The 51,592-nt window shown below is 61.5% G+C and carries 43 protein-coding genes and 2 tRNA genes; 15 read left to right on the forward strand and 30 right to left on the reverse strand.

The annotated features are described in order from the left end of the window. Nucleotides 1-65: 65 nt before the first annotated feature. The 10 genes from JMA46_RS11375 to JMA46_RS11420 all read right to left on the reverse strand — a co-directional run bounded on the left by JMA46_RS11375 (nt 66) and on the right by JMA46_RS11420 (nt 9,780). Entirely contained in the window at nt 66-1,178 is a 1,113-nt protein-coding gene (locus tag JMA46_RS11375; RefSeq protein WP_207345453.1) for a branched-chain amino acid aminotransferase, read from the reverse strand. A 143-nt stretch (nt 1,179-1,321) separates the two neighbouring features. Then, nucleotides 1,322-2,377 carry a 3-isopropylmalate dehydrogenase gene (locus JMA46_RS11380; protein ID WP_207345488.1) on the reverse strand — a complete coding sequence of 352 codons (1,056 nt, stop codon included), beginning with the start codon at nt 2,375-2,377 and terminating at the stop codon, nt 1,322-1,324. Between the two features lie 71 nt (nt 2,378-2,448). Further along, nucleotides 2,449-3,813: a deoxyribodipyrimidine photo-lyase gene (locus tag JMA46_RS11385; RefSeq protein ID WP_207345454.1), complete on the reverse strand. Its 1,365-nt coding sequence runs from the start codon at nt 3,811-3,813 to the stop codon at nt 2,449-2,451. A gap of 62 nt (nt 3,814-3,875) precedes the next feature. After that, nucleotides 3,876-4,730, reverse strand: coding sequence for a prenyltransferase (locus JMA46_RS11390; protein ID WP_207345455.1), 855 nt, complete (start codon nt 4,728-4,730; stop codon nt 3,876-3,878). Further along, a complete protein-coding gene (locus JMA46_RS11395; RefSeq protein WP_207345456.1) occupies nt 4,727-5,047 on the reverse strand; it encodes a lycopene cyclase domain-containing protein in 321 nt (106 codons plus the stop codon). The genes JMA46_RS11390 and JMA46_RS11395 overlap by 4 nt, the downstream gene beginning before the upstream one ends. Further along, nucleotides 5,044-5,391, reverse strand: a complete 348-nt coding sequence (locus JMA46_RS11400; protein WP_207345457.1) for a lycopene cyclase domain-containing protein — start codon at nt 5,389-5,391, stop codon at nt 5,044-5,046. The genes JMA46_RS11395 and JMA46_RS11400 overlap by 4 nt, the downstream gene beginning before the upstream one ends. Continuing rightward, nucleotides 5,388-7,073, reverse strand: coding sequence for a phytoene desaturase family protein (crtI, locus tag JMA46_RS11405; protein ID WP_207345489.1), 1,686 nt, complete (start codon nt 7,071-7,073; stop codon nt 5,388-5,390). The genes JMA46_RS11400 and crtI overlap by 4 nt, the downstream gene beginning before the upstream one ends. 50 nt (nt 7,074-7,123) lie before the next feature. After that, nucleotides 7,124-8,104 carry a phytoene/squalene synthase family protein gene (locus JMA46_RS11410; protein ID WP_348770132.1) on the reverse strand — a complete coding sequence of 327 codons (981 nt, stop codon included), beginning with the start codon at nt 8,102-8,104 and terminating at the stop codon, nt 7,124-7,126. Nucleotides 8,105-8,106: 2 nt separating this feature from the next. Beyond that, nucleotides 8,107-9,243, reverse strand: a complete 1,137-nt coding sequence (locus JMA46_RS11415; protein ID WP_207345458.1) for a polyprenyl synthetase family protein — start codon at nt 9,241-9,243, stop codon at nt 8,107-8,109. Between the two features lie 6 nt (nt 9,244-9,249). Beyond that, nucleotides 9,250-9,780, reverse strand: a complete 531-nt coding sequence (locus JMA46_RS11420) for a MarR family transcriptional regulator (RefSeq protein WP_207345459.1) — start codon at nt 9,778-9,780, stop codon at nt 9,250-9,252. A gap of 67 nt (nt 9,781-9,847) precedes the next feature. Here JMA46_RS11420 and JMA46_RS11425 point away from each other — a divergent pair, with 67 nt between their 5' ends. From JMA46_RS11425 to JMA46_RS11435, 3 genes are all read left to right on the forward strand, one after another. After that, entirely contained in the window at nt 9,848-11,329 is a 1,482-nt protein-coding gene (locus JMA46_RS11425; RefSeq protein WP_207345460.1) for an SDR family oxidoreductase, read from the forward strand. A gap of 105 nt (nt 11,330-11,434) precedes the next feature. Next, the gene (locus JMA46_RS11430; RefSeq protein ID WP_207345491.1) at nt 11,435-12,667 is read left to right on the forward strand and encodes a sensor histidine kinase; all 1,233 of its coding nucleotides are present in this window, start codon (nt 11,435-11,437) and stop codon (nt 12,665-12,667) included. 4 nt (nt 12,668-12,671) lie between these two features. Continuing rightward, a complete protein-coding gene (locus tag JMA46_RS11435) occupies nt 12,672-13,379 on the forward strand; it encodes a response regulator transcription factor (RefSeq protein WP_207345461.1) in 708 nt (235 codons plus the stop codon). Between the two features lie 280 nt (nt 13,380-13,659). On the opposite strand, the gene JMA46_RS11440 is transcribed toward JMA46_RS11435, so the two are convergent. After that, entirely contained in the window at nt 13,660-14,226 is a 567-nt protein-coding gene (locus tag JMA46_RS11440; protein WP_207345462.1) for a GNAT family N-acetyltransferase, read from the reverse strand. Nucleotides 14,227-14,352: 126 nt separating this feature from the next. Here JMA46_RS11440 and JMA46_RS11445 point away from each other — a divergent pair, with 126 nt between their 5' ends. Continuing rightward, a complete protein-coding gene (locus JMA46_RS11445; protein WP_207345463.1) occupies nt 14,353-15,105 on the forward strand; it encodes an ABC transporter ATP-binding protein in 753 nt (250 codons plus the stop codon). 3 nt (nt 15,106-15,108) lie between these two features. Next, a complete protein-coding gene (locus JMA46_RS11450) occupies nt 15,109-17,592 on the forward strand; it encodes an FtsX family ABC transporter permease (RefSeq protein WP_207345464.1) in 2,484 nt (827 codons plus the stop codon). 1 nt (nt 17,593) lies between these two features. Here the strand turns inward: JMA46_RS11450 and JMA46_RS11455 are convergent, their stop codons facing one another. From JMA46_RS11455 to JMA46_RS11465, 3 genes are all read right to left on the reverse strand, one after another. Further along, entirely contained in the window at nt 17,594-17,950 is a 357-nt protein-coding gene (locus JMA46_RS11455; protein ID WP_207345465.1) for a hypothetical protein, read from the reverse strand. A gap of 127 nt (nt 17,951-18,077) precedes the next feature. Beyond that, a complete protein-coding gene (locus JMA46_RS11460; protein ID WP_207345466.1) occupies nt 18,078-18,710 on the reverse strand; it encodes a dihydrofolate reductase family protein in 633 nt (210 codons plus the stop codon). Nucleotides 18,711-18,841: 131 nt separating this feature from the next. Next, nucleotides 18,842-19,540 carry an AraC family transcriptional regulator gene (locus JMA46_RS11465; RefSeq protein ID WP_207345467.1) on the reverse strand — a complete coding sequence of 233 codons (699 nt, stop codon included), beginning with the start codon at nt 19,538-19,540 and terminating at the stop codon, nt 18,842-18,844. Between the two features lie 36 nt (nt 19,541-19,576). Between JMA46_RS11465 and JMA46_RS11470 the strand changes: the two genes are divergently transcribed. Then, nucleotides 19,577-20,125, forward strand: coding sequence for a TIGR03086 family metal-binding protein (locus tag JMA46_RS11470; RefSeq protein WP_207345468.1), 549 nt, complete (start codon nt 19,577-19,579; stop codon nt 20,123-20,125). Between the two features lie 30 nt (nt 20,126-20,155). Then, on the forward strand, nt 20,156-20,602 hold the full coding sequence (locus JMA46_RS11475; RefSeq protein ID WP_207345469.1) for a DUF6157 family protein: 447 nt from the start codon (nt 20,156-20,158) through the stop codon (nt 20,600-20,602). Between the two features lie 77 nt (nt 20,603-20,679). On the opposite strand, the gene metG is transcribed toward JMA46_RS11475, so the two are convergent. The 10 genes from metG to JMA46_RS11525 form a co-directional block, all read right to left on the reverse strand. After that, nucleotides 20,680-22,254, reverse strand: a complete 1,575-nt coding sequence (gene metG / locus JMA46_RS11480) for a methionine--tRNA ligase (protein ID WP_207345470.1) — start codon at nt 22,252-22,254, stop codon at nt 20,680-20,682. 9 nt (nt 22,255-22,263) lie between these two features. Next, nucleotides 22,264-22,620 (reverse strand): VOC family protein, encoded by a 357-nt coding sequence (locus tag JMA46_RS11485; RefSeq protein WP_207345471.1) that lies wholly within the window; start codon nt 22,618-22,620, stop codon nt 22,264-22,266. Between the two features lie 540 nt (nt 22,621-23,160). Further along, nucleotides 23,161-24,756 carry a phosphoglycerate dehydrogenase gene (gene serA, locus JMA46_RS11490; RefSeq protein WP_348770134.1) on the reverse strand — a complete coding sequence of 532 codons (1,596 nt, stop codon included), beginning with the start codon at nt 24,754-24,756 and terminating at the stop codon, nt 23,161-23,163. Nucleotides 24,757-25,039: 283 nt separating this feature from the next. Then, complete coding sequence (locus JMA46_RS11495) at nt 25,040-25,789, reverse strand: copper homeostasis protein CutC (RefSeq protein WP_207345473.1); 750 nt, start codon at nt 25,787-25,789, stop codon at nt 25,040-25,042. A 2-nt stretch (nt 25,790-25,791) separates the two neighbouring features. Further along, nucleotides 25,792-27,150, reverse strand: coding sequence for an alpha-L-fucosidase (locus JMA46_RS11500; protein ID WP_207345474.1), 1,359 nt, complete (start codon nt 27,148-27,150; stop codon nt 25,792-25,794). Nucleotides 27,151-27,153: 3 nt separating this feature from the next. Then, the gene (locus JMA46_RS11505; protein WP_348770135.1) at nt 27,154-28,746 is read right to left on the reverse strand and encodes a M81 family metallopeptidase; all 1,593 of its coding nucleotides are present in this window, start codon (nt 28,744-28,746) and stop codon (nt 27,154-27,156) included. Next, a complete protein-coding gene (locus JMA46_RS11510) occupies nt 28,740-29,696 on the reverse strand; it encodes an ROK family protein (RefSeq protein WP_207345475.1) in 957 nt (318 codons plus the stop codon). Before JMA46_RS11510 ends, JMA46_RS11505 begins: the two co-directional genes overlap by 7 nt. A gap of 13 nt (nt 29,697-29,709) precedes the next feature. Then, nucleotides 29,710-30,543 (reverse strand): carbohydrate ABC transporter permease, encoded by an 834-nt coding sequence (locus tag JMA46_RS11515; RefSeq protein WP_247647252.1) that lies wholly within the window; start codon nt 30,541-30,543, stop codon nt 29,710-29,712. A gap of 85 nt (nt 30,544-30,628) precedes the next feature. Then, nucleotides 30,629-31,540: a sugar ABC transporter permease gene (locus tag JMA46_RS11520; RefSeq protein ID WP_207345477.1), complete on the reverse strand. Its 912-nt coding sequence runs from the start codon at nt 31,538-31,540 to the stop codon at nt 30,629-30,631. 22 nt (nt 31,541-31,562) lie between these two features. Then, the gene (locus JMA46_RS11525) at nt 31,563-32,819 is read right to left on the reverse strand and encodes an extracellular solute-binding protein (RefSeq protein WP_247647253.1); all 1,257 of its coding nucleotides are present in this window, start codon (nt 32,817-32,819) and stop codon (nt 31,563-31,565) included. 354 nt (nt 32,820-33,173) lie between these two features. Between JMA46_RS11525 and JMA46_RS11530 the strand changes: the two genes are divergently transcribed. Further along, nucleotides 33,174-34,343, forward strand: a complete 1,170-nt coding sequence (locus JMA46_RS11530) for an ROK family transcriptional regulator (RefSeq protein ID WP_207345478.1) — start codon at nt 33,174-33,176, stop codon at nt 34,341-34,343. Nucleotides 34,344-34,450: 107 nt separating this feature from the next. Here JMA46_RS11530 and ilvC read toward each other — a convergent pair whose 3' ends face one another. From ilvC to ilvD, 4 genes are all read right to left on the reverse strand, one after another. Beyond that, the gene (gene ilvC, locus JMA46_RS11535; protein WP_207345479.1) at nt 34,451-35,476 is read right to left on the reverse strand and encodes a ketol-acid reductoisomerase; all 1,026 of its coding nucleotides are present in this window, start codon (nt 35,474-35,476) and stop codon (nt 34,451-34,453) included. Nucleotides 35,477-35,557: 81 nt separating this feature from the next. After that, complete coding sequence (gene ilvN, locus JMA46_RS11540) at nt 35,558-36,070, reverse strand: acetolactate synthase small subunit (protein ID WP_207345480.1); 513 nt, start codon at nt 36,068-36,070, stop codon at nt 35,558-35,560. Between the two features lie 3 nt (nt 36,071-36,073). Further along, nucleotides 36,074-37,963 (reverse strand): acetolactate synthase large subunit, encoded by a 1,890-nt coding sequence (locus JMA46_RS11545; RefSeq protein WP_207345481.1) that lies wholly within the window; start codon nt 37,961-37,963, stop codon nt 36,074-36,076. 400 nt (nt 37,964-38,363) lie between these two features. Next, on the reverse strand, nt 38,364-40,112 hold the full coding sequence (ilvD, locus tag JMA46_RS11550; RefSeq protein WP_207345482.1) for a dihydroxy-acid dehydratase: 1,749 nt from the start codon (nt 40,110-40,112) through the stop codon (nt 38,364-38,366). Nucleotides 40,113-40,363: 251 nt separating this feature from the next. Between ilvD and JMA46_RS11555 the strand changes: the two genes are divergently transcribed. Further along, nucleotides 40,364-40,436 (forward strand) — tRNA-Lys (locus tag JMA46_RS11555). Nucleotides 40,437-40,558: 122 nt separating this feature from the next. Continuing rightward, the gene (gene bcp / locus JMA46_RS11560) at nt 40,559-41,035 is read left to right on the forward strand and encodes a thioredoxin-dependent thiol peroxidase (protein ID WP_207345483.1); all 477 of its coding nucleotides are present in this window, start codon (nt 40,559-40,561) and stop codon (nt 41,033-41,035) included. Nucleotides 41,036-41,136: 101 nt separating this feature from the next. Here the strand turns inward: bcp and JMA46_RS11565 are convergent. After that, nucleotides 41,137-41,221: transfer RNA gene (locus JMA46_RS11565), tRNA-Leu, on the reverse strand. Between the two features lie 143 nt (nt 41,222-41,364). Between JMA46_RS11565 and JMA46_RS11570 the strand changes: the two genes are divergently transcribed. The 3 genes from JMA46_RS11570 (at nt 41,365) to JMA46_RS11580 (ending at nt 48,063) form a co-directional block, all read left to right on the forward strand. After that, nucleotides 41,365-43,050 (forward strand): ABC transporter substrate-binding protein, encoded by a 1,686-nt coding sequence (locus JMA46_RS11570; RefSeq protein WP_348770136.1) that lies wholly within the window; start codon nt 41,365-41,367, stop codon nt 43,048-43,050. Nucleotides 43,051-43,151: 101 nt separating this feature from the next. Beyond that, nucleotides 43,152-44,639 carry a malate:quinone oxidoreductase gene (locus tag JMA46_RS11575; protein WP_207345484.1) on the forward strand — a complete coding sequence of 496 codons (1,488 nt, stop codon included), beginning with the start codon at nt 43,152-43,154 and terminating at the stop codon, nt 44,637-44,639. Nucleotides 44,640-44,751: 112 nt separating this feature from the next. After that, a complete protein-coding gene (locus JMA46_RS11580; protein WP_207345485.1) occupies nt 44,752-48,063 on the forward strand; it encodes an efflux RND transporter permease subunit in 3,312 nt (1,103 codons plus the stop codon). A 117-nt stretch (nt 48,064-48,180) separates the two neighbouring features. Here JMA46_RS11580 and JMA46_RS11585 read toward each other — a convergent pair whose 3' ends face one another. Further along, nucleotides 48,181-49,653 (reverse strand): MFS transporter, encoded by a 1,473-nt coding sequence (locus JMA46_RS11585; protein ID WP_348770137.1) that lies wholly within the window; start codon nt 49,651-49,653, stop codon nt 48,181-48,183. A 179-nt stretch (nt 49,654-49,832) separates the two neighbouring features. Here JMA46_RS11585 and JMA46_RS11590 point away from each other — a divergent pair, with 179 nt between their 5' ends. Together JMA46_RS11590 and JMA46_RS11595 are read left to right on the forward strand one after the other, a co-directional pair. Further along, entirely contained in the window at nt 49,833-50,954 is a 1,122-nt protein-coding gene (locus tag JMA46_RS11590) for an LLM class flavin-dependent oxidoreductase (protein ID WP_207345486.1), read from the forward strand. Nucleotide 50,955: 1 nt separating this feature from the next. Further along, the gene (locus JMA46_RS11595; RefSeq protein ID WP_207345487.1) at nt 50,956-51,408 is read left to right on the forward strand and encodes a MarR family transcriptional regulator; all 453 of its coding nucleotides are present in this window, start codon (nt 50,956-50,958) and stop codon (nt 51,406-51,408) included. Nucleotides 51,409-51,592: the final 184 nt, after the last annotated feature.

The raw sequence follows: 51,592 nt of genomic DNA on the forward strand, positions 1-51,592 counted from the left end.
TTTGGCCCGCGCGGGGCCGCCCCCGCGGGCGGCGCCCAGGCTCGATCACCGTGCGGCCAGTCGATTTATGCCAGGCGGGTCAGCCACCCGTGCAGGTCCTCGACCGTGCCGGTCTGGATGCCCAGCAACTGCTCGCGAATGGCGGCAGTGACCGGCCCGATCCCGTGGGCCGGTGAGGCGATGACGCCGTCGGCCGTCTTCAGCTCGCCAATGGGTGTAATCACGGCAGCGGTGCCGCAGGCGAAGACCTCGGTGATGTCCCCGGCTGCCACGCCGTCACGCCATTCATCGATGGTGATCTTGCGTTCTTCAACCTTCAGGCCACGGTCGGCGGCTAACTGCATGACCGAGGAGCGCGTGATGCCGTGCAAAATGTGGCCGTTGAGCTCTGGAGTGACCAGAGTGCCGTCCTTGAACACGAAGAAGATGTTCATGCCCCCGAGTTCTTCGACGGCGTTGTCGTTGAACGGGTCAAGGAACAAGACCTGCTTGCAACCCTGGGCTTCGGCTTCCATCTGTGCAGCCAGCGAGGCAGCGTAGTTGCCGCCGCATTTGGCCTCGCCCGTTCCGCCTGCGCCCGCACGGGCATACGTGGTGGTGAGCCAGATGGAGACGGGCTTCAGCTCGCCGCCAAAGTAGTTCCCGGCCGGAGAGGCAATGACGCGGTAGGACACTTCGCGCGCCGGGCGCACACCGAGGAACGCTTCGGTGGCGATCATGAACGGACGCAGGTACAGTGCTTCGCCGTCCTGTGAGGGAACCCAACTCTTGTCGAGGGTCACCAGCTGGCGCAGCGATTCGAGGAACGTCGACTCCGGCAGCTCGGGCAGTGCCAGGCGGCGGGCCGACGCGTTCAGGCGGGCAGCATTGGCCTCGGCACGGAACGTCCAGATCGAGCCGTCGGCGTGGCGGTACGCCTTCATTCCCTCGAAGATCTCCTGGCCGTAGTGCAGCACGGCGGCCGCCGGGTCCATGGCAATGGGTCCGTACGGCTCAATGCGCGCGTTGGACCATCCACCGTTGCCATCGGCGTCAACCTTGAAATCCACTACGGCCGTGTGGTCGGTGAAGTAGTCGCCAAAGCCGGGGTTGGCCAAAATGGCGTCACGCTCGGCGACGCTCTTGGGATTCTCGTTGGGCTGCAGCGAAAAGCTCAGCTCGTTGGCGATCTGGGTCATGCTTCCTCCACATGGTTGGGCCCGCATGAGTGGGCGTTTTCGCGCCTTGGGCCGATCCCGTCATCCACTCACTTTTCAATACTGCCAAGCCTACTCCCACAGCTGCCTTCCCAGCAGCAGCCGCACAGCCACGGACGACGGCGTTACAGCCCTGCTGCTATGGCGTCGCCGACGGCGCTGGTTGTCCTGGGGGACGCGGAGTCGCGGGTGGCGACGTCGGCAGCCACGGCAGCCTGCACCTTGGCAGCAGCTTCCGGGTAGCCCACATGGTCCAGCAGCAGCGCCGCGGACAGGATGGCCGCCGTCGGATCTGCTTTTTGCTGGCCAGCGATGTCCGGAGCCGAGCCGTGAACCGGCTCAAACATGGAAGGTGCTCTGCGGTCCATGTTGATGTTTCCGGATGCTGCCAGGCCGATGCCGCCGGTGACGGCTGCAGCGAGGTCCGTGATGATGTCGCCAAAGAGGTTGTCGGTGACGATGACGTCGAAGCGCGCCGGGTCGGTGACGAGGAAGATCATGGCCGCGTCGACGTGCAGGTAGTCCACGGAGACGTCGGGGAATTCGGCTGCCACGGCCTCAACCGTGCGCTTCCACAGGTGGCCTGCGTACACCAGCACATTGTGTTTGTGAACGTAGGTGAGCTTTTTGCGCGGGCGTTCGTTGGCGCGGCGGAAACCGTCGCGCACCAGGCGCTCAACGCCAAAGGCAGTGTTGACAGAGACTTCGGTGGCCACCTCGTGCACGGTCCCCTTGCGCAGCACGCCGCCGTTGCCCACATAGGGGCCCTCGGTGCCTTCGCGGACCACCACGAAGTCGATGGTGCCGGGGTTTGCCAGCGGTGAGGCCACGCCGTCGTACAGGAAGGAGGGGCGCAGGTTGACGTAATGGTCGAGGGCGAAGCGCAGCTTGAGCAGCATTTCTCGTTCGATCAAACCGGAGGGGATGCGGGTGTCTCCGGGTGCGGCGCCGACGGCACCGAACAGGATGGCGTCGTGGCTGCGCAGCGCCTCGATGGTGGAGTCCGGCAGCGTCTCGCCGGTGGTGAGCCAGTGTTCGGCGCCCAGGGCGTAGTCCGTCAGCTTCAACTCGACGCCCTCCGATGCCGTCACTTTCCGCAGGACCTTCACGGCCTCTGCGGTGACTTCGGGGCCAATGCCGTCGCCGGCGATTACTGCAATGTCGATTACTGCACTGTCCATGGATGCGCTCATGGCTTCAGCTTAACGAAACCATCCACATGATGGTCAAACGATCTCACAGTATGAGACTTTTATTTGATGGATGCATAGGCTTCAAGTGCTGCGCGGCGGGTCTTCTGCAGGTCCACAATGGGTTCAGGATACCCAGGTTCCAGGACCTCCGGTACCCACCGCACCACGTAGCCGGCTGCCGGATCGAACTTTTTGGCCTGGGTGACGGGGTTGAAAATGCGGAAGAACGGTGACGCGTCGGCGCCTGATCCGGCCACCCACTGCCAGTTGGCGGGATTGGACGCGGCATCGGCATCCACCAGGGTGTCCCAGAACCACTGTTCCCCTGCCCGCCAGTCAATACCCAGGTTCTTGATCAGGAAACTGGCCGCAACCATCCTGACCCGGTTGTGCATGAATCCGGTGTGCCAGAGTTCCCGCTGGCCGGCGTCCACCAGCGGAATGCCGGTGGTGCCAGTGCACCACGCACGCCAATGCGGGCTACCGCCGCGCCGCGCCTCGGTCCCGAGCCAGGGGAAGTCGTCAAATTTTCGGCGCAAGTTGACGGTTGCCAAATCCGGGTGGTGGTAGAGCTGGTGCCAGCAAAACTCACGCCAGCCCAGTTCGGAGGCAAAGATGCCCGCGCCAGGCCCGGCATCGCCGCGGCGTTCCGCGAGCGCATTCCACACTTGGAAGGGGCTGAGCTGGCCCCAGCGCAGATAGGGTGAAATGCGGCTGGTCCCGGCCTGGTCCGGACGGTCCCGCGCTTCTGAATAGTTGCCAACATTGCTGTCCAAGAACAGTTCCAGAGCCTCCCACCCGGCGACCGCCGTAGGCTGCCAGCTTTCGCGCAGTCCGCCGGCCCAGTCGGGCTTCTCGGGCAACAGCTCCCATGCTTCGAGCCTGTCGCTGTCAGGCAGGTCACCGGCGTGGCCGCGTCCGACGTCGGGCGTGCCCAGAGGTGCCCTGAAGTCGCGCTCCGAAAGCGCCCGCCAAAACGGGGTGAACACCTGGTACGGGTTGCCGGCTCCTGTTCGCAGCGTCCAAGGTTCATGCAGAAGGGAGGCCTGGAAGCTCTCCGCATGGATTCCGTGCGTTCCGGCCCATTCCTTCAAGTCCGCGTCAACGCTCCGCTCGTGGCCGCCATAGCGCCGGTTCCAATACAGCGACCCAGCACCCAGCTCGACGCCGACTGCCGGAACAACTTCCGCTGCACTCCCCCGGCGCAGCAGCAGCGGGATGCCCAGCTTCCCCAGTTCCGCATGCAGATCGACCAGCGCGTGGTGCAGCCACCACTTGGCAGCACCACCCAGGGGACGAATCCCTGCCGACTCTTCGTCCAAAACGTAGAGGGCAACGGCTGACCCCTCGGCTGCCGCGGCCAGCAGTGCCGGGTTGTCAGCAACGCGAAGGTCGTCGCGGAACCAGACTATGGATGCCTGCATGTGCGGGGCCTTTCAATGGTGGGGGAAACTCTTAGTGAGTAGGGTCAGCTTCCGTGGCCGTGTCAGCTGCCGTGGCCGGTGGCCAGCCAGATCAGGGCCATCGTGGCTAGGAAGCCGCTGAGGTAGTTCAGCCACAAGAAGCGCTTCCACGCGACATTGGCCTGTTCGGAAGTCTCGTCGCTGACGCGCAGGTACGGGGCGGTGTTGATCAGGTACGGAACGGCCAGCACCGCTGCCAGCGGGACTGCCGTAAAGAGCATGAGGACCCCGGCCCCGACATAGCTGAGAACTGAGAAGGCAACGGTGGCGCGCGCACCCAGCACGGTACCGATGGAGGCAAGCCCGCCCTCACGGTCAGGCACAATGTCCTGAACTGCGCCGAAGGCATGGCTGCCCATGCCCCACAGGAAGAATGCCCCCAGGAACGCCCATATCCCGGGGGTGAACGGCGCGTTCACCAAGACCAGGGCGTAAACGGCCGGGGACACAAAGTGGGTGCTGGAGGTGATGGAATCCAGAAAGGGGCGTTCCTTGAACCGCAGCCCGGGGGCGCTGTAGGCGACAACGGCAAAAAGGGATATCAGCAGCACCACCTTCGCCAGCGCTCCGCCCTGACTGAGCAGCACAGCCGCAAAAGGGATCACGGCTACCGCCGCTGAGACGAGGATGAGGCGATGGTGGGTACGTTCCAGCACGGCACCCTCGATGCCGCCCTTGCGGGCATTGAGGAGATCGGATTCGTAGTCGAAGACGTCGTTGATCCCGTACATCGCCAGGTTGTAGGGGATCAGGAAGAACACGGTCCCGACCACGAATATCCAGTCGATTCGCCCGGTGGCCAGGAAATAGGCGGCAGCGAACGGATACGCGGTGTTGACCCAAGAGACGGGTCGGGAGGAGACGAACAGTATCTTCATGCCTTCCGTCCCCGGGTAAACAACAGCCACAGCCCGGGCAGCAGGAGTGCCGCAGCGATGGGATAGGCAAAGTCCTCAATGGGCGCCAGCCCCACGTGCGTGCCGTTGAGGGTGTCCCCGGCATAGTCGAAAAGCCCCGAGGCAATCATGACGTTGTCAAAGACGGCGGTCAGGGCAACCAGCACCACCAGCGAAGCAGCCACGCAGATCAACACTTTGCGTGTATCCCCGCTCCGCGGCCGAGCCAGCAGCAGGGCAAGCAGCAGGACCGCCGCCGCAGCCGGGACAAAGATGAGATTGAGCTGAACAAAATTCATGTCCGTTCCCCCTGGGCAGTCTCGGCGCTCACCAGGCTCTTCCGGTGCAGAACCCTCTGGACTCCGGTGAAAAGGATCATGGTTTGATAGCAGAGGAAAAACAGGAAAAACACTTCTTCAAGTGGAAGCTGTTCTCCGACCATGATCCCGGTCATCAGTGGGGAATCTCTGTGCAGAAAGATTCCGGCCGCAATGGCGGCCACATCCCAGATCAGAAAGAACGCCGTTCCTACAACGAGCACAGCGAGGGCAGCCACGGGTCGGGCGAAAACAAACAGCTTCCAGCGCAAATCCACCAGGACCATGCAGCCGATCACGAGCAACAAAACAAGCAAATAGATCATTTACCCGCAGCCTCGCTTGCACCGGTGCCGGCGGGGCGTGCTATTTCCGCGGGCTGCGCCTCCGAGGCACTGGGTTCCACCACGTGTTCGGGCAGGAGTTCGGGCAGGGGCCCGGAAGAACGGTCCTCGCGCACGGATTTGAGCACAAGCTCGGCGCTGATCATGCACAGCGGCACACCGATCCCGGGGCGCACTGAACTGCCGGCGTAGTAGAGCCCGCTGACCTTGTGGTTCACATTGCCGGGGCGCAGGAAGGCGCTCTGGCGAAGTGTGTGTGCCAATCCCAGGGCACTGCCCTGCCAGGCGTTGACGTCGTCCTGAAAATCCGCCGGGCCGTAGCTGCGCCGCACCGTGATCCTCTCGGCAAGGTCCGGAGTGCCTGTCCATAGCGCTAGCTGGGCGATGGCCGCATCGGCGACCTTCTCCACTTGGGCCGACCCTCCGCCGTCGAACCCGCCCCTGCCCCACTGCGGAAGTGCAGGGGCGGGAATGAGCACGAACAGGTTCTCCGAGCCGGCCGGGGCAACCGAGGCATCGGTGGCACTGGGCTTGGACACATAGAGCGAGGTGGTTTCCGCAAGCGTTCGGCCTTGGATGATTCGGGCGAAATTGTCCTGCCAGTCCTCCGTGAAGAGGAGGTTGTGATGGGCAAGCTGGGGCAGTCCGCCGGTGACTCCCAGGCACAGCAGTACGGCACTGATGCCCGGATCGGCCTTCCGCCACTTCTTTTCGCCCATGGTGCGCTGTTCCGCCGGGAGTAGCTGCGTTTCAATGTGGTGCAGGTCCGCGGCCCCCACCACAAGCCGTGCCGGTGAGCGGTGCTCCAGCCCTCCGCTGTCACGCCATGCAACAGCCTCGCAACGGTTTTCGTCCCCTGCGGGACCGGTGACAATCTGCGTTGCCGTGGCTCCCGTAACGATGTGCACCCCTGCCTTGCGCACCACCCGCTCCATGGCATCGACGACGGCAATGAAGCCGCCTTGGGGATACAGCACACCGTCTTGCAGGTCCAGGTGGCTCATCAGGTGATAGATCGACGGCGCTTTGTCCGGGCTGGTGCCCAAAAAGACGGCCGGGTAGCCCAGGATCTTCTGTTGCAGCGCGTGGGAAAACCTGCGCGCTGCAAAACGGTCCAGGGATTGGGTGAGCAATTGCACCAGCTTGGGCGCGTGGCGCAGCACCGCTGGTTGAAGCAGCCCGCGCAGGGTGCCGAACGGGTCATAGAGAAAGTGCCGCTTGGCCAGGGTGTAGGCCAGTTCCGCGGAATCCAGGTACTTGGCCAGTTCGCGCCCTGATCCAGGCTGTTGAGATTCGAACAGCGCGATGGCCTCAGCCCGGCCCGTGCGCACGTCAACGGACTCCGCCGGAGGGTCGCTGAAAAGTCGGTAGGCCGGGTCGAGGCGGGTGAGTTCAAGTTCCGCGGCCGCGCTGGTGCCCATCATTTTGAACCAGTGGTCAATAACCTCCGGCATGAGGTACCAGCTGGGGCCGGTGTCAAAAGTGAAACCGTCGCGCTGCCAGCGACCGGCACGTCCGCCGAGCGTCTGCTGTTTCTCCAGCAGCGTCACCGGATGGCCGTCGCGGGCCAGGAGGCCGGCCGTGGCAAGTCCGGAAATACCTCCGCCGATCACCACGCCGGGTGCCGGCACCTTGGCTGGTTGCGTCCCCGCGGCGCTGAACATCGCGGTGAACGCGAATCCCCGTCGCAGGAAGGCCGGGGTCCGTTGGCCGCTCATGATGTACGTCCCTGGGTTGTGTTCTGTGCGGGTTCCAATGCCGGTTCCCGTGCGGGTTTCTGTACAGTTCCACGGCTCTCGGTGAGCCTTCCGCCGTCGTCCATGTTGGTCTTTGGGTACCGCGAGGCCATCACCTTGGCCGCAATGTAGACCTTTTGGTACGCGGGCACCCGTACTCGTTGGTCTACCAAGTTCGCGGCGGGAATGTGTTCGATCCTTTCCACCAGGGCTAAAAACAGCTCATGGGCCAGGGACACTGCGCGCCTGGCTGCGGGGGCCAGGAACTGCATGCCGTCCTTGGCGGCCGCGAGGTCCGCTCGGATCTCTTCCAGCAGGGCGTGCTTGTGCGCTTCGGTCAGCGCCGCCGGGTCCACGCCCGGAAAGTAGTGCCGTCCCAGATCGGCACTGTCGTCGCCCAAATCCCGCAGGAAATTCACCTTTTGAAATGCTGCGCCCAGACTGCGTGCTGCCCGGGAGAGCACATCTTCGTCAGCGCAGGGGGCGTCGTCCATGGCCTGAAATACCTTCAGGCACATCAATCCCACTACTTCAGCGGATCCGTAAATGTACTCCGCAAGTGTGTCCGCGGAATGATCCGCTGTGGACACGTCGGTGCGCATGGAGGCAAAAAAGGGCCGGGTCAGGCTCGCATCAATACCGGTGCGCCGTGCTGATGCGGCGAAAGCGTGCACCACCATGTTCGTGCTGTAGCCCCCCAGCAGCGCTTGCTCGGTTTCCCGTTCCAGGCTGTCAAGTTGCAACCGCACCTGTTCTGGATTCAGCCCGGCGGCGGCCGCCGCCCCATCGACCACCTCGTCAGCTATCCGCACCAAGGCGTAGATGTTCTCGATGTCTTTGCGTTCCACGGAGCCAAGTAGCCGGCAGGCCAGGCCGAACGACGTCGAATAGCTGCGGATCACCACTGCTGCGCCCTGCGAAGCTGTCTGCGAATAATGCTGCAAAGGATCAATTCCCACGGCTAGTTCCTCCTGGCCAATACATAGTCACAGATTTGCGCAAGTTCCAGATACAGGAATTCAGGCACGTCAAGCTGCTGGGCCTTGCCCAAGGCATCACTGACCAGCGACTGTGCAAGGTTGAGAGCATATTCCTTTGCACCGAGCTCGTGGAGCACTGCGCGGACGTCGTCAACCTCTGCACGGCCGTCGCGGAACGCAGTCAACGCTTCGGCAAATTCACCCGATCCTTGGGCGAAGGTGGTGAGGATGGTGCGTTTGCCTTCCCGCAAATCCGATTCCACGGACTTCCCCGTCACCGATTCCTGGCCGAAGGTGCCCAAGACGTCATCCACCACTTGGTAGGCCACGCCGATGTCACGTCCCACGGCTGCGAGCGCATCGGCGCTCTCCTGCCCCACCCCTGCCAGCAGGGCTCCCGCACGCAACGGCATTTCAAAGGAGTAGACGGCCGTCTTCAGCCGCTCCATGTTCAACACGTCACCCAAGCCGGGTGAGACCCTGCCCAGGGAGAACAACAAATCATCAAGTTCCCCGGCAGCGGAGGCGAAGATTGCTTCGTGGACAGTGGCCAGGATCGCACTTGCCTGGGCGTGGCCGGCGGTGGCGGAGGTGGCAAGTCGCAAGGAGCCAGTCAGCAGCAGATCCCCGGCGATGATGGCCGCCGAGTAGCCGGCATGGTCAGCCGCTTCCCGGGCATGGCCCTGGGCCGTAGCGGCATCCCGATAGGTGGCACCCAGGGTCGCCGAGCCGCGGCGGACGAAGTCCCTGTCAATAACGTCGTCGTGGACCAGCAGGGCGGCGTGGAGCATTTCATAAGCTGCCGCGAGTTCACTGCACGCCCGCCAGTCCTGCCCGCCGAAGGCGTGGTAGGTCAGGTAGACGAGTTTGGGCCGCATCCATTTTCCACCACTTGTGCTGGCAGCGATGTGGTCCCAGAGTTCAACGAAGGCCGGAGAGTAGGCTTTGGCTGCGAATTTTTGGGCTGCGAAGTACTCGGCTAGGGAGGTTTTAACCTGTTCTTGAAAAACCGCCCAGTCCACTGGTGTGGCATGCGCCTGTTGTTCGAACGGCTTGTTGCCATCGTCAAGCAGGGGTTCTCTGCGGTGGGTACTTTGGCGATCATGGGCCAAGGACATGGTTTTCTACCCCTTTCGGTTCTGTTGCTTCGCCAGCGGGAGGTCTATCTTTTTGTCCTCCAGTGCCGCCGCCCGTTGATGCATTGAGCTTGCCACGCTGGCGAGGAAGTCCACTATTGCTTCTTGTCCACTGTCGTCGTAGCTGCGCACCTTGGCGTCCACCTCAAGGATCATGGGCATGAGCCGTGCCATGGTGTCCTTGACGGATTCAGCACTGGGGCTGATGAGCAGCCGCCGCCTGTCCGTTGGATGAGGCGTGCGCGTAATATGACCTCTTCTGACCAGGCGATCGATCACCGTCGTGGTGGCAGCCGCTGTTAGATGCAGGAATTGCGCCAACTCTCCCGGCGACATCGACCTGTGCTTGATGAGGTGCTGCATGGCCTGAAAATCCGTCTCATTCAGGGACATTTCACGCCTCATGGCAAACTCCATCACCTCATTGAGTTCCAATATTTGGCGAAGAAGAACCGACGCCGGGTGCATCCGGGGTCTTTCGTCACTCGGGCTGTCCTTCATAAAAAATACCTTATCCATTGATAATCAGAAAATCTAATTACATAATGGTGGAACGAACGCTTCTTGTCTACCGAAAGGTTCAACTATGAGCTCCATAGCAGTTGCCGGAGCCACCGGCTACATAGGCGGCAGGCTTGTCCCGCTGCTGCTCGCAGCCGGCCACAAGGTCACAGTACTCAGCCGCAACAGCGAAAAGCTCAGGGACGTCCCGTGGCGAAATGAAGTGGAGGTTCTCGAAGGGGACCTGACGGACCCGGATGCAGCCAAGGCGCTGTGTGAAAACTCGGAAATCATTTACTATCTGGTCCATTCCATGTCCTCGGACGGCAAGGCTTCAGAAGACTTCGGGCGGTTGGAGCGCCAGTGCGCGCGCAACCTCAGCCAAGCTTCCCGGGATGCCGGTGTCAAGCGGCTGATTTACCTCTCGGGGCTCCATCCGCAAGGCGAACTCAGCAGGCACTTGGCATCGCGCAAGGAGGTCGGGGAAATTCTCCTGTCCTCCGGAACCCCCACGGTCGTTTTGCAGGCCGGACTCGTGATCGGTTCCGGCTCGGCGAGTTTTGAAATGGTGCGCCATCTCACCGACGTGTTGCCGATGATGCCGGCACCCAAATGGGTCTTGAACAAAATCCAACCCATTGCTGTCAGGGATGCCCTCCACTACTTGGTGCAGGCCATGCATTTGCCGCCGGAGATCAACAGAACTTTTGACATTGGCGGGCCGGAAGTGTTGACCTACGCGCAAATGATGAAGGTGTATGCCTCCGCTGCGGGCTTCCGCCCACCTTTGGTACTGGCTCTTCCAGTGCTGACTCCGTGGCTAGCCGCCCAATGGGTGAATTTGGTGACACCGGTGCCGCGCAGTCTTGCCATTCCATTGGTGGAGTCATTGCAACACGACTGCTTTTCGCACGAGCACGACATCGACAAGTTCATTCCCGAACCGGAGGGTGGACTGACACCCTACCGGCGCGCGGTGGAGCTGGCACTGCACAAGATCGAGGTTGACATCGTGGAAACCACCTGGGCCACGGCCCACGCACTGAGCGCGCCGGCAGAACCGCTTCCCAGCGACCCCGAGTGGGCGGGGCTGACGGTCTTCACCGATGAACGCGTCAAGGAAACATCTGCCGAGGCCGGCGAAGTCTGGAAAGTCATCGAAGGCATCGGCGGGGAGAACGGCTACTATTCAATTCCCTTCGCGTGGAGGGTGCGTGGCTGGATGGACAAGGTCGCCGGAGGAGCGGGACTGACCAGAGGCAGGCGCAGCCCCACTCATCTTCAGCTCAATGACGCCGTGGACTGGTGGCGGGTGGAGACCCTCGAGCAAGGACGGCTGCTGCGACTGCGGGCGGAGATGCTGGTCCCGGGCCGGGCCTGGCTGGAATTTGAGGTGACTCCTTCAACCCACGAGGGCAACGAATCCGGAAGCACCTACCGCCAGCGTGCCATCTTCTTTCCCCGCGGGCTCTCCGGGCGGCTCTACTGGTTGGCGGTGCTGCCCTTCCACGGCATCATCTTCAAAAGCATGGCGAACCGCATCACGGACGCCGCCCAGAAGGGTTGAGGCTCCAGCAGGGTTGGGGCTCCAGCCCTGCTGAGGTTCACTCCCATCTCCACCCGGGCAGGACGCCGCACACCCATTTCGCTGGCTAAAGTTGACTGGGTGATCATGCCATCCATCTACGACTGGTTCACCCGTCACCGCTTTGCCGTGGACGTGGTCTTCATGGTGGTGTTGTGGCTGCTCCTACTGCCTTTGAGCATAGCCAGCGCGAGCAACACTCCGTTGGCTGGCAACAGTCAATGGGCGGCCTTGGCTGCCGGGACGGCCACCACAACCGCGCTGATCGTGCCCCTGGCATGGCGGCGAACGCGTACCGTCATGGCGGGCTCGATCATCGCGGCCGTGGCCATTGTGCAGTGGGCGCTGGCTGTTCCACCCATGCCCTCCAACCTGGCTGTCCCATTTATTGTTTATGCGCTGGCCGCGTTCGGCCCCCGCTGGGCCTCGCTCGGCGGGCTCGGCTTGGCCATGTTGGGCGCCATCATGTTGGTGACGCGCTTCTTCTACGACCTCACCGTAGTTTCCGTGGCGGATCTTCCCTACGGCTTGGTGCTGGTTCTCTCAGTCTGGGTGCTGGTCCTATTCAGCTGGACGGCCGGTGACCTCAACCGCACCAAGCGCCTGCGCGGGCAGGCACTCGAGGACCGTGCCCACCGTCTTGAAATCGAGGCCCAGCAGGAGCGCCAGCTGGCAGCCAGCGACGAACGCGCCCACATTGCCCGCGAAATGCACGACATCGTGGCCCATTCCCTCTCCATCATCATCACCCAGGCCGACGGCGCCCGCTACGCAGCTGCCGCCGACCCGGAGATAGCCCCCGAAACCCTTGCCACGATTGCCCAAACTGGGCGCTCCTCCCTGCAGGAAATGCGCCGACTTCTGGGCGTTCTGCGCGGAGGGCATGAGGCGTCCACCCGTCCTCTGCCGGGGTTGGATCAGCTCGACGAACTGCTGCTGGGCATCCGAGCCGCCGGGTTGCCGGTTACCTTTTCCGTCACCGGTGAGGGTCGGCGGGCGCTGCCAGCCGGCGCCGAACTCACGGCCTACCGCACCCTCCAAGAGGGCCTCACCAACGCCATGAAGCACGCCGGACCCAACGTCCAGGCAACAGTCAATCTCGTCTGGAACTCCCGCGGCTTGGAAGTGTCGGTGCGCGACGACGGCGGGGGCGCAACGGCGTCGTTCTCCGATGCCCTCCCCATCCTCCAGCACGGCGGCGGCAACGGCCTACGTGGCATGGCCGAACGAGTCCGCCTTTACGACGGCACACTTACGGCTGGCCCGCTGCCCGGCGGCGGTTTCGCCGTCACAGCCTTCATCCCCTACACGGAGAACTGATTTCATGACCCCCACCTCCCCCATCCGAGTGGCCCTTGTCGACGACCAGCAACTGGTCCGTTCGGGCTTTGGCATGCTCATCAATTCCCAGCCCGACCTCTCCGTGGTGTTGCAGGCTGGCAATGGCATTGAAGCGCTGCAGGGGCTTTCCGCGACGGCCGCCGACGTAGTGCTCATGGACGTACGCATGCCTGGCATGGACGGTTTGGAAACCACGCGCAGACTCATGGCACGCAGCAAGACGGCACCGGCCGGATCATGGCTGTCGGAGTTGCGGATCGTGGTACTGACAACCTTTGATTTGGACGAATATGCACTGGCCGCGATCCAGGCGGGCGCCAGCGGATTCCTGCTCAAGGATGCGCCTCCGGAGGAACTGCTGGGCGCGATTCGCACCGTTTACGCCGGGGATGCGGTGATCGCCCCCTCCACCACGCGGCGCCTCCTTGACCATGTGTCACAGATGCTGTCCGCACCGAGCCCCGCCAACGACGCCCACGCCGCTGCTGTGACCAGCCTGACCACGCGTGAACACGAGGTCTTCTTGCTCATCGCCAACGGCCTCTCCAACCCTGAGATTGCAAAGCAGCTGTTCGTTTCAGAGGCCACGGTCAAAACGCATGTGGGGCACATCCTGGCCAAGCTCAGCGCCCGCGACAGGGTGCAGCTGGTGGTCATTGCATACGAAACGGGTCTGGTCTCCCCCGGCTAATACCATCGCTCCTGCAGTTTCCGGGGTATCTCCCCGACCCTCCTGCACGTTCAGGGCCGCTGCTACCAACGCCCCTGCACGTTCGGGGGCAGACTTTCCGAACGCTCACGCACGACTCTGGTTGCCCTCCAGCATCCCTGCAAGTGCGTCAGGAAAGTACCTCCGAAAACCGCGGGAGGGTCGCTGGAAAAAGCCCTGAAAGTGCAGGAGCGTCGGTAGTGTGGGTGGTGGTCATTGCTTAGGAGTCGGGCCTGGTCTCCATTGGCGCTTGACCTGGTGGTCAAGCCTGCCGGTGCGCCTCCCACTGCTCCCGGGTGACGGCGTACTGCACGTCACCGTGCTCGTCTCCGTCGATTCGAATGGGCCAGTCGGCAACAAAATGCCGGACCAGTGACATTCCTGATTTCTCCATGACCCTGCGTGAGGCAGCATGCACGGCCATGGTTTCCGCCGTGACGCGGGCGGCAGGCGTGTGAAGGAAGGCGTGGTCGATCAGGGCCCGGCTTCCTTCTGTCGCAAGGCCAAGTCCCCAGCAGTCCCTGCGCAGCCGGTATCCCAATTCCGGTTCGGATTCGGGGCAGCCAGAGCCGCTCCGCAGGTGAAACCAGCCGAAGAATTCGTGGCTCACGGGGCTCTGCGCCACCCAAAAACCAAAGTGGGGCGACTTCCGGTGGTAGGCGAGGTAGGCGGGAATGTAGTCGTCGGCAATTTTCCGCAACGGCGTGGCAACCCCATTGGAGATGAAGCGCATCACGGCGGGGTCCGCATCAAGGGCCTCAAGCAGTCCGGCGTCCGCTTCGGTGAACTCGCGCAGTACCAGCCGAGCTGTTTGCAGCAGGATCTTCATGATCTATTATTGCCCACCCCGTCCAGCCGTGTCATCCCTGGGGAGGAGGCTCCGACGTCGTGCATCGCGACAATCTCCACCCGCGCTCCGATCCGCTGCCCACCGTTGCACAAATACGCTGGAAGCATGATCATCACTACAGAAAATTCGCAGCGCACACTGGCGGTTCAGGCCCGCGGGTTGCGCAAAACCTACGGCAGGGGCCAAACCGAGGTGACGGCCCTGAAGGACGTGGACCTGGATTTCCCGGCCAGCCAGTTCACCGCCATCATGGGCCCTTCGGGCTCGGGCAAGTCCACGCTCATGCACTGCTTGGCCGGACTTGATTCGGTGACCGCCGGCACCATCCACCTCGGCGAAACGGAACTGACCGCGCTCAACGACAAATCCCTGACTCGGCTGCGCAGGGACCGCATCGGCTTCGTATTCCAGGCGTTCAACCTGGTCCCCACCCTCACTGCCGAAGCCAACATCACCCTGCCGGTCGCCTTGGCCGGCGGCACCGTGGACAGCGACTGGTTCAACTCCATCACAAAAACCCTTGGCCTCGTGGGACGGCTGAAACACAGACCCCACGAGCTCTCGGGCGGCCAGCAGCAGCGCGTCGCCGTGGCCCGCGCACTGCTCACCCGCCCAGACGTCATTTTCGCCGACGAGCCCACCGGCAACCTCGACTCGCGCTCCGGCGCGGAAGTCCTAGGCATGCTGCGCCGCTCCAGCCGCGAAATGGGCCAGAGCATCATCATGGTCACGCACGACCCCGTGGCCGCATCCTACGCAGACCGCGTTGTCTTGATGAACGACGGCGAACTGGTGGGCCAGCTGGAGAACCCCACCGCCGATTCGGTGCTGGCTTCACTGGCATCCCTGGGGGCGTAGCCCATGTTGCAGGTAGCCCTCAGCCAGTTCAAAACCCACCCTCGTCGCTTTGTCGCCATCACACTTGCCGTGCTACTGGCCGTCGCGTTCCTTTCGGCCACCTTGATGGTCAACGCGTCCACCAAGGCATCGCTGAAAGCCAGCATTGGCCAGGCCTATGCTTCAGCTGATCTGGTTCTCTCCCCTGGCTCCCCGAACGAGCCACTGACCGCCACTGCGGCGACGAAGGTTACGGCAGCAGCCCCCGTGGAGGCGTCGTACGCGCTGCAGTCCCTGTACGTCCAGGCCGATGTGGGAGCCGCTTCGCTGCCGGGGTCTTTGCGCAACATGGCCACTTCCGCGGCGTTGGAACCATCGAAGTTGCTGTCCGGTACGTGGCCGGCCAACGATGGAGAAGTGGTGGTTGACTCCGTCACTGCGCGAAAGAATGCGCTCACAGCTGGCGACACCGTTACATTGGCGGGCCAGCTCGGCGGGTCCACAAAAGCGCAGAGTCTGACAGTCACAGTCTCCGGGACCATGACCGCCTCCGCTGATCCAATGTCTTACGGCTCGGCTCAATTTGTGGGCACCTCCGGCGCCGTCGGCAAACTCATTGCACTGGACACCGGCTACGGATATATCTCCGTAAAGCTGAAGCCCGGTACTTCCATCGCAGAGGCGAAGACGTCCCTGGCCGCGGCCGCGGACCAGTCGGTTGGCTCGATCCTCACAGCAGATGAAAAGACCACGCAGGACGTGGCTAATTTGACCGGCGGGCAGGATCAGTTGACCATCATCCTGCTGGCCTTTGCTGGTGTGGCGCTGCTCGTTTCGGCATTGGTTGTCTCCAACACGTTTTCGGTGCTGGTTGCCCAACGCACCCGCGAACTGGCGCTTCTGCGCTGCGTGGGTGCAAGCCGAGTACAGGTGCGCAACTCTGTCATGCTCGAAGCACTCGTGGTGGGATTCGTTGCATCGGTGCTCGGTGTTCTGGCAGCGACGGGGCTCATGGCCCTGCTCGTGAACCTGCGCAGCCACAATCCCGACTTTGCCTTCGCCACGTTGGCGGTACCGCCGTCGTCCATTGTTGCAGGCATGGTAGTAGGCACTTCGCTGACGGTCCTGGCTGCCCTGATACCTGCCCGTGCCGCAACGGCCGTTGCACCGTTGGCAGCGCTGCGCCCCGTGGACGACGCCTCAGTGCACAACGCCGGTGGACGCGTACGCCTGGGGGTGGGTGTGCTGCTGATTCTAGTTGGCGGCGCTGGGCTTGTGTATGGCGGATTGTCGGCCAATCTGCTGGTGGCGCTGCCAGCCGGTTCCACCTCGTTTATTGGCTTCCTCTTGGCAGCGACGCTATTTGTCCCCAAGTTGGTCTCCCTTGCCGGCTTGCTGGCAGCACCCGCTGGTGTCCCAGGCAAGATGGCAGCAGCCAATGCGGTGCGCAACCCGCGCAGAACCACCGCGACGGCGGCCGCCTTGCTCATCGGCGTCACGCTGGTGACCATGATGATGAGCGGCGCGGCAACGGCACGGCATGCCTTCGACACCGAGCTGGACGCGCACTACCCCGTGGACATCACCGCCCTGACCTACCCCGGGCAGCCTGCCATCACCGACGCGCGCATAGCTCAAGCGGCCGCACTGCCGGGGGTCACCCACATTGCCAAACTTGAATTGGTGGGCACGGTGGATTCAGACGGCCAAACACTGCCAGCCTTCGGCATTTCCGATACCGACGCCGCCGCGCTGCTGGCCAATCCTGCCAACCGGCCCACCCGGACGTCAGCAGTGTTGCCCAAGGGCCGCGCCGACACACAGGTGTCATTGCAGGCCGGCACGCAGACAACAAACCTGTCTGGCACCCCGGCAACATCCGACCGTTCCTATGCCCTTGTCTCACTGGATGGCTCTTTGCCGCTGGCAGTTGGCGACCCGCTACACACGGAAATCGTGGCACCGCTGTGGATAGGCGTGGACCAGTCGCTGAATGCCGACACGTTGATGCAGCTGCGTACTTCGCTGGCCACAACTCTTGGCATAAGCGAGTATTCGGTCTCTGGCGCCGTCCTGGAGAAGGTCATGTACAACCAGATCATCGACATGCTGCTGCTGGTTGTCACCGGATTGCTGGCCGTGGCCGTGTTCATCGCCCTGATTGGGGTGGCCAACACGTTGTCACTGTCCGTGCTGGAGCGGAGCCGGGAGAACTCGCTACTGCGGGCCCTGGGGCTGACACGGGGGCAGTTGCGCGGCATGCTCGCACTGGAAGCGGTGTTGATCGCTGGGGTCGCGGCCATGATCGGCTCGGTCTTGGGATGCGTGTACGGCTGGCTAGGGGTGAAGTCCGCGCTGGGTAGTTTTGCGTTGGTCACTGCGGTCATTCCGTGGGGTCAAATCATCGCCGTGGTGGTAGTGGTTGCTGCCGCCGGGCTGCTCGCTTCGGTGGTACCAGCCAACCGCGCTGCCAAGCTCTCCCCCGTAGAGGGGCTGGCGATGGACTGATTCAGCTCTTCCCCTCGGGTCCGCCACGGTGTCTGGCGACGCTGTTCGTGGCTGTGCCGTGGCGGGTCGTGCGGTGGGTCGCCGTGCGGTACCCCGACCAAAACGCAAGCACGAGCAGGCCGGTTGCCAACAGGGCCACACCCACTTTCGTCCCCACACCCAGGTACACCAGTCCCCCGCCGGTGAACGTCTCATTGGACAACGGCGCATAGGCAAACCAACCAAAATTAGTCTGCGATTGCGTCGAAATGGCTGTCACGATCCCGGCCGTCACGGCCAGCAAGGCCAGGACAGGTACGACGGCGGCCACCGCCTTGCGTCGTCGGCCTGCCTTGTTGAGTTCCCCCACTGTTTCCATGCGGGCCAGCCTAACAGCCGGTTTGCGCAGTTGCAGGAGCCCATGGCGGCACACCCGCGCCGACATGACGGCGCCCCGCTGGGAAACCGTGCTGGTCTCCTGACCGTGGTCAGGCAGGATCGCAGGCCTAGACCGTGTCCTTGCCGTCGCCTATGTGGACAACGCCGGACTGAAACTCTGTGGGGCGCAGGTTCAGGTACGTGACTCCAGCCGGGGTGGTGCGGGTTTGGGCCACTTCGAATCCAACTCCGGGTCCGTCGCCTTGGAACAGCCGTTTGCCGGCCCCGACGCACACCGGGAACACCAGCAGACGGTACTCATCCACGAGGCCGGCCTCATGGAGCGCCGCAGCCAGCTGGGCGCTGCCGTGGACTTGAAGTTCCCCCTCGCCCAATTCCTCTTTCAGCGCCCACACTTGTTCGACGGCGTCTCCGGAGACCACCGTCGTATTCGCCCACGCTGGTTCCGTCAGCGTGTTGGAGACGACATACTTGGCGCGGCCGTTCAGCGCTGCCGCCGTCGTATCCTCAGGATCAGTCATCAGCGGCCAGAACGCGCTCATCAGGTCATAGGTGGTCCTGCCGAGCAGTACGGCGTCACCGGCAGCAAACCACTGGTCCACGACTTCACCGAAACCTTCGTCGACGTAGGGAACCAGCCACCCGCCCCTGGTAAAACCACCTGTGGGGTCTTCTTCGGCTCCACCTGGACCCTGCATAACCCCGTCGAGAGTCATGAAGGTGTTGACGGTGAGTTTCATGGTTGATCCCCTTGTGCTGGTGGTCCTGACGTGTGCAGAGCGGCCGCAAGAACACAACGCCGCGACCGTTGCTCTACACTAGCCGCGGCGTGTCTTGGACGCGAGCAATGACGCAGATGTTCTGCAGGACCTCAGCCGCGGTTTTGCTCAGAGAACTGCCCCGGCGTCAGCGATACGACCTTCTTGAAGTCACGAATGAAGTGGGCTTGGTCAGCGTATCCAAGCAGGAAAGCCAATTCTGCCACCGTGGCTAAGGAATCGCGCAGGCGCTCAGCTGCCTCGTGTAGGCGGCGGCGTTGGACGAGCCGCCCCTCGTCGTCGATCGGCAGGAAACTGCAAAGGACATCTTCATAGGCTGCCATCACGGCTTTATGGGACTCCTTCGCCGCCGGACGCTCGTTCATCAGGGTTCGGATACGAGCCGTCAACTCCGTGCCAACGGTGCCGAGGACATCCGCCAGATCGACATGGCGGTCTGTGAACCCGTCCACTGGCAGGCCGGTTATCGCATGGCCCGCCGCCGGAATGAGCATCACCCCGGCAGCCCATCCCTCCCCGCTGAGCGTGGTTGCTGACACACCTGACACCACCCCATAGAAGCGGGAGTATGCCGTCGTGATGGCCAACAGGCACACAGGGTATTGCAGCACTCGTTGAACTTCTTCGGCTCCAGCCGGTACAGACCACACTGGAAACCAGTAGCGGCCAATCAACGGCAAAAGTTCCGCTCCCGGCGGGTATCTGTAGATGGTGTGCGAAACGTCCCGAGGATCCCGCAAATGTGCGCGCATGATCGGGTCACGGTGCTGGGAACCAGTGTCGGCTTTCATCAAGCGTCCATTTCGCAGAGCAGATACGCTACCCACATGAACTCAACGATAAGCGCCTTTGAAGCAGCAAACACCCCCTTGACGCAGCTCCTGGACACGGTGCGGACCGATCAATGGGACAGCCCCTCCCCCTGCGAAGGTTGGACGGTGCGTAATGTGGTGGGACACCTGATGGAAACGCAGCGAGAATTCCTTGGCCGCAACAACATCGACATCGGCAAAGTGGCGGACGCCGGCGGGGATCCCGCTTCCACCTGGCGATCACACAGCGCAGCGGTGCTGGACGCCGTCAGTACTGAAGCAGTAGCCAACAGGGAGTTCGACGGCGCATTCGGGCGCTCCACGATCGGCGAAACACTAGTGCAGTTCTACGTGTGGGATATGGTGGCTCATCGATGGGACATCGCTCGAAGCCTGGGACAGGACCCCTCGTTGACCGACACTGAACTGGACCGTCTTGAACGCGGCATCACCAGCTTCGGCGACGCTCTCTACATGGACGGAATCTGCAAGCCCGGAGTGAGGGCCCCTGCCGACGCCGACCGAGCCACCCTTGTCCTTGCCAGGCTCGGCCGCCACGTGTGAACCGACCCGGAACAACAGGAAAGCCACATCATGCACTCGACAAACTATGTGAACACGCTCATCGCAGTCGCCGACGACTGTCCGGTCCGGCACGGCATCACCCCGCCCGCAAAGCCCGGGAACCCGTCCATCGCCTCACGCACTTTTCAATTGATCGCGCATAACCCCTACCGGTTCACCTCGGACGACGTGATCTTCACCGTCTACGCGGATCGGGCAGGGCTGGCGGAGTCCGAACGCTCTTCTGCACGGGAGCACTACTTCAGCTCGGGCAGACCGTGCTTGAGGGCTTCCGACCTCGGCAAGAAATATGGCTGGGGCATTCATGCAAACGCCGACGGGCACATCGCCCTTTACGCTGTTGATTCCCCTGAATACGCAGAGCTCTCCACGGAGGTGCCTCCACAAGGCACAACTCACTTTCTCGCAGAGCGCCCCCTCACCGTCGTGAAGGCCATGCGATCAAGCCGGCGCTGACCCCGAGAGCCCAAGTTCGATGGCAGTGCCAAGAAGGGCCCCCGCAAGCGGGAACCCTTCAGCTGGTCAAGACGAAGTTACCCCTCGGCCGGTTCCTCGTACTTCGGGAAGATCGGGGTGGGGGCCGGCAACGCGGTCCCTGCCACCAGCGGTGTGCCGATGGCCGCAAACTGGCGGACGGCGTCGTCGGTGTTGCTGCCCTGACCCAAAACTGTCAACAGCTTCGCGGCAGCGTCGGGCATGACCGGCTGGACCAGGATGGAGACAATGCGCAGCACCTCGAGGGTCACGTACAGCACGGTTTCCATGCGCGGCACGTCCGTCTTGCGCAGCACCCAGGGGGCTTGATCCGCAAAGTAGGCGTTGGTGTCGCCCAGCACATGCCAAATCTTTTCCAGCGAACCATGGAAATCCTGCACCTGGTAGGCGGCGCGGGAGTACTCAAGTAATTCGCGGGCAGCGGCCAAAATCGTGTCGTCGGCTTCGCTGAACGCGCCCGGCACGGGAACCACGCCTTCACAGTTCTTCGCCACCATGGACAGCGAACGCTGGGCCAGGTTGCCAAGATTGTTGGCGAGGTCCGAGTTCATGCGGCCCACCACGGCGTCGTGGTTGTAGGAACCGTCAGCACCGAACGGCACTTCGCGCAGGAGGAAGAAACGCACCTGATCCAACCCGTACTGGGCAACCCAGTCAGCCGGGGCCACCACGTTGCCCAGTGACTTGGACATCTTCACGCCGTTGTTGTGCAGGAAGCCGTGGATCATGACCCGCTTGGGCAGTTCCAGCCCGGCAGACATGAGGAACGCGGGCCAGTACACGGCGTGGAAGCGGGAAATGTCCTTGCCGATGATGTGCACATCTGCCGGCCAGTACTTCTTGAACTCCTCGGACTCCACGTCAGGGTAGCCGACGGCGGTCAGGTAGTTCGTCAGCGCGTCGACCCAAACGTACATGACGTGTTTCTCATTGCCTGGCACTGGCACGCCCCAGTCGAAGGTGGTGCGGCTGACGGACAGGTCTTCAAGGCCGCCCTTGACGAAGCTGATGACCTCGTTGAAACGGGTCCGGGGGGCACCGAATTCGGGCTGCGACGCGTAGAGCTCCAACAGCTTTTCCTGGTAGTTGGACAGGCGGAAGAAGTAGCTTTCTTCCTCCGTCCACGTCAACTCCGTGTCGGTAACCTTGGAATAGCGCTTGCCGTCCTCGCGCAGTTCAGTCTCGTCTTCACCGTAGTAGGCCTCGTCGCGGACCGAATACCAGCCCTCGTACTTGCCGAGGTATATGTCCCCGGCTTCTTCCATCTTCTTCCAGATGGCCTGCGAGGCGGCGTAGTGGTCGGCGTCAGTGGTGCGGATGAACCTGTCATACGTGATGCCCAGGACCTTATGCGTGTCCTTGAAAATCGTGACGTTGCGGTCAACGAGTTCCTTCGGCGTGAGGCCCTCCTTCTCGGCCGTCTGCGCAATCTTCATGCCGTGCTCATCAGTACCCGTCAGGAACTTCACGTCAAAGCCGTCAAGGCGCTTGAAGCGGGCCATGGCGTCGGTGGCGATGTACTCGTAGGCATGCCCGATGTGCGGGTCACCGTTAGGGTACGTGATGGCAGTGGTCAGGTAGTAGGGCGTCTTGGCCGTCTCAGTTGATGTCACCCTATGAATTTACCGTGAACCCGGGTGAAACACCGATTCGTGTCCGCACGCATGGGCGTCCAGCTCTCCGTCGAATTGGATACTGAGGGCAGACATGCGGCTAAAGTCTGCCAGACAGTCACTCGTGGCGATGCTGAACAATGGCTGATCCGCGGCCTGGCATCCCACGTGTGCCCGTTCCTCCGGAGTGCGGGAGAGGTGCAGGTTGATTCCGAACCCCTGTTGGCCGAGGAAGCCGATGAGTATCCACCTGTAGTCACCGAGGAGGTTGTCCTCCAGAAAGGTCATCCCGAGCTTGGACGTGTAGAACGTGCGTGTGTCATCCAAGTCAGCAACGAGGATACTGAAAAGTGGGATGGTTGGCATGGCTGTTGCGGAACCGTGCCCGATAGTTGGATGGCGTCATCGGAGCGAAAGATGCAATGGCCCGCGTCGAAAACTCCCTGCGCAGGAGCCCAGTGCCGTCCTGTGAATGCGAGGACATCGCCGAAGGGAGCCGGTTATCGCCATCGCAGTACGCAGTACCAGGCGCATTTCACCCGTTCGGCCAGTAGTGGGTGCAACAAGTTCTCCTGATAGATCAATGGATCCATGCACTGATCATACGAAGTTTGCAACCGGCTGGCCCACACTGCTGCCATCGACAACGGCGCCAAGTCACCCCATTCTCGGCGGAGAAGGGGCCAACCTGCGTGCTGGCGGAGAAGATACGCCTTACGTGCCAGTTGGCACCGTCATCGGCGAACAAGGCACGTCAGGAAGCAAAAAACTCCCCGTTCTCACCGCTACGGAAGCAGGATGGACGACGCCGGCGTCCCCACCTCAGTGGGAACGCCGGAGTCGCGATCCCCTTGCGGGCAGTAAGATTTCCGCTCCGGAAATCGCGACTCCGACTTTCAGGAAGTGCTAGTCTTCCAGGTCGACCTCGCGGGCCATGGTGGCGCCGATTTCATTCTTGATGTCTTCGAGCAGCGACTGCGGTACGGAGCTGTCAACCGTGATCAGTGCCAGTGCCTGGCCGCCTTCGTTGTGGCGGGCAACCTGCATGCCGGCGATGTTGACACCGTTCTCGCCCAGCAGGCGACCCAAGGAGCCAACCACGCCGGGACGATCCGCGTAGGAGATGACCAGAAGGTGGTCGCTCATCGGGATTTCCAGCTCGTAACCGTTGACGTCAACTATTTTCTGGATCTGCTTCGGGCCGGTCAACGTACCCGAGACGGAGATCTGCGAATCGTCGGACAGGGCGCCGCGGATGGTCAGCATGTTGCGGTAGTCGGCGGACTCCAGCGTGGTGATCAGGCGGGTGTTGATACCACGCTGCTCAGCCAGGACCGGGGCGTTGACGTAGGAGACCTGCTCGGAGACAACATCCTTGAACACACCCTTCAGCGCCGAGAGTTCCAGCGCCTTGACGTCAAGGGCGGCGATTTCACCGGCAACCTCGACGTCGATCTGGGTCACCGAGGCGTGGGTCAGGGCGGTGAAGATGCGGCCCAACTTTTCGATGAGCGGGATGCCGGGGCGCACAGCGGGGTCAATGACTCCGCCGGCGACATTGACGGCGTCGGGGACGAGTTCCCCCGCCAGCGCCAAGCGGACGGACTTGGCCACGGAAACGCCTGCCTTTTCCTGGGCTTCGCCGGTGGAGGCGCCCAAGTGGGGGGTGGCAATGACGTTGTCGAGTTCAAGGAAGTCCACGTCGGTGGCGGGCTCCTTGACGAAGACGTCAATGCCGGCGCCGGCAATTTCGCCGTTGCGCAGTGCCGTGTTCAGGGCTGCTTCGTCGATGAGGCCACCGCGGGCCACGTTGATGACGTAGGCGCTCTTCTTCATCTTCTTGAATGCTTCGGTGCCGATCATGCCCAGTGTCTCGGGGGTGCGCGGCATGTGGATGGTGATGAAGTCGGACTGCTCCAGGAGCTCGTCAAAGCTGAGCAGCTGCACGCCGAGGCTGGCGGCGCGGGCCGAGGTGACGTAGGGGTCGTAGGCGACGATTTCCATGCCGAAGGCCTTGGCTCGTTCGGTGATGAGTGCGCCAATACGGCCCAGACCGATGATGCCCAGCTTCTTTTCCAACAGTTCGGTGCCGGTGTACTTGGAACGCTTCCACTCGCCGTTCTTCAGCGCGGTGCTGGCGGCGGGAATGTGGCGGGCCAGGGACAGGATGTGCCCGATGGTCAGTTCAGCAGCGGAGACAATGTTCGACGTCGGCGCGTTGACCACCATGACGCCGGCCTGCGTTGCAGCCTTGATGTCCACGTTGTCCAGCCCCACACCGGCGCGTGCAATGATCTTCAATTTCTTGGCTCCGGCAATGGCCTCGGCATCTACCTGTGTTGCGGAGCGAACCAGGATCGCGTCAACGTCAACAATCGCGGCCAGCAGGGCTGCACGGTCGGCTCCGTCTGTCTGGCGGATTTCAAAATCCGGACCCAGCGCCTCAATGGTGGCGGGCGAAAGTTCCTCTGCGAGGAGTACTACTGGCTTGGTGGCTGTCACCGGTGACCTCTTTAGCTTTCGGTTATGTTCTTGTGGGGATTTTGGTGATGGTTTTTCAGTTGTGCTTTCAACAAAAAAGCCGGACTCCAGTTTATGGGAGTCCGGCTTCCTTGCCGTAACAATCGCCATGACGGGCGACGCAAGCGACACATATCACACCATTGGACATGGTTTGTCCACACTATGGTCATCTTTACAGGGGAAAGTACGAGGGCGCCTGCCGGACCTTGGTGGGTCCGGCAGGCGCCCTCGGGCGTGAATGATTTGGCCAGAAGCCTCGCAGCTACAGCGAGGTGAGAACCGCCACAGCAGCAGAAACAATGTCCGGGTCCGTGACAGAGTAGCTTTGGGCGCCACCCCCGTGGCCGCTGGGGCCGGCAAGGTTCTCCGCCCGTCTCGCCGAGAGGTGGACGGCCTTGGCACCGGCGCTCACCAGCGTGGGAATGTCCTGTGGCCGGACCCCGCCACCGGCTTGGATCACCAGGCTGTCACCTGCACGGGCGGCGAGGGAAGCGATTGTGTCTATGCCCTCAATGCTGCGTGCAGCACCGCCGGAAGTCAGCACCCGGGTAACACCAAGCTCTATGAGCCCGTCCAACACCTCCACCGGGTTGGGGCAGACGTCAATAGCGCGGTGGAATGTGACTTCCAGCTCCCCCGCAGCAGCAACTAGGCGTGTGGTCGCGTCAACATCCAGCGCACCTCCGTCAACGAGGGCACCAATCACCACTCCACCAACCCCCTGTTTGGCGGCCAGGGCTTGGACGTCACGGACCATGACATCAACCTCGGCCGGGGTGTAGACAAATCCGCCTTCGCGCGGGCGGACCAGAACGTGCACACGTCCCGGCCCGGCGGCTGCTACAACTGCCTCGACCAGGCCGATCGAGGGAGTCAGCCCGCCGGTAGACAGCCCGGTACACAACTCCAGCCTGTCCGCCCCTGCGGCCATGGCCGCCGCGGCGCCGTCCGGATCCTGCACCGCAATCTCCAGCACGGGGCGGCGCCCGCCATCGACACTCTGAATGTTCATGCTCAGTTGACTCCCGCGATCATGGCCACAGCAACGGCGCTGGTGCGCAATTCCACCGGAATATCTACCACGCCATCAGCACCAACGGCGGCATCCACAAACGCACCGGTGCCGTTAATCCAGGAAAGCTGACCAGCGCCGCACAGCTCGGGGGGCAGTGTGATGAACCCTGTGGCCGGATCGGCAGCGAGCACGAATAACTCCGCACCCTTGGTGGTGTAAGATACCGGCGAACCACCCAGTGCGTCACCGGGACGGATCCACGGACGGGTACCGTAAATGGCGTTCCCGTTGGTTTCCAACCACGCGCCCATGGCGGCCATGGCGGCTTCCTGCAGCTCCGGAATGGTGCCATCTGCGCGAGGTCCAACGTTGATGAGCAGGTTGCCGTTCTTGGACACAACATCCACGAGCAGGCGAATCAATGCCTCACCGGAAAGCGAGTGCTCCGGTCCCTCATCCTGGTTATAGCCAAAGGAGTAACCCAGACCACGGGTGGATTCCCACGGCTGCTCAATGATTTCCTCCACATGGCGGTATTCACGCGTCATGAAGCCGTGGTAAGGAACACCCCAGCGGTCGTTGACCACACCCTCCGGAACAGCGTCAAAGTAGCGGCGCAACACGGCTGCAACAGCGTAGTCTTCGGTGCCCTTGCCACCATCGGGCCACTCGATGTCGTTCCACAGAATATCCGGGGAGAACCGGGCTACAAGCTCTTCCAACTGCGCCGCGCTGTACTTGGCGAACTGCTCGTCATTGCGGCGGAAACGGAACAGGTCCGTGTCCGACTCGATGGGCGGGAAGTCACTCACGTGCCAGTCGAGGGCACCGGAAAAGTACACACCAAAACGTGCTCCGGAGGCACGGGTGGCCACCCCCAGCTCAGCAATCAGATCCCGTTTGGGCCCACGCTTGACCGAGTTGAATTCAGTGCTTTCGGTGTCCCAGAGGCAGAATCCCTCGTGGTGCTTGGTGGTGGGAATAATGTACTGGGCACCGGCTGCGCGCAGCTTGCCCACAAACTCGGAAGCGTCGAAGTTGCCCGCGTCCCAGTGCTCGGCCAGGTCCTCGTAGCTGGTGCCCGTGCCGTACTTTTCCTGATGCCGGATCCAGCTGGGGCTGCCTGGGATGCGCACCGTATTCCCGTACCATTCCGCGTATTGGTGATAGGCGTAGGCGTCCTCCGTGGGTACGCCGCCTTCGCCGTGGGCTGTTGCCCAAGCAGGGACGGAGTACAGGCCCCAGTGGATGAAGAACCCCAGTTTGGCGTCGCGGTACCACTTCGGCACCTCGTTGAGCGGGTAGCTCGGAGCGTTAGTGCCGAAGTCCGGGCCCACGCGTGTTTCAAAGTTCAACATTTTCTAGTGCTCCTCAACCTTTCCTGCCTGTACACGGCTCACAACTGCTGCCAATTCCGGCTCCGCGGCCGAGACGCCCGCAAACGGGAACACACCGGGGGCCAGATTCTTGTGGCCTAGGCGCAGCAGGTCCTGGTCCACACCGCCGGGTGTCAGGCCCAGCTTCCACCCGGCTGCCAGTTCATAAAGTTCAGGCTCTAAGTAGCCAATCTTCACGCACACAACATCCATCGCGTGCGGGTCGATGCTAAGCATCGTGAAGTCGTGAATGTGGTGGAAGGGCTTGCGTCGTTCGGTGATGATCGCGTACACCCCGCCGGCCTTGACCACGGACTGAGTTCCGGCGTCCTTGTCACCCTCGGTGATGGAGAAGACGGTGCCCTCAAGGGCCACGGGACCGCTGGGTCCGGCGTCGACCTGGGCACCAACATGCAGCGAGACGGTACCACCAACGCCGGCGCTCACGCACTGTGCCACAGCCTCGGCGTCAAAGATGGAGGCATGCACCACGGTGCTCGAGCCGTCGGCAAATTCCGGGCGTGTAAGTAACTCACCCAACGTCCAGGACACGTCCCCGGCACCACCGGCGGTGGGGTTGTCGCCGGAGTCCGAGACCACATACGGTCGCGGGGCACCTTCTGCGAGGGCGGCATCCAGGCTCTCGGCCAGCGGCAGCGCGTCGGCCACGAACACGAACTCGTCGCGGGCATCCCAGTAGGCCCGGGCCAGCCGCTCGGCACCTTCCTTCACGGCACGAGAGTCATCGCCGGTGACCACGACGGCGGCCTGGCAGCGCGGTTCATCCGCCCAGGCGTAGCCCACCCAAATGGCGGCGTCAATAACACCGTCCATGGCCTCAACTTCGGGCACCGCGGCGTACAGTGTACGCGCCGGTTCAATGCGGGTGCTGGTCTTTTCCCCCGGCAATAGCACGGGTACCTGCAGCCACGCCTTGTAGGGGCGGCGGGCATCAATGTTACTTCCGTGTTCCCCGCGCAGGCGCTCCAGCATATTGTGGACGGCGCGCTGCTTGGTATTCCAAGCATCCTCGTGCGGTGCCATGCGGTAGCAGGTGATCAGATCCGAAACATCCAGCAGTTCCCGAGACACATTCCCGTGCAGGTCCATGGAGGTGGATACGAACGTGTCCGCGCCCAACTCCTGGCGGACGGCTGCACCCAAGTCGCCTTCGGCGTCTTCCATACCGACCACGCTCATGGCGCCATGAATGTCGAACCAGAAGGCGTCGAAAGGGCCCTGTACACGGATGCCGTCAAGAATTTCTGCTTTCAGGCGTGCATAGGTGGCAGGGTCCACGGCGCCACCGGGCAGCGAGCGTGCCTGCACCAGCGGCACCCAGTCCGCGGCTTCGCGCAGCTCGTCGCCCGGGTTCAAGAAACCGTAGTAGGCCATGAGTTCCTCACCGCGGCGTTCGGTGAAGGCCTCGTCACCGCTGACGTGCGGGCTGAAGGTGCTGGATTCAATGGCGATGCCGGCAATGCCGATGCGCGGGAGAGAGATTCCGCCGGGGGCCAAGGGAGACAGTGGGCCCCTCCAGATTTGTGACGCATCCACTGGCTCGGTCGGGTTCAACACGAGGATCCTACTTTCATGGTGGTGGGGTGAGCTACAAGTTCAAGAGATTCCCAGGCTGCGGCAGCCGAGCCCAAGACGGCCGAGTGGCCGCCAAGGCTGCCCGGATGAACGATCAGAGGATAGCCGGAGACGGGCATGTTGTGCTCAAGCATGCGTAGAAGCGGCGGCTCCAGCAGATCCCATGCCCCGCGCACACCGCCCCCAATGACCACGTCCTGAACGTCCAGAAACGTGGCGGTCGTGGCGATGGCCTGGCCCAGCGCAGCGCCGGCCGCCTCGAAGGCGGCCAGGGCATCTGTGTCTCCGCCCCTAGCCAGCACCGCCACCTCGGCAGCGCCATTTGCGGGACGCCCTGATCGATCCGTGTAACGCAGTGCGATGGAACGCCCGGAAGCCAAGGTTTCCAAGTGCCCGAGCTGGCCACAGCTGCACGCCAGCGTCCCGAAACCGGGGGTGTGCCCAATCTCTCCGGCCGCACCGCGGGGCCCGGCAAAGACGGATCCGTCCAGTGCAAGGGCACCGCCAACACCGGTACCGAGCATGATGCCGATCGCATTGCTCATCCCAGCCAGTGCCCCGTAGGCCATTTCCCCGCACAGGAAGGCGTTCACGTCGTTGTCAACAACGACGCCGACGCCAAGCCGGGTGGAAAGGTCCGCGGCAAGCGGGAAGCCTGCCCAGTCGTTGAACGACGCCGATGCGGCCTTGACCACGCCGGTTTTCTGATCAATGACCCCGGCCGCGCCGACTCCCACCGCTGCCACGTGCAGTCCAGAGGCTGCCGCCAATTCGGCGACCAGTGATGCCGCGGCGGCACTCATTGCCGGGCCGCCCTCAAGGGCTGGGGTGGCAATCGTGGCTTGCGCCGCAATGGCGCCGTCGTGCCGGCAGAGGATCGCCGTGGTTTTTGTGCCACCTAAGTCAATGCCGGCCACTACGGTGTTTGTCATGCTTTCACACATGTCAGCGGCCACCCAGACCTGCCATGGAAATACCCTTGACCAGGTGCTTCTGTAGCGCAATGACCAAGATGGTGGTGGGGATCATGGAGATGATTGCCGCCGCCATCTGCAGATCCCAACGGGTTCCCGTCAAGCCGGAGAAGGATGCCAAACCAACAGGCAGCGTGCCCAATTTGTTGTAGTCCACCGTGACAATAAGTGGCCACAGGTAGGAGTTCCAGAATGACATGAAGGTGAAGACGGACAAGACGGCCACCCCGGACTTGGACAGCGGCAGAATGATCTGCACGAAGGTCCTGATGGGACCGGCACCGTCAACGCGGGCCGCCTCATCAAGTTCAAAAGGAATGCCACGGAAGAATTGACGCATCAAGAACGTGCCGAAAGCGGTAAAGGCAAACGGCAGGATGAGCGCCGGATAAGTGTCGACCCAGCCCAACCACTGCATGAGGGTGAACATGGGGATGACAATGACCTCCTGTGGCACCATCAAGGTGGCCAGGAACAAGACGAAGATCGCGTCACGACCCTTCCAGCGCAAACGACCGAAAGCATAACCGGCCGTGGTGGAAACAAAGAGAACCACTAGAGTTCCGGCGATGGCGACGAAGAATGAGTTGGCAATGTAGGTGACAAACGGGCCGTATTCGAAGACGGCAGCAAAGTTGCTCCACCGCAGCTCCGAGCCGACTAGGCGCGGGGGGGTGGCAAACATTTCACCATTGGGCTTCAACGCAGAGAAAAACGCGTAAACCAAAGGAGCCATGAAGATCAGTGCGGCAATGTAGATGGCCGCATGCTGGAAGACCAGCCGCACACGCTCTCCGCGTGACATGGGGTCATGGCGCTTCTTGACTTTCCTTCTTTTTGGTTCTTGCCGGTTAACTACTGACTCCGACTCTAAGGAGGATTCCAGGACATCAGTGCTCATAGTGCACCCACTTTTTCTGCGCTACAAACTGCGCCGCGGTCAGGACAATGATGATAGCGAACAAGATCCAGCCAGCCGCTGCGGCAAGGCCTAGGTCTTGGAACTTGAATCCTTGGTTGTAAATGAACTGCACGAGGGGCTGGGTGGCATTGCCGGGCCCACCGCCTGTGAGCAGCTGTGGCTGAACGAAGACCTGCAACGAAGAAATCAAGGTCATCACACTGGCAAAGAAAATCGATGGCGAAATGAGTGGCACCTTGACCTTCCACAACAGTGTCAGACCGCTTGCGCCGTCGAGCTTGGCGGCCTCCATGACGGAATCTGGAAGCTGTTCCAAGGCAGCCGAGAAGATCAGCATGTTGTAGCCCAAGCCCTGCCAGACGGACATGATGACAACCATGACCATGGCCCACTGTGGGTCGGCCAGGAAGTTCGGCAGTTGGAAACCAAACCACTCCATGGATAGCCCGTTAAGCATGCCCTGAGGTTGGAGGATCATCTTCCACACCAGAACGTTGGCAACCATGGGGGTGACCACCGGGATAAAGAAGAGAATGCGAAGTGCGGCACGACCTCGGATGCGCTCGTGCAGTGACAGAGCCAGTGTCAGGGACAAAATGACGCTCACGGGAACGTACAAGATGGTGAACACTGCCGTATTACGAAGCGCCGGCCAGAAGTCGGGGCTGCTAGTGAACAATTTGGCGTAATTGTCGAAACCGACAAACTTCTTCTCGCCATAGGTCGGCCAGTCATAGAATCCCATGACGATGGATAGAGCAACTGGTAAAACGGTGAACAGGGCCAACCCGATCAGGGCTGGGCTAACAAAGCCCAGCGCCTGACGGGATTCAGCCTTGGCCATCGTATTGCGACCGCGGTCGTTTACGGTGGTAGTCATAAGGTTGAGACTTTCTTAATACTTACTTAGCGAACTGCTGCTGCGCTGAATCGAGCACCTTGGCCATGGTGTCCTGGCCGTTGTAAACGCTGACAAGGTTCGGCTGGATGAACGTGCCAACTTTGGACCAGTTGTCGCTGACGCGCTGACCCTGGACATTTTCAAACGCGGCTTCGAAGGTGCTCTTGACCTGGTTGCGGTATTTAGCATCGATGGTTTCGAAGTACAGCGGCTGTGAGGACAGACGTGCCGGGTAGCTGCGGCCTGAGGTGGCGATGTAGTCCTGTGACTTCTGGCCTAGGAGCGAACCGAGAACCTTCAGGGCTGCATCCTTGTTCTTGCAGTCCTTTGCCAGGCCAAAGCCCGAGCCCAGGACAAGACCCAACGAACCGTTCTTTCCGGCGGGCAGCGGTGCCATACCCGCTTCGAAACCGGGATCGTTGTTCAGGTAGCCAACTGCGTTCCAAGTGCCATCAACTGCCATGGCTGCGTTGGCACTGGAGAATTGGTTCTCGCCCCAACCTGCGTCGGAGGCGCTGGCTACGGGAGCGGCCACCTTTTGCACGGTGACGAGGTCGCCGTACCATTCGGAGGCCTTGACGAAGTCCGGGTTAGTCAGGTCTAGTGTGCCGTCTTCGGTGACGGGCTGAACGCCTGCCCTAGAGATGGGCAGTGCCTGCCACTGGAAGTCACCCATGCCGATGCCGAGGCCCATCTTGCCCTTCGTGGTAGCCGCCTTGGCGGTCTGCTCGAAGTCCTCGAACGTCCAGCCAATTTCCGGGGTCTTGGCTCCGGCGGCCTTCAACTGATCGGCGTTGTAGTACACCAACATGGTGGACATATCGAATGGCACACCGTACATTTCCCCCTTGTTTTGCAGGATTTCCAGGGCACCCGGCGCAAAGTCCGCAGCGTCCAGGCCGGCTGTCTTCAAATCCGCTTCGCTGAGCGCTTGGAAGCCTGCCGTGTAACCAGAGAGCTGCCCTGAATTCATTCCTGAGATGCACGCCATGTTGCCCGAGGCCATGTTGGTGGTCATCTTCGTGAAGTAATCACCCCAGGGGGCGGTGCGCATGGTGATGTCGAGCTCGGGGTGCTCTTCCTTGGCAATGGCCAGCTGTGCATTCAGTGCGGCAGTGTCATCTTCGCTTCCTGACCACATGTCAATCACAACGCTGTTCTCGGAGGCTCCCCCTCCGGTAGAGGCGCCGCCACAGGCGGATAGTGCCAGCGAAGCGACAGCCGCAACAGCCATAAAGCCGATGTGTGCTTTCTTCATTGAAAAATTGCTCCTCGGGTAATGGCACTCAAGATGCCAAGTATCGTTCGACGTATGATGATGGGGTTCTTTGTGCGATGCCCTAGAATTAACTTAGTTCGATTATCGATCTGACTTCCAGTCAACCTCGCGTAAAGTAAGTGTCGCAGATCATGTTGAGATCATCAAGCCAGTCATCGGATGTCTGGTTGGTATCAGAGCCATAATCTATGAAAATAGCCTAGAATCCGATGCTCTGGTCACAAACTTGACGGAATATTTCAGGCTGCCAAGTCGGCCGGCAACTTATCTCCTCGTATGCCTATGCTGACAATGGCAGGCGAATCTTCTTATTTCGACAGCAAGGAAAAGTACATGCAGGATAACAAACCAACGTCCTCGATTCCCGGACAGTCGCAGCACATCATTTCACTGGTGGCCCACGGAACGGCGACCACCCGTGCCGAGCTGGCAAAAAGGATGGGCCTGGCACCCTCTACGGTCTCACTGCGCATCGCTGAACTGACGGAGCTTGGTATTCTGGTCGAAGACGGCACGGGAGCGTCCAAGGGCGGACGTAAACCGCGTCTCTTGCGCTTGGAGGAGGACCGGGGACAGATCCTTACGGCGGACCTCGGCAGCAGGCACGTTCGTCTGGGCAGGTTCTCACTCACGGGAAAGCTAATGTCCACACATTCGGTGGCGGTCAGTATCGAATCGGGTCCGGAAGCCACACTGACGGCCGTTCAGGAAGCATGGGCGCACATATCCGGTGTTGCCGGGCTGGACCGTCAGGGGCTGCGCGGGGTAGGAATTGGCCTGCCGGGTCCCGTAAACGTGGGGGCCGGTACAGTCCAGTTGCCGTCCCGGATGCCAGCTTGGGCAGGATTCCCAATCAGGGACTGGCTGGAGGATCAATTGGGCGTGCCCGTCGTCGTTGACAATGACGCGAATCTGAGTGCACTCGGCGAGCACCACGCTAGTCTCGGACCAAACCAGCACAGCATCACCGTCAAGGCCGGCACAGCCATCGGTGCGGGCATCATCGTGGGCGGGCGCCTGCATCGCGGTGCCACGGGGGCTGCTGGCGACGTCACCCACACGCGCGTGGAGAGCGCCAAAGACAATCCGTGCTCCTGCGGAAACATGGGATGTTTGGAAACGGTGGCCAGCGGTGCAGGCCTAGTACGTCAGTTGCAACGTCAGGGGGTGGACGTCTCCACGACAGCCGATGTCCTAAAACTCGTGCACAGTGCCGAACCCCTCGCCACTACGGCTCTACGCACCGCCGGCACCCATCTGGGCGAAGTTCTGGCAACGATTGTGAACTTCTTCAACCCAGATTCGTTGTTCCTCACCGGGCGCATGGCCTCCAGTGAATTGTTCATCGCCGCCGTGCGCAGCCGCATCTACGAAGGTTGCCACCCACTCATGACGCAAAAAATACACATTGGTGCCGCCACCACTGGTCCCGATTCGGGTCTCTACGGCGCCGCTTACCTAGTACTCAACAGAATACTCAGCGATCTCGGAAGCACCCGGTAGCCTATCTGAATAAAGCACGACGGCGCCTGCCAGGTCCCTTTCGGGACCGACAGGCGCCGTCGTACATGGGCAAACTAGCAGCCAGCTGCTGCACTGAGCAAGCGGTTCTAGCGGGCTACGGAGCCTTCGGTGTAGTCATCGCTGTTACTGATCCAAGAGAACAATCCACGCAGTTCGCGGCCGGTGGCCTCGATCGGGTGGTCTTCACCCTTCTTGCGCAGCGCCATGAATTCCGGTCCGCCGGCATCCTGGTCGTTGATGAAGCGGGTTGCAAAGGCACCGCTCTGGATGTCAGCGAGAACCGCCTTCATGTTCTCCTTGACCTGCGGGGTGATAACGCGCGGGCCGGAGACGTAGTCGCCGTACTCAGCGGTGTCGGAAACGCTCCAGCGCTGCTTGGCGATGCCACCTTCCCACATGAGGTCAACGATCAGCTTGAGCTCGTGCAGCACCTCGAAGTAGGCAATCTCCGGCTTGTAGCCAGCTTCTGTGAGCACCTCAAAACCGTACTGCACCAACTGTGAGGTGCCGCCGCAGAGCACTGCCTGCTCGCCGAACAAGTCGGTTTCCGTCTCTTCGGTGAACGTGGTCTCGATGACACCTGCACGGGTTCCACCGATGCCCTTGGCGTAGGACAGAGCCAGTGCCTTGGCACCGCCGGTGAAGTCCTGCTCGACGGCGATCAGGTCGGGAATGCCGCGGCCTGCTTCGAATTCGCGGCGCACTGTGTGTCCAGGGGCCTTCGGGGCAACCAAGGCAACGTCGACGTCGGCCGGCGGGGTGATGTAGCCGAAGCGGATGTTGAAGCCGTGGCCGAAGAACAGCGCGTCGCCAGCCTTCAGGTTGGGGGCAATGTCCTCGGCGTAAACGAAGCGCTGGACCTGGTCCGGGGTGAGGATCATGATCAAGTCAGCTTCGGCTGTTGCCTCGGCGACGCTGAGGACGCGCAGGCCCTCGGCCTCGGCCTTGGCGATGGACTTGGAGCCTGCCTTCAGGCCGACGCGGACGTCGACGCCGGAATCGCGCAGGCTCAGTGCGTGTGCGTGGCCCTGGCTGCCGTAGCCGATGACGGCGACCTTGCGACCCTGGATGATGGACAGGTCTGCATCGTCGTCGTAGAACATCTCAGTCACTGTGAAACTCCTTGAATAAATGGTGGGTGGTGCTGATAGAAAAAGTATTTCATGCGGCACGGCAGGGCTTGCGCCCCAAGGCTAGGAGGCGCGAAGGGCCCGATCGCTCATGGAGCGGGATCCGCGGCCAACAGCCAGGGTGCCAGACTGCACAATTTCCCGGATGCCGAAAGGCTCCAGGACGTTCAGCAGAGCGGACAACTTGTCAGCGTAGCCGGTGGCTTCGATGGTCAATGAGTCTGTGGACACATCCACCACTGAGGCCCTGAAGAGATCGGCGGCTTGGGTGACCTGCAATCTCGTGGCGGCATCAGCGCGCACCTTGACCAGAATATGGTCTCGCTGCACGGAGTTCTCGGGAACCAGTTCAACGATCTTGATGACGTTGACAAGTTTGTTGAGTTGCTTGGTGACTTGTTCAATCAAGTTTCCGTCGGCGTCCACCACAACCGTCATACGGGAAATCCCGGAGATTTCGGTGGGACCAACGGCCAGGGAGTTGATGTTGAACGCACGGCGGGCAAACATGCTGGCCACGCGGGTCAGCACACCGGGCTTGTCTTCAACCAGTACGGAAAGAGTATGTCGAGCCATGTCTTAGTCCTCCTCGTCCCACACCGGGGTCATGTTCCGGGCAACTTGAATTTGGTCGTTGCTGACCCCTGACGGGACCATCGGCCACACCATGGAGTCCGGGCTGACCACAAAATCGATCACAACGGGGCGGTCATTGATGGCCAGCGCAGCCTCGATCGTGGCGTCAATGTCTTCAACGCGTTCACAGCGCAATCCAACACAGTCATAGGCCTCGGCCAGTTTGACGAAGTCCGGGACACGGATGGTGTCGTGCCCGGTGTTCAGGTCGGTGTTGGAGTAGCGGCTGTTGTAGAACAGCGTCTGCCATTGACGCACCATGCCCAAGGACGAGTTGTTGATAATGGCAACCTTGATGGGGATGTTGTTGATGCGGCAGGTTGCCAGTTCCTGGTTGGTCATCTGGAAGCAGCCGTCGCCATCGATGGCCCACACCACGCGGTCCGGATTGCCGACCTTGGCACCCATGGCTGCCGGAACCGAGTAGCCCATGGTTCCTGCGCCACCGGAGTTGAGCCAGGAGCGGGGACGCTCGTACTTGATGAACTGTGCAGCCCACATTTGGTGCTGCCCCACGCCTGCCGCGTAAACGGCTTCGGGTCCTGTCAGTGCGCCGATGCGGGAGATGACGCGCTGCGGGGACATGAGTCCGTCTTCGGGTTCGGTCCAGCCAAGCGGGTAGGTGTCGCGCAGGTTGCCCAGGAACGCCCACCAATCGCCCAGGTCGGGGGTGCCGTTGGCGTCGAATTCAGCCTTGATGGCGACCGTGAGGTCCGGAATGATCTCCGCTAGGGAGCCTACGATCGGCACGTCGGCCGTGCGGTTCTTGGAGATCTCGGCCGGGTCAATGTCAGCGTGGATGACTTTGGCGTGCGGTGCGAAACTGCTGAGCACACCCGTCACACGGTCGTCAAAGCGTGCGCCCAAGGTGATGAGCAGATCCGATTGTTGCAGTGCGGTCACGGCAGAAACCGTGCCGTGCATGCCGGGCATGCCCACGTGCAGGTGGTGCGAGTCAGGGAAGGCGCCGCGGGCCATCAAGGTGGTGACTACGGGGATGCCTGTCAGCTCGGCGAGGACCATGAGCTTTGCCGAGGCGTCGCACTTGATGACGCCGCCGCCGACGTACAGCACGGGCTTGGTGGCTTGGCGGATCAGGCGGGCTGCTTCACGCAGCTGCTTTGAATGGCCGCGGGAGACGGGGTGGTAGCCGGGCAGGTCGATAACCGGCGGCCACGAGAACGTCATGGGGCCCACCTGGGCATCCTTTGACACATCTACCAGAACGGGGCCGGGGCGCCCGGTTGAGGCCAGGTGGAAGGCCTCGGCCAGAACGCGCGGAATGTCGTTGGGATCGGTGACCAGGTATGAGTGCTTCGTGATGGGCATGGTGATGCCGACAATGTCAGCTTCCTGGAAGGCGTCCGTGCCGATGACGGCGCTGGAGACCTGGCCGGTGATGGCCACGAGCGGAACCGAGTCCATGTGCGCATCCATGATGGCTGTCACCAGGTTAGTGGCGCCAGGGCCTGACGTGGCGATACAGACGCCAACTTCACCCGTGACCTGAGCATAGCCCTGGGCGGCGTGGCCGGCTCCTTGCTCGTGACGAACCAGAATGTGGTTTAGATCCGAGGCCATGAGGGGGTCGTAGGTGGGAAGGATTGCACCACCGGGCAAACCGAAAATGTCCTTGACACCAAGTTCTTCAAGCGAGCGGACGAGGGCTTCGGAGCCGCTCATCTGTACGGGGGCCACAACATTGTTGGGACCTACGACGTCGGAGGCTTGGCTTCTTGTGCTCACGACACCTGAGGCGGTGCTGCCTTGCGCACCGTGCCCGGAGGACTTGGCGGCCATCAGCGCGGGGCTGGCGGGCGTTCCTTTACTCATCGGTTCTTCCTTTGGGGAACTCATGCTTTTGGGTAAATCTTCTTTAGTTTGCGTCTAATTCTGGATGGTACACGCAGTGATACGAGTTGCCGCTGGTGGTGGAAACAAAAAAACCCCTCAGCCCATAAGGCTCTCAACGAGGGGTATGCACGTGTGGTGACGTTCTCTCATCGAAGAAAATCACAAGGCCCATGACCATGGGTGCGGTCATTTCGTGTCACGCGCTAGCTAATGACGACTGGGAGCTTTGTTTGCATAAGAGTAGTCTCCCGTTTTCCGCTCCGGAGTGTCAAACAGCACCGCCACTATCTCATTATGTGGACATGTAGTCCACCTAGTGGGCACCGAGTCGGAGGCACCTGCCTGAACCGTGTGCTCGCACGGTTCAGGCAGGCAGCTCCTAGTTGCAGTAGGCGCCGGTGGAGGCGCTGTTGACCAATTTCACGTACTTGGCCAGTACACCCGTGGTGAACTTGGCTGGCAGAGGTTCCCAACCGACCTTGCGCGCCTCCAGCTCGGCCTCGTCCACCAGCAGGTCAAAGGAGCGCTTGGCGATGTCGACCCGAATCCTGTCTCCGTCCTTGACGAAGGCGATGGGCCCGCCGTCGACCGCTTCAGGGGCCACATGGCCAATACACAGCCCGGTAGTGCCTCCGGAGAAACGGCCGTCAGTGAGCAGGAGGACGTCCTTGCCCAAACCGGCACCCTTGATGGCGCCGGTGATGGCGAGCATCTCGCGCATGCCGGGTCCGCCCTTGGGCCCTTCGTAGCGGATCACCACGACATCCCCGGCGTGAATTTCTCCATTGTCCAAGGCGGCCAATGCGCCCTGCTCACGTTCAAAAACTCGGGCGGTGCCCTCGAAGACGTCCAGGTCGAAGCCTGCGCTCTTCACAACAGCACCGTCCGGGGCCATGGAGCCGTGCAGGATGGTAATGCCGCCCGTCTTGTGAATGGGGTTGTCCAGCGCACGCAGCACCTTGCCGTCGGGGTCCGGCGGGTTGATCTCAGCCAAGTTTTCCGCGACTGTCTTGCCTGTGACGGTGAGGCAGTCGCCATGGATGAGACCAGCGTCGAGTAGTGCCTTCATGATGACGGGCACGCCGCCAATCTTGTCCACGTCGAACATGACGTAGCGGCCAAACGGCTTCAGGTCACCCAGGTGCGGGATTTTATCGCCAATGCGGTTGAAGTCATGAAGCGTCAGGTCCACCTGTGCCTCACGAGCGATGGCCAGAAGGTGCAGCACCGCATTGGTGGAGCCCCCGAAGGCCATGGTGACGGCGATGGCATTTTCAAAGGCCTTCTTCGTCATGATGTCCCGGGCACAGATGCCCTTTTCCAGCAGGTGGACAACGGCCTCGCCGGACTTGCGTGCGTACATGTCGCGGCGGCGGTCGGCGCTGGGCGGGGCGGCCGAGCCAGGCAGCGACATGCCGAGGGCTTCACCGATGCACGCCATGGTGTTGGCGGTGTACATGCCACCGCAGGCACCTTCGCCGGGACAGATGGCCCGCTCGATCGAGTCAAGATCCTTCATGCTCATCTTGCCGGCGGCGCAGGCGCCGACGGCTTCGAAGGCGTCAATCAGGGTGACTTCCTTCTCCGTGCCGTCCTCGAGCTTGGCAAACCCGGGCATGATCGAACCGGCATAGAGGAACACGCTGGCCAGGTTCAGGCGGGCTGCGGCCATGAGCATGCCCGGCAGGGATTTGTCGCAGCCGGCCAGCAGCACCGAACCGTCGAGCCGCTCAGCCATCATGACGGTCTCAACGGAATCTGCAATGACCTCACGCGAGACAAGGGAGAAATGCATCCCTTCGTGTCCCATGGAAATGCCGTCGGAGACGGAAATGGTGCCGAACTGCATGGGGAAGCCGTCGGCGGCGAAGATGCCCTCCTTGGCGCCCTGCGCCAGCCGGTTCAAGGACAGGTTGCAGGGGGTGATTTCATTCCACGAACTGGCCACACCAATCTGTGGCTTGCGGAAATCGTCGTCGCCCATGCCGATGGCCCTGAACATACCGCGGGCCGGGGAGGCATGAATGCCGTCCGTGACCACCCTGCTGCGGGGTTTGACGTCTGGCTTGCCGTCCGCTGTCCGAACGACGTCGCCTGCTGGTTCATTTGAATTGGTGTCCACGCTCATGCTGGCAGTCTACGACCGAAAGCGTGATCCAAGCCACTGTGCCGGTTCGAGTCGTGACGAACCCATCGAAGCGAGGAATTTTTCTTCGATGAAACCCACGGAATTTCGGGAGAAATCCACCCCTTTGGTGTGATCTGACTCTCAACGGGACTTTTCGATTTCACAGTCAAGGAAAAAAGCCGTATAGTTTTATCCCGTTGCGGGGAACACGACGGACACAATCCAGATGTGCTTCACAGCAGCGCTAAGATGCACCTCTAGCTCAATTGGCAGAGCAATTGACTCTTAATCAATGGGTTTCGGGTTCAAGTCCCGAGGGGTGCACAGAGAAAACCGCTTCAATACTAGTAACAACTAGTATTGAAGCGGTTTTTTTATTGCCCCAGCACGTTCGACATCCGTTTATCCCCAACAACTTCATCGATAAGAACTTCAGGAGTCCTTCCATGAGTGAACGCCTTGTTCCCGGCGATTCGGCCCCCGCATTCAGCCTGCCCAACGCCGAGGGTGGCACCACCGCGCTGGCGGATTTCTCCGGACGCCGGGTGATTGTGTATTTCTACCCCGCCGCAATGACCCCGGGATGCGCCAAGCAGGCCTGCGACTTTCGGGACAGCCTCGCCTCGTTGCAGGATGCCGGCTACCAGGTGCTGGGCATCTCACCGGACCCGGTGGCGAAGTTGGAGAAGTTTGCCGCTCGGGACTCCCTCACCTTCCCCCTGCTCAGCGATGCCGACCACGCCGTGGCATTGGCGTATGGCGCTTGGGGAGAAAAGAAGAACTACGGCAAGATCTACGAGGGCTTGATCCGCTCCACGCTGGTAGTTGATGAAGCTGGCAAGGTTGCCGTGGCCCAGTACAACGTGCGCGCCACCGGGCACGTCGCCAAGTTGCGCCGCGATTTGTTGCTCGACGCCGTCTGACACCTACCGCCTGATCCTCGCCACCCGACACCTATTGGGTGGACCAAGAAGTGGAAGAACAAAAGACCCCCGCCGATTTTCATCAGCCGGGGCCTTTCTGTTGGTGCGCAAGAGGGGACTTGAACCCCTACGCCCGAAGGCACAGGTACCTAAAACCTGCGTGTCTACCAATTCCACCACTCGCGCAACGCTCGTGAAGCTTGAATCATACTACCGGCTGCAAGCAGTACTTTCGACCACCCTTGCAGCCGTGGAAGGGCAAAAGCCCAGATTCCCCCACTATGATGAGTGGCTGATGGAACGTTCGCGCTGCAAGGAGAAACGACAACGTGCAAAGCCCCGCCGGCCCCCTGCGAAAGGTGACGTGGCGTGCGGTGGCCCTGAGCGCCGTCGTTCTTCTGACATCAACAGCCTGCACGGCGACGCCGCTGCCCACCCCCGCCACGACAGCCTCGCCCGCAGCACCGGCCCCCACCGCCACGTTCAACTTTGGCACCGGTTCCGAACCGATGGGCTTTGACCCGGCGCTTGTAGCGGACACCGAGTCCTACAGGGTCACGCGCCAGGTGTTGGAAGGCTTGGTGACGATTGACCCCGTCACGAGCGCACCGGCCCCCAGCCTGGCCACGAAGTGGACCGAGCTCGACAACGGGCTCGGCTACAGTTTCGCCCTGCGCCCTGACGTGACATTCCAGGACGGTACCGCCTTTGACGCGGCAGCGGTGTGCACGAACTTCCAACGCTGGTTCACCCTGCCCCCTGCCATCCGCGGCGACGGTTCAGCCACGATGTTCAAGCAGGTGTTCCGTGGATTCTCAGATGAGCCCGACTACACGATCTATCAAGGATGCAGCGTCGACGGGCCGCTGAAGGTCACGCTGAGCGTGAAAGTGCGGCTCACCGGTTTCCTGCAAGCCCTCACCCTGCCAGCCTTCGCAATCTCCTCCCCTGCCGCTTTGACGTCAGGCACAGCGAACGTCCTTGATGAACAGTTTTCCGGCAAGAAGATCTCCCGCTACGCCCAACATCCTGTGGGCACGGGGCCCTTCACCTTTACTTCAGCAACCGTCGGTGCCGTCACGATGAACGCGTATCCAAATTATTGGGGCGAAAAGGGTGACATCAAGACGCTGAACTTCAAGACTTTTAACGAACCCGACACCCGCTATGCCGCGCTGGATGACGGTTCCATTGACGGTTTTGACCCTGTCACGCCCGGCAACTACGACAAACTCATCAAAAACGGCAAGCAGGTGCTCCAGCGGGACCCGTTTTCAGTCGTGTACCTGGGCATCAACCAAAAGATCCCCGTTCTTGCTGACCGGAAGGTGCGCGAAGCGATTGCCGGATCGATCGACAAGGCCTCCCTTGTCAGCAACTACTTCATCGCAGGCACTGCGGCCACCGCGCAGTTCATCCCACCCAAGCTCAGCGGCTTCAATAACGCCGTGGAAGGCATCCCCTACGATCCGGCGAAAGCCAAGGAGGTGTTGGCCGCCTCCAGCTACAAAGGTGAGGAACTGAAATTTTATTACCCCACCAACGCCGCGCGGCCATACCTGCCGCTGCCGGAAAAGGTGTATGCACAGATTGCCACGAATCTCACGGCCACCGGATTCAACATCAAGCCCGTTCCCATTCCGTGGAACGAAGGCTACGTCCCCGCCGTCACCGGCAATGAAGACCACGCGCTGAGCCTGCTTGGCTGGAATGGCAGCTACGCGGATCCGGATAACTTTGTGGGCCCGCTATTCGGCTCCCCCACCAAGCTCCTGGGCATGGATGATCCTCAATTGGTCTCCAAAATCACCCGTGCACGCAGCATCCCGGACGGCCCGGACCGCGTGGCGGCCTATGAAGCAATCAGCAAACAGCTGGCCGCAACGGTTCCGGCTGTGCCGCTTGCATTCCCCATCTCAGCGCTCGCCCTCTCAAGCCGGGTAGTTTTCTACCCCCTGAGTCCCGTCTTGAACGAGGTCTTCAACAAAGTGAAATTGGCCCCTGCGCCACAGTAGATTTGGCTGTGGCAGAACCAGCCATCAAGGAAGAATTTAGGCAAGGAGCTCCTGCCGCGATACGCTTCTAGCGCCAGTAAGAGCCTCTACCGGAGTTGACTGTGACCTTCATCTCGAACACCAAAGACGCTGACGTTGTCCTCATTGGAGGCGGCATCATGAGCGCCACGCTGGGCACCATGCTCAAGCAACTCGAACCAACTTGGAAGATCGCGCTGTTTGAACAGCTTGATACTCCCGGGTTGGAGTCCTCAAGTCCGTGGAATAACGCCGGCACCGGCCACTCCGCGCTCTGTGAGCTCAACTACACCCCGGCTGCCGAAGACGGTTCGGTCAACCCTGCCAAAGCGATCAACATCAATGAGCAGTTCCAACTCTCGCGCCAGTTCTGGTCGCACTTGGTGGACCAGTCCCACATTGGCTCCCCCAAGGGCTTCATCAACACCGTCCCACACATGAGCTTTGTCATTGGCGAAGAGAACCGCAAGTTCTTGAAGACTCGTTACGAAGCGTTGAAGCCAAACCCCGTTTTTGCTTCCATGCTGTACAGCGACGATCCCGCAACCATTGCCAAGTGGGCACCGCTTGTGATGAACGGCCGGGATCCGAAGGAAGTCGTGGCGGCAACGTACGCCGAGGAAGGCACAGACGTCGACTTTGGTGCGTTGACCCGTGAACTGATTGGCTACATGGCCAACAGCGGGGTCGAAGTCAACTACGGCACCACCGTCACCGACGTCGCACGAACCCCGGACGGTCAATGGGACGTTTCCCTCAAGCACCCGAAGTCCGGCGAGCACAGCAAAGTCAAGGCAAAGTTTGTATTTGTCGGCAGTGGCGGCGGCGCCCTGCACTTGGTGCAGCGTTCAGGCATTCCCGAAGGCAAGGGCTATGGCGGCTTCCCCGTCTCCGGCCAGTTCTTCCGCTGCACGGACCAGCTGATCGCGTCCCAGCACAGCACGAAGGTCTACGGCCAGGCGTCGGTTGGCGCACCGCCAATGTCCGTGCCGCACCTGGATACCCGCTTCGTTGACGGCGAACGCTCATTGCTGTTCGGCCCGTATGGCGGCTTCTCCACCAAGTACCTCAAAAACGGCAGCTACATGGACCTGCCCGGTTCCATCCGACCCAACAACATCATCCCAATGCTGGCCGTGGGCAAGGACAACCTCGACCTGGTGAAATACCTTGTGGGCGAAGTGACGAAGTCCCGCGGCGGAAAAGTCCATGCCCTCAACGAGTACTTCCCGGAAGCCAACGGCGAGGACTGGGAATTGATCACGGCAGGTCAGCGCGTGCAGATCATCAAGAGGGACGCCAAGAAGGGCGGAATCCTGCAGTTCGGCACCGAGGTCATCACGGCAGCCGACGGGACCCTCTCCGCTCTGCTGGGCGCCTCCCCGGGAGCCTCCACGGCAGTGCCCATCATGATCGAACTGTTGCAGCGTTGCTTCCCGCGCCAGTTCAAAATGGACTGGCAGCAGTCCTTGCGCGTCATGATGCCCACCTATGGCACCAAGTTGAATGAAAATGCGGAACTTTTCCAAAAGACGCTGGCTGCCACAGCTGCTTCCCTGCAGCTGGACTAAGTAAGGCGCCGAAGCAGCGCAAGCAGCTGAAGTGGGACAAGCAGCTGGAGTGGGGCAAACAAGTTTCTCCCGGTGCCGGACGGGGCCGGCATAACGCAGTGGGAGTGTGTTGATGTTTAATCTGGCCAGGATGTCGTTGGCGAACAGGGCGCTGATTGCCTTGATCACGGTTTTTGCGCTGGTGTTTGGTGTCATCACACTGGGCTCGTTGAAGCAGGAGCTCATTCCCAGCATCGAGTTCCCGCAGATCACAGTGGTCTCGGCCATGCCCGGTGCCTCACCGGCTGTGGTGGACAAGCAGGTCAGCGAGCCTCTCGAGGCCGCGCTGAACGCGGTGGAGGGACTGGAATCCAGCACCTCCACCTCCCGCAGCGGCGTCTCAACCATCAATCTGGCGTTCCAGTACGGCACCAACCTTGACCGTGCCCGGAACCAGATCGACCGGGCCATCTCCAACGTCAGCCAGCGGCTCCCCACCGGCGTTCAGCCGCAGCCCATTGCCGGCAGCATCTCCGACTTCCCCATCGTGTTCCTAGCCGTTTCCTCCAACCAGGACCTGGCTGCACTGAACACCGACCTTGCGCGCATTGCCGTTCCCGCGCTCATGAAGATCGACGGCGTGCGCAGCGCCGATGTGAGCGGAGCCAACTCCCAGCACATCGCCATCCTCCCGGACCCAGCCAAGATGGCCGCCGCCGGTGTCTCCGCCGGAGCCATCGCGAAGGCGCTGGCCAACAACGGCACCCTTGTGCCGGTCGGTTCCCTCGAGACCGGCAAGCTGACGCTCCCCATCCAGGCCGGCAGCCCTGTCGACTCCATCGACGCCGTGAAGGCACTCCCGCTGGCCACCACCGGCCCCGGTGCCGGTTCCGGTGGCCCGGCCGGTTCCGCACCGACCATTGCCGAGGTGGCCAGCGTCGCCTTGGCCGACGACGCCACCACGTCCATCACACGCACCAACGGCAAGGCCACCTTGGCACTGTCCATCACAAAGAAGCCGGCCGGGGACACTGTGACGGTGTCCAAGGCGGTCGAGGCCGCACTGCCGGGAATTGCCGCATCACTGGGCAACAACACCACTTTCACGACAGTCCTGGACCAGGCCCCGTTCATTGAAAAGTCCATCCACGACCTCACGGTGGAGGGTCTGCTGGGACTTGGGTTCGCCGTCGTCGTGATCTTGATCTTCCTCATGTCGGTACGCTCCACGCTGGTCACCGCCATCTCGATCCCGTTGTCGCTGCTGGTGACCTTCATCGGGCTGTGGGCCACAGGCTATTCGCTGAATATCCTCACGCTCGGCGCGCTCACCATTGCCATTGGGCGGGTGGTGGACGACTCCATTGTGGTGATCGAGAACATCAAGCGGCACCTGAGCTATGGGGAGGACAAAAAGGTCGCGATCCTGGCTGCTGTGAAGGAAGTTGCTGCGGCCATCACCGCCTCGACCCTGACCACAGTGGCCGTGTTCCTGCCCATCGCTTTTGTGGGCAGCCTGGCCGGGGAACTGTTCCGGCCCTTCGCGCTCACAGTGACGTTTGCACTGCTGGCTTCGCTCCTTGTTTCGCTGACCATTGTGCCCGTGCTGGCGTTCTGGTTCCTGAAGTCCACCGCTGCCACGGACGACGCCGGATCCGCCTTGCGTGGCAAAGCCCTGCTGCGCGCTGTGGAAGAGAAGGAGCGTGCTTCATGGCTGCAGCGCGGCTACCTGCCGGTCCTTGCCAAAACGCAGAAGCATCCGGTGGTGACCCTGCTGGCTGGCGGCATCATTTTGGCTGCGACTTTGGCCCTGATCCCGCTGATGCCCACCAATCTACTTGGCGACACAGGTCAAAACAGTGTCACGGTGCAGCAGGACATGCCGGCCGGGACAAGTCTTGACGTAACGGATGCGGCCGCAGCCAAGGTCGAGAAGGTGCTGAAGGGCATTGACGGAGTCACTGACGTCCAAGTCACCGTCGGCAATGCATCCGGCGGCTTCTCGGCGCTTCTTTCATCTGGCGCCTCAAGTGCCCGGTTCCAAGTCATCACCAATCCCGATGCGGACCAGGTAAAACTGCGTGAGACCATCCTCAATGACGTCAAGACTGTCAAGGACGCCGGGAACGTCAGCCTGGGTTCCCAGGGCGGCGGCTTCGGTATGTCAACCACGGTGGACATCACCGTCAAGGCCACAACTGGAGCGGAACTCCAAGATGCCAGCGACGTGCTGGTCAAGGCCATGACCGGCCTCCCAGGATCCCAGTCAGTACAGAGCAACCTCAGCGGCACCCAGCCCGTTGTCCAGGTCAGCGTCGACCGCGCCAAAGCCGTGGCCGCGGGTCTGGATGAACAACAGATCACCGGACTACTGGCCGCAACTGTCAGCCCCATCCCGGGCGGCACGGTGCGCATCGACACCACTGACTACAAGGTGCAGATCGGCACCGGCACACAGTTTGACTCCGTGCAGGCGCTGGCCGCCGCCCAAATCCCCACAGCTGGTGGCTTCGTTCCCTTGTCCGGAGTGGCCACAGTTGCCGAAGTCCAGTCACCACTGACCATTACCTCCTCCAATGCCCAGCGCACGGCCACCATTTCGGTGGCACCGGAAGGCAACGCCCTCGGCTCGCTCAGCAGTGAGGTGCAAAAGAAGCTGGACGAGACCGCGCTTCCGGCTGGCGTCTTAGCCGACATTGGTGGGGCAGCAACCCAACAGGCAGAGTCTTTTTCCCAGCTTGGTCTGGCCATGTTGGCGGCCATCGCCATTGTGTACGTGATCATGGTGGCAACGTTCAAGTCTCTCATTCAGCCCTTGATCCTACTGGTCTCCATTCCCTTTGCGGCAACCGGGGCCATTGGCCTGCTGCTCATCACGGGAGTGCCGCTGGGCCTGCCATCACTGATTGGCATGCTGATGCTGGTGGGCATTGTGGTCACCAACGCCATTGTGCTCATCGACTTGATCAACCAGTACAGGCAACCTGCGGATGACAGGCCAGCCATGAACGTGGCCGACGCCATCGAACACGGCGCCCGGCAACGCCTGCGTCCCATCCTCATGACCGCACTGGCTACGATCTTCGCGCTGACGCCCATGGCTTTGGGGGTCACCGGCGGTGGCGGATTCATCTCACAACCGCTCGCCATTGTGGTGGTAGGCGGCCTGGTGTCTTCCACCGCGTTGACATTGGTCCTGGTCCCCGTGCTGTACCGCCTCGTGGAGGGCCGCAAGGAACGCCACGATCTCATCAAGGCGCTCAAGGTTCTACACTCTCCCGCCGGCAGCCCGAAATCCGGCTCCGGCTCCACCGGTTCGAGTTCCACTCCCCAAGGTTCCACACAGCCGGTCAAGCCCACCCCGTCCACCGAGTCCAGTGCACAGTTCCAAGACTGGACCACCGGAGCAATCCCGAAGGTGCGGGGCCGCCGCGCCGCCGACTAGGCAAATCCCGCACACACAAACGCTGATTTTGAGCACATACGCACCTTGTCCGCTTATACGGTTGTCACAAACTCCGCTTTTGCAGACAAGGTGCGTATTTGCGTTTCGGAGGCCGTTTCACTGCGGCAGCGTCGGTCCGAAGGCCAGTTTCGGCACAAAGTACAAGGCGATGGCGGCGACCAGCGCCGTCACTCCACAAATGGTCCACACCAGCATGTAGCCCGCAAGCGGCGCCGCCGTGTTTCCGGACCCTGCGATGATCGACCCCAGCGCCTGCCCTGCCAGCGCAATGCCGAACACTGCGGAGGCAAAGGCGCCACCGACCGTCTTGGTGGCGTTGGTCAGCCCGGCAGCCATGCCCGTCTGGGTCAAGGGTGCAGCAGCTGCGGCAGCCGACGGCAGCGCCGCCACCAACGCACCGCTACCTAGGCCCGCTATGACCATGTTGACCAGCACTTGGGACATGGAACCGTGGAAGGGGAGGAACAACAGGTAACCAACAGCCACAAGGAGAGCCGCGCCTATCAAGGTGATTCTCGGCGTCGTCCGTTTCGTCACAAGCGGATAGAGCAGCGCTCCGACAAGCAAGCCCAGTACGTACACGCCGATCAAGATCGAGACCAGCCCGGAGCTGACGCCAAGGCCATAGCCCACGTCGTCAGGGTTGGTGCGGGCGAACGTGGACAGCGGCGCTTGTGCACCCAACACCGGGACGCCGAACAGGAACGCCGTCAGTTGGATCGGCCACATACTGGGCTGGCGCAGGAGACGAATATCGATGAGGGGATCCTTGTGGCCCAATTCGTGGCGAGTGAAGGGCACCAACGAGGCAATGCCAAGCACGACGGCGGCCCACGCCCACCAGGTGCTCGGGCCGTTGATACGCATGAATGTCAGGCCGGCTGTGATCAACAACAACCCGGTTGACAAGAGATACAGGCCGACAAGATCTACGCGGCCACCCGTGCGATTTGCAGATTCAGGGACGCCGAAGAGGATCACGAAGAAGCACAGCGTCACGGCGATGGCAGGGAGCATGAGCGTCACCCAGAGATGGTCGGGTAGAGCACCGCCGATGAACCCGCCCGCCAAGGCGCCTACGATCACGCCAAATTCGAGGCCGGCCACGAGGATTCCGGCTGATTTGCGGGTGAGCGCGGCGCCGTCGGGCCTATGGTGGGAGCGGCTGTAGATGAGTGCGATTTCCAAGGGAAGCCATACGACGTAGAAGCCCTGAAGTGCCCAGGCCAGAAGAAAGAGCCAAAAGTTGGGGGCGAAGGCTACGCCCCACGAGGCCGCGGCGGTCAACGCTGTGGAGACGAGGAGAACTTTTCGGTGGCCGATCATGTCGCCCAATTTGGCCAGCACCGGAACGACGAGCGCGCTGACCATGAGCTGGGCGGCTTCGAACCAGTTGACGTCAGCGTCGTGGATGTCCAGGAAACGGGCAATGTCTGTCAGCAGCGGCGTGTAGTAGCCCTGAAGTATGCCACTGGTCAGTTCGACTAATACCAGAAAGCCTACGATGGCAGTGGCAGTGGGAGCGATCCTTAGAGGTCTTCCGGCCATTCCCCGTTGCAATGGTGCCATTGCTCTCCTCAGTATTTTCAATGACATGGATTACTTGCCATGGAAAGCATCCTAACGGCAGCTGGAAGCAGAAACTGGTTTTTGGACGGGAACATACTGGCCAGCGCTTTGGTTGAACCGTACATTAGATACAAACGCATATATCTCGTGTTAGACACGCAGGACTTGAGGAGCACCACATGCAGGTCGGAATTTTCAGCGTTGGGGACGTTACCATGGATCCCACCACCGGGCGCACCCCCACCGAACACGAACGATTAAAGGCCATCACCACCATCGCCAAGCATGCCGAAGACGTCGGCATGGACGTGTTTGCCACCGGCGAGCACCACAACCCGCCGTTCTACCCCAGCTCCCCCACGACGATTCTGGCCTTCATTGCTGCACAAACAAAGAAGCTCATCCTCTCCACAAGCACCACGCTCATCACCACCAACGACCCCGTGAAGATTGCCGAGGACTTCGCCACGCTGCAGCATCTGGCCGAGGGACGCGTGGATTTGGTGCTGGGCCGCGGCAACATGGGCGCGGTCTACCCCTGGTTTGGCAAGAACAACAACGACTCCGTGGAGTTGACGGTTGAAAACTACTCGCTGCTGCGTCTGCTGTGGGATGAGGAAATAGTGAACTGGGAAGGCAAGTTCCGCACCCCGCTGCGCGGATTCACATCCACCCCCAGACCGCTCGACGGCGTTGCCCCCTTCGTGTGGCACGGCGCCATCCGGACGCCTCAGGTTGCGGAAATCGCGGCCTATTATGGTGACGGATTCTTTGCCAACAACATTTTCTGGCCGAAGGAGCACTACCAGAAACTGATCAGCCTCTACCGTGAACGCTACGCGCACTACGGGCACGGTACTGCCGAACAGGCCATCGTGGGCCTTGGTGGGCAGTTCTTCATTCGCAAGAACTCGCAGGACGCCGTAAATGAATTCCGACCGTACTTCGACAACGCCCCCGTCTATGGGCACGGGCCGTCAATGGAGGATTTCACGTCCCAGACGCCGCTGACCGTGGGCAGTCCGCAGGAGCTGATCGAAAAGACACTCACCTTCCGTGACTACTTCGGCGACTACCAACGCCAGCTATTCCTTGTTGACCATGCCGGACTGCCGCTGAAGACTGTCCTGGAACAATTGGATCTCTTTGGCTCCGACGTCCTGCCCACACTCCGCAAGGAGTTTGCTGCAAACCGACCGGCTGACGCCCCGGACGCACCCACGTTCGAAGCCCGACGCGAAGCAGCCCGGGCCGCTGCAGCCGTCGAACATTCAACCACCACACCATCGGGAGTGAACTAGCATGTCAGCAGCTGCACACCGCCGGTTGACCACCGATGCATGGGAGTCCTTACTGCGTTCGCAAGTTGCCGTGATGCGTGAACTTCATCGGGCGCCCATTTTCAATGAGGTGGGCAGCCGCGAATACGACGTGCTGTACAACCTCTCACGATGCCCCACCGGCTGGCTGCGACTCAATGAGCTCAACGACAATGTGCTGCTGACGCAGCCCAGCATCTCGCGCATGGTGGACCGGCTTGAAGCACGCGGTCTGATCCGGCGAAGAACACCCGAGAATGACCGACGCGGGGTGTTAATTGGTTTGACTGAGGAGGGCGCCGTCCTGCAAAAGAAGGTGGGCAGGGAGCATGTTCGCAACATCATGGAGTTGATGGAGGCTGCCTTGACGGATGAAGAAATGCTGACGCTGCTGGAATTGACTGGCAAGCTGCGGGACTCGGTTGCAGTCCGCTAAGGAAGTCCTGCCCGCACAAGGCCGAGCCACGCAAGTCACCACGAATCTGAATTGCTGACTGTCTTTTTGGGGAGGCCGTGGTGGTAGTGGTTGCGGCGTGGTGTTTGTTGGGGGTCGAGGGGGTAGGGGGCGGTGTAGTGGGGTGTGCCGTTGATGAGGGTGGCGTGCCAGGTGCTGTTGTGGA

The sequence above is a fragment of the Arthrobacter sp. E3 genome (assembly GCF_017353415.1).
Classification (GTDB): domain Bacteria; phylum Actinomycetota; class Actinomycetes; order Actinomycetales; family Micrococcaceae; genus Specibacter.

Bases quoted from the DNA above. Each gene is read 5' to 3' on its own strand.
- JMA46_RS11425 (WP_207345460.1), top strand. From the start codon at position 9,848: ATGAGCTCCATAGCAGTTGCCGGAGCCACCGGCTACATAGGCGGCAGG.
- JMA46_RS11395 (WP_207345456.1), bottom strand. From the start codon at position 5,047: ATGAATTTTGTTCAGCTCAATCTCATCTTTGTCCCGGCTGCGGCGGCG.
- crtI (WP_207345489.1), bottom strand. From the start codon at position 7,073: ATGTTCAGCGCCGCGGGGACGCAACCAGCCAAGGTGCCGGCACCCGGC.
- JMA46_RS11595 (WP_207345487.1), top strand. From the start codon at position 50,956: ATGTCAGCAGCTGCACACCGCCGGTTGACCACCGATGCATGGGAGTCC.
- JMA46_RS11415 (WP_207345458.1), bottom strand. From the start codon at position 9,243: ATGTCCTTGGCCCATGATCGCCAAAGTACCCACCGCAGAGAACCCCTG.
- JMA46_RS11475 (WP_207345469.1), top strand. From the start codon at position 20,156: ATGCACTCGACAAACTATGTGAACACGCTCATCGCAGTCGCCGACGAC.
- JMA46_RS11420 (WP_207345459.1), bottom strand. From the start codon at position 9,780: ATGGATAAGGTATTTTTTATGAAGGACAGCCCGAGTGACGAAAGACCC.
- JMA46_RS11460 (WP_207345466.1), bottom strand. From the start codon at position 18,710: ATGAAACTCACCGTCAACACCTTCATGACTCTCGACGGGGTTATGCAG.
- JMA46_RS11445 (WP_207345463.1), top strand. From the start codon at position 14,353: ATGATCATCACTACAGAAAATTCGCAGCGCACACTGGCGGTTCAGGCC.
- JMA46_RS11585 (WP_348770137.1), bottom strand. From the start codon at position 49,653: ATGGCACCATTGCAACGGGGAATGGCCGGAAGACCTCTAAGGATCGCT.
- JMA46_RS11390 (WP_207345455.1), bottom strand. From the start codon at position 4,730: ATGAAGATACTGTTCGTCTCCTCCCGACCCGTCTCTTGGGTCAACACC.
- JMA46_RS11455 (WP_207345465.1), bottom strand. From the start codon at position 17,950: ATGGAAACAGTGGGGGAACTCAACAAGGCAGGCCGACGACGCAAGGCG.
- JMA46_RS11470 (WP_207345468.1), top strand. From the start codon at position 19,577: ATGAACTCAACGATAAGCGCCTTTGAAGCAGCAAACACCCCCTTGACG.
- ilvD (WP_207345482.1), bottom strand. From the start codon at position 40,112: ATGAGCGTGGACACCAATTCAAATGAACCAGCAGGCGACGTCGTTCGG.
- JMA46_RS11500 (WP_207345474.1), bottom strand. From the start codon at position 27,150: ATGTTGAACTTTGAAACACGCGTGGGCCCGGACTTCGGCACTAACGCT.
- JMA46_RS11590 (WP_207345486.1), top strand. From the start codon at position 49,833: ATGCAGGTCGGAATTTTCAGCGTTGGGGACGTTACCATGGATCCCACC.
- JMA46_RS11545 (WP_207345481.1), bottom strand. From the start codon at position 37,963: ATGAGTAAAGGAACGCCCGCCAGCCCCGCGCTGATGGCCGCCAAGTCC.
- JMA46_RS11495 (WP_207345473.1), bottom strand. From the start codon at position 25,789: ATGAACATTCAGAGTGTCGATGGCGGGCGCCGCCCCGTGCTGGAGATT.
- ilvN (WP_207345480.1), bottom strand. From the start codon at position 36,070: ATGGCTCGACATACTCTTTCCGTACTGGTTGAAGACAAGCCCGGTGTG.
- JMA46_RS11525 (WP_247647253.1), bottom strand. From the start codon at position 32,819: ATGAAGAAAGCACACATCGGCTTTATGGCTGTTGCGGCTGTCGCTTCG.
- JMA46_RS11380 (WP_207345488.1), bottom strand. From the start codon at position 2,377: ATGGACAGTGCAGTAATCGACATTGCAGTAATCGCCGGCGACGGCATT.
- JMA46_RS11520 (WP_207345477.1), bottom strand. From the start codon at position 31,540: ATGACTACCACCGTAAACGACCGCGGTCGCAATACGATGGCCAAGGCT.
- bcp (WP_207345483.1), top strand. From the start codon at position 40,559: ATGAGTGAACGCCTTGTTCCCGGCGATTCGGCCCCCGCATTCAGCCTG.
- JMA46_RS11530 (WP_207345478.1), top strand. From the start codon at position 33,174: ATGCAGGATAACAAACCAACGTCCTCGATTCCCGGACAGTCGCAGCAC.
- JMA46_RS11375 (WP_207345453.1), bottom strand. From the start codon at position 1,178: ATGACCCAGATCGCCAACGAGCTGAGCTTTTCGCTGCAGCCCAACGAG.
- JMA46_RS11450 (WP_207345464.1), top strand. From the start codon at position 15,109: ATGTTGCAGGTAGCCCTCAGCCAGTTCAAAACCCACCCTCGTCGCTTT.
- JMA46_RS11400 (WP_207345457.1), bottom strand. From the start codon at position 5,391: ATGATCTATTTGCTTGTTTTGTTGCTCGTGATCGGCTGCATGGTCCTG.
- JMA46_RS11430 (WP_207345491.1), top strand. From the start codon at position 11,435: ATGCCATCCATCTACGACTGGTTCACCCGTCACCGCTTTGCCGTGGAC.
- JMA46_RS11385 (WP_207345454.1), bottom strand. From the start codon at position 3,813: ATGCAGGCATCCATAGTCTGGTTCCGCGACGACCTTCGCGTTGCTGAC.
- JMA46_RS11485 (WP_207345471.1), bottom strand. From the start codon at position 22,620: ATGCCAACCATCCCACTTTTCAGTATCCTCGTTGCTGACTTGGATGAC.
- JMA46_RS11580 (WP_207345485.1), top strand. From the start codon at position 44,752: ATGTTTAATCTGGCCAGGATGTCGTTGGCGAACAGGGCGCTGATTGCC.
- JMA46_RS11440 (WP_207345462.1), bottom strand. From the start codon at position 14,226: ATGAAGATCCTGCTGCAAACAGCTCGGCTGGTACTGCGCGAGTTCACC.
- JMA46_RS11510 (WP_207345475.1), bottom strand. From the start codon at position 29,696: ATGACAAACACCGTAGTGGCCGGCATTGACTTAGGTGGCACAAAAACC.
- JMA46_RS11435 (WP_207345461.1), top strand. From the start codon at position 12,672: ATGACCCCCACCTCCCCCATCCGAGTGGCCCTTGTCGACGACCAGCAA.
- JMA46_RS11515 (WP_247647252.1), bottom strand. From the start codon at position 30,543: ATGTCACGCGGAGAGCGTGTGCGGCTGGTCTTCCAGCATGCGGCCATC.
- JMA46_RS11465 (WP_207345467.1), bottom strand. From the start codon at position 19,540: ATGAAAGCCGACACTGGTTCCCAGCACCGTGACCCGATCATGCGCGCA.